At 48.9% G+C, this 57,671-nt stretch carries 56 protein-coding genes and 1 tRNA gene; 28 read left to right on the top strand and 29 right to left on the bottom strand.

All coding sequences use genetic code 11. The features are described 5' to 3' along the window. Positions 1 to 425 precede the first annotated feature (425 nt). The 3 genes from ACRJJO_RS10025 to pyrF form a co-directional block, all read right to left on the bottom strand. A complete protein-coding gene (locus ACRJJO_RS10025; protein ID WP_431065630.1) occupies positions 426 to 1,400 on the bottom strand; it encodes a sigma-54 interaction domain-containing protein in 975 nt (324 codons plus the stop codon). 17 nt (positions 1,401 to 1,417) lie between these two features. Continuing rightward, positions 1,418 to 2,134 carry a sulfite exporter TauE/SafE family protein gene (locus ACRJJO_RS10020; RefSeq protein ID WP_431065629.1) on the bottom strand — a complete coding sequence of 239 codons (717 nt, stop codon included), beginning with the start codon at positions 2,132 to 2,134 and terminating at the stop codon, positions 1,418 to 1,420. Positions 2,135 to 2,270: 136 nt separating this feature from the next. Next, positions 2,271 to 2,996: an orotidine-5'-phosphate decarboxylase gene (pyrF, locus tag ACRJJO_RS10015; protein WP_431065628.1), complete on the bottom strand. Its 726-nt coding sequence runs from the start codon at positions 2,994 to 2,996 to the stop codon at positions 2,271 to 2,273. A gap of 153 nt (positions 2,997 to 3,149) precedes the next feature. Between pyrF and ACRJJO_RS10010 the strand changes: the two genes are divergently transcribed. The 26 genes from ACRJJO_RS10010 to ACRJJO_RS09885 all read left to right on the top strand — a co-directional run bounded on the left by ACRJJO_RS10010 (position 3,150) and on the right by ACRJJO_RS09885 (position 23,533). Next, entirely contained in the window at positions 3,150 to 4,073 is a 924-nt protein-coding gene (locus ACRJJO_RS10010) for an AEC family transporter (protein ID WP_431065627.1), read from the top strand. A gap of 8 nt (positions 4,074 to 4,081) precedes the next feature. Continuing rightward, a complete protein-coding gene (locus ACRJJO_RS10005) occupies positions 4,082 to 5,308 on the top strand; it encodes a competence/damage-inducible protein A (protein WP_431065626.1) in 1,227 nt (408 codons plus the stop codon). A gap of 4 nt (positions 5,309 to 5,312) precedes the next feature. Then, positions 5,313 to 7,205, top strand: a complete 1,893-nt coding sequence (locus tag ACRJJO_RS10000; RefSeq protein ID WP_431065625.1) for an ATP-binding cassette domain-containing protein — start codon at positions 5,313 to 5,315, stop codon at positions 7,203 to 7,205. Positions 7,206 to 7,280: 75 nt separating this feature from the next. Then, positions 7,281 to 7,368 (top strand) — tRNA-Ser (locus ACRJJO_RS09995). 149 nt (positions 7,369 to 7,517) lie between these two features. Further along, a complete protein-coding gene (locus ACRJJO_RS09990) occupies positions 7,518 to 8,714 on the top strand; it encodes a tyrosine-type recombinase/integrase (protein ID WP_431065624.1) in 1,197 nt (398 codons plus the stop codon). 140 nt (positions 8,715 to 8,854) lie between these two features. After that, positions 8,855 to 9,481: a hypothetical protein gene (locus ACRJJO_RS09985; RefSeq protein WP_431065623.1), complete on the top strand. Its 627-nt coding sequence runs from the start codon at positions 8,855 to 8,857 to the stop codon at positions 9,479 to 9,481. A gap of 397 nt (positions 9,482 to 9,878) precedes the next feature. Next, positions 9,879 to 10,085: a helix-turn-helix transcriptional regulator gene (locus ACRJJO_RS09980; protein ID WP_431065622.1), complete on the top strand. Its 207-nt coding sequence runs from the start codon at positions 9,879 to 9,881 to the stop codon at positions 10,083 to 10,085. Then, positions 10,082 to 11,011 (top strand): toprim domain-containing protein, encoded by a 930-nt coding sequence (locus ACRJJO_RS09975; RefSeq protein WP_431065621.1) that lies wholly within the window; start codon positions 10,082 to 10,084, stop codon positions 11,009 to 11,011. Before ACRJJO_RS09980 ends, ACRJJO_RS09975 begins: the two co-directional genes overlap by 4 nt. Continuing rightward, positions 10,998 to 13,004: a hypothetical protein gene (locus ACRJJO_RS09970; RefSeq protein ID WP_431065620.1), complete on the top strand. Its 2,007-nt coding sequence runs from the start codon at positions 10,998 to 11,000 to the stop codon at positions 13,002 to 13,004. Before ACRJJO_RS09975 ends, ACRJJO_RS09970 begins: the two co-directional genes overlap by 14 nt. Positions 13,005 to 13,480: 476 nt before the next feature. Then, positions 13,481 to 13,762 (top strand): hypothetical protein, encoded by a 282-nt coding sequence (locus ACRJJO_RS09965; protein ID WP_404358080.1) that lies wholly within the window; start codon positions 13,481 to 13,483, stop codon positions 13,760 to 13,762. Continuing rightward, positions 13,759 to 13,914: a hypothetical protein gene (locus ACRJJO_RS09960; RefSeq protein WP_404358082.1), complete on the top strand. Its 156-nt coding sequence runs from the start codon at positions 13,759 to 13,761 to the stop codon at positions 13,912 to 13,914. Before ACRJJO_RS09965 ends, ACRJJO_RS09960 begins: the two co-directional genes overlap by 4 nt. Before the next feature lie 7 nt (positions 13,915 to 13,921). Next, positions 13,922 to 14,104: a hypothetical protein gene (locus ACRJJO_RS09955; protein WP_404358084.1), complete on the top strand. Its 183-nt coding sequence runs from the start codon at positions 13,922 to 13,924 to the stop codon at positions 14,102 to 14,104. Positions 14,105 to 14,117: 13 nt separating this feature from the next. Beyond that, a complete protein-coding gene (locus ACRJJO_RS09950; protein WP_404358086.1) occupies positions 14,118 to 14,390 on the top strand; it encodes a hypothetical protein in 273 nt (90 codons plus the stop codon). Next, the gene (locus ACRJJO_RS09945; protein ID WP_404358087.1) at positions 14,368 to 14,601 is read left to right on the top strand and encodes a hypothetical protein; all 234 of its coding nucleotides are present in this window, start codon (positions 14,368 to 14,370) and stop codon (positions 14,599 to 14,601) included. Before ACRJJO_RS09950 ends, ACRJJO_RS09945 begins: the two co-directional genes overlap by 23 nt. 86 nt (positions 14,602 to 14,687) lie before the next feature. Continuing rightward, positions 14,688 to 15,371, top strand: coding sequence for a hypothetical protein (locus tag ACRJJO_RS09940; protein WP_404358089.1), 684 nt, complete (start codon positions 14,688 to 14,690; stop codon positions 15,369 to 15,371). A 62-nt stretch (positions 15,372 to 15,433) separates the two neighbouring features. Further along, on the top strand, positions 15,434 to 15,907 hold the full coding sequence (locus ACRJJO_RS09935; protein WP_431065619.1) for a Bbp16 family capsid cement protein: 474 nt from the start codon (positions 15,434 to 15,436) through the stop codon (positions 15,905 to 15,907). Positions 15,908 to 16,250: 343 nt separating this feature from the next. After that, on the top strand, positions 16,251 to 16,520 hold the full coding sequence (locus ACRJJO_RS09930) for a hypothetical protein (RefSeq protein ID WP_431065618.1): 270 nt from the start codon (positions 16,251 to 16,253) through the stop codon (positions 16,518 to 16,520). A gap of 390 nt (positions 16,521 to 16,910) precedes the next feature. Continuing rightward, positions 16,911 to 18,050 carry a hypothetical protein gene (locus ACRJJO_RS09925; protein ID WP_431065617.1) on the top strand — a complete coding sequence of 380 codons (1,140 nt, stop codon included), beginning with the start codon at positions 16,911 to 16,913 and terminating at the stop codon, positions 18,048 to 18,050. A gap of 3 nt (positions 18,051 to 18,053) precedes the next feature. After that, the gene (locus ACRJJO_RS09920) at positions 18,054 to 18,236 is read left to right on the top strand and encodes a hypothetical protein (RefSeq protein ID WP_404358095.1); all 183 of its coding nucleotides are present in this window, start codon (positions 18,054 to 18,056) and stop codon (positions 18,234 to 18,236) included. Beyond that, positions 18,233 to 18,595: a hypothetical protein gene (locus ACRJJO_RS09915; protein WP_404358097.1), complete on the top strand. Its 363-nt coding sequence runs from the start codon at positions 18,233 to 18,235 to the stop codon at positions 18,593 to 18,595. Before ACRJJO_RS09920 ends, ACRJJO_RS09915 begins: the two co-directional genes overlap by 4 nt. Then, entirely contained in the window at positions 18,595 to 19,038 is a 444-nt protein-coding gene (locus tag ACRJJO_RS09910) for a hypothetical protein (protein ID WP_404358099.1), read from the top strand. The genes ACRJJO_RS09915 and ACRJJO_RS09910 overlap by 1 nt, the downstream gene beginning before the upstream one ends. A gap of 10 nt (positions 19,039 to 19,048) precedes the next feature. Further along, positions 19,049 to 19,426: a DUF7673 family protein gene (locus ACRJJO_RS09905; protein WP_404358101.1), complete on the top strand. Its 378-nt coding sequence runs from the start codon at positions 19,049 to 19,051 to the stop codon at positions 19,424 to 19,426. Then, the gene (locus tag ACRJJO_RS09900; protein ID WP_431065616.1) at positions 19,423 to 19,998 is read left to right on the top strand and encodes a helix-turn-helix domain-containing protein; all 576 of its coding nucleotides are present in this window, start codon (positions 19,423 to 19,425) and stop codon (positions 19,996 to 19,998) included. The genes ACRJJO_RS09905 and ACRJJO_RS09900 overlap by 4 nt, the downstream gene beginning before the upstream one ends. Continuing rightward, positions 19,991 to 20,149, top strand: a complete 159-nt coding sequence (locus ACRJJO_RS09895) for a hypothetical protein (RefSeq protein WP_431065615.1) — start codon at positions 19,991 to 19,993, stop codon at positions 20,147 to 20,149. The genes ACRJJO_RS09900 and ACRJJO_RS09895 overlap by 8 nt, the downstream gene beginning before the upstream one ends. Positions 20,150 to 20,264: 115 nt before the next feature. Continuing rightward, complete coding sequence (locus tag ACRJJO_RS09890; RefSeq protein ID WP_431065614.1) at positions 20,265 to 20,483, top strand: hypothetical protein; 219 nt, start codon at positions 20,265 to 20,267, stop codon at positions 20,481 to 20,483. Positions 20,484 to 23,095: 2,612 nt separating this feature from the next. Continuing rightward, positions 23,096 to 23,533: a hypothetical protein gene (locus ACRJJO_RS09885; protein ID WP_431065613.1), complete on the top strand. Its 438-nt coding sequence runs from the start codon at positions 23,096 to 23,098 to the stop codon at positions 23,531 to 23,533. 613 nt (positions 23,534 to 24,146) lie between these two features. Here the strand turns inward: ACRJJO_RS09885 and ACRJJO_RS09880 are convergent. From ACRJJO_RS09880 to ACRJJO_RS09780, 21 genes are all read right to left on the bottom strand, one after another. Further along, a complete protein-coding gene (locus ACRJJO_RS09880) occupies positions 24,147 to 24,602 on the bottom strand; it encodes a DUF411 domain-containing protein (protein WP_431065612.1) in 456 nt (151 codons plus the stop codon). Between the two features lie 256 nt (positions 24,603 to 24,858). After that, positions 24,859 to 25,290 (bottom strand): secondary thiamine-phosphate synthase enzyme YjbQ, encoded by a 432-nt coding sequence (locus ACRJJO_RS09875; RefSeq protein ID WP_404358116.1) that lies wholly within the window; start codon positions 25,288 to 25,290, stop codon positions 24,859 to 24,861. Between the two features lie 48 nt (positions 25,291 to 25,338). Next, positions 25,339 to 27,408 carry a putative bifunctional diguanylate cyclase/phosphodiesterase gene (locus ACRJJO_RS09870; RefSeq protein WP_431065611.1) on the bottom strand — a complete coding sequence of 690 codons (2,070 nt, stop codon included), beginning with the start codon at positions 27,406 to 27,408 and terminating at the stop codon, positions 25,339 to 25,341. 17 nt (positions 27,409 to 27,425) lie between these two features. Then, complete coding sequence (locus ACRJJO_RS09865) at positions 27,426 to 29,153, bottom strand: GGDEF/EAL domain-containing response regulator (RefSeq protein ID WP_431065610.1); 1,728 nt, start codon at positions 29,151 to 29,153, stop codon at positions 27,426 to 27,428. 5 nt (positions 29,154 to 29,158) lie between these two features. Further along, the gene (locus ACRJJO_RS09860) at positions 29,159 to 29,611 is read right to left on the bottom strand and encodes a response regulator (RefSeq protein WP_431065609.1); all 453 of its coding nucleotides are present in this window, start codon (positions 29,609 to 29,611) and stop codon (positions 29,159 to 29,161) included. After that, entirely contained in the window at positions 29,608 to 31,200 is a 1,593-nt protein-coding gene (locus ACRJJO_RS09855; protein WP_431065608.1) for a sensor histidine kinase, read from the bottom strand. The genes ACRJJO_RS09860 and ACRJJO_RS09855 overlap by 4 nt, the downstream gene beginning before the upstream one ends. A gap of 288 nt (positions 31,201 to 31,488) precedes the next feature. Then, on the bottom strand, positions 31,489 to 32,877 hold the full coding sequence (gene der, locus ACRJJO_RS09850) for a ribosome biogenesis GTPase Der (RefSeq protein WP_431065607.1): 1,389 nt from the start codon (positions 32,875 to 32,877) through the stop codon (positions 31,489 to 31,491). A 2-nt stretch (positions 32,878 to 32,879) separates the two neighbouring features. Continuing rightward, positions 32,880 to 34,061, bottom strand: coding sequence for an outer membrane protein assembly factor BamB (bamB, locus tag ACRJJO_RS09845; RefSeq protein ID WP_431065606.1), 1,182 nt, complete (start codon positions 34,059 to 34,061; stop codon positions 32,880 to 32,882). Next, positions 34,062 to 34,700 (bottom strand): tetratricopeptide repeat protein, encoded by a 639-nt coding sequence (locus ACRJJO_RS09840; RefSeq protein ID WP_431065605.1) that lies wholly within the window; start codon positions 34,698 to 34,700, stop codon positions 34,062 to 34,064. It lies immediately after the preceding gene. A 335-nt stretch (positions 34,701 to 35,035) separates the two neighbouring features. Further along, positions 35,036 to 36,307 (bottom strand): histidine--tRNA ligase, encoded by a 1,272-nt coding sequence (hisS, locus tag ACRJJO_RS09835; RefSeq protein WP_431065604.1) that lies wholly within the window; start codon positions 36,305 to 36,307, stop codon positions 35,036 to 35,038. Continuing rightward, positions 36,297 to 37,061: a type IV pilus biogenesis/stability protein PilW gene (pilW, locus tag ACRJJO_RS09830; RefSeq protein WP_431065603.1), complete on the bottom strand. Its 765-nt coding sequence runs from the start codon at positions 37,059 to 37,061 to the stop codon at positions 36,297 to 36,299. Before pilW ends, hisS begins: the two co-directional genes overlap by 11 nt. A gap of 4 nt (positions 37,062 to 37,065) precedes the next feature. After that, entirely contained in the window at positions 37,066 to 38,178 is a 1,113-nt protein-coding gene (rlmN, locus tag ACRJJO_RS09825; RefSeq protein WP_431065602.1) for a 23S rRNA (adenine(2503)-C(2))-methyltransferase RlmN, read from the bottom strand. Then, the gene (gene ndk / locus ACRJJO_RS09820; RefSeq protein WP_404358135.1) at positions 38,153 to 38,584 is read right to left on the bottom strand and encodes a nucleoside-diphosphate kinase; all 432 of its coding nucleotides are present in this window, start codon (positions 38,582 to 38,584) and stop codon (positions 38,153 to 38,155) included. Before ndk ends, rlmN begins: the two co-directional genes overlap by 26 nt. A gap of 215 nt (positions 38,585 to 38,799) precedes the next feature. Further along, a complete protein-coding gene (secF, locus tag ACRJJO_RS09815) occupies positions 38,800 to 39,726 on the bottom strand; it encodes a protein translocase subunit SecF (protein ID WP_431065601.1) in 927 nt (308 codons plus the stop codon). Positions 39,727 to 39,754: 28 nt separating this feature from the next. Further along, positions 39,755 to 41,602, bottom strand: a complete 1,848-nt coding sequence (secD, locus tag ACRJJO_RS09810; protein ID WP_431065600.1) for a protein translocase subunit SecD — start codon at positions 41,600 to 41,602, stop codon at positions 39,755 to 39,757. A 27-nt stretch (positions 41,603 to 41,629) separates the two neighbouring features. Further along, the gene (gene yajC / locus ACRJJO_RS09805) at positions 41,630 to 41,977 is read right to left on the bottom strand and encodes a preprotein translocase subunit YajC (RefSeq protein WP_431065599.1); all 348 of its coding nucleotides are present in this window, start codon (positions 41,975 to 41,977) and stop codon (positions 41,630 to 41,632) included. A gap of 43 nt (positions 41,978 to 42,020) precedes the next feature. After that, positions 42,021 to 43,136: a tRNA guanosine(34) transglycosylase Tgt gene (gene tgt, locus ACRJJO_RS09800; RefSeq protein WP_431065598.1), complete on the bottom strand. Its 1,116-nt coding sequence runs from the start codon at positions 43,134 to 43,136 to the stop codon at positions 42,021 to 42,023. A gap of 127 nt (positions 43,137 to 43,263) precedes the next feature. After that, positions 43,264 to 45,240 (bottom strand): cation:proton antiporter, encoded by a 1,977-nt coding sequence (locus ACRJJO_RS09795; RefSeq protein WP_431065597.1) that lies wholly within the window; start codon positions 45,238 to 45,240, stop codon positions 43,264 to 43,266. 58 nt (positions 45,241 to 45,298) lie between these two features. Continuing rightward, on the bottom strand, positions 45,299 to 45,646 hold the full coding sequence (locus ACRJJO_RS09790) for a P-II family nitrogen regulator (protein WP_431065596.1): 348 nt from the start codon (positions 45,644 to 45,646) through the stop codon (positions 45,299 to 45,301). 757 nt (positions 45,647 to 46,403) lie between these two features. Then, on the bottom strand, positions 46,404 to 46,751 hold the full coding sequence (locus tag ACRJJO_RS09785) for a phenylpyruvate tautomerase MIF-related protein (protein WP_431065595.1): 348 nt from the start codon (positions 46,749 to 46,751) through the stop codon (positions 46,404 to 46,406). 158 nt (positions 46,752 to 46,909) lie between these two features. Continuing rightward, positions 46,910 to 47,773 (bottom strand): aldo/keto reductase family protein, encoded by an 864-nt coding sequence (locus tag ACRJJO_RS09780; protein ID WP_431065594.1) that lies wholly within the window; start codon positions 47,771 to 47,773, stop codon positions 46,910 to 46,912. Between the two features lie 939 nt (positions 47,774 to 48,712). Here ACRJJO_RS09780 and ACRJJO_RS09775 point away from each other — a divergent pair. Next, on the top strand, positions 48,713 to 49,111 hold the full coding sequence (locus ACRJJO_RS09775; protein WP_431065593.1) for a hypothetical protein: 399 nt from the start codon (positions 48,713 to 48,715) through the stop codon (positions 49,109 to 49,111). Positions 49,112 to 49,243: 132 nt separating this feature from the next. Further along, a complete protein-coding gene (locus ACRJJO_RS09770) occupies positions 49,244 to 51,343 on the top strand; it encodes a glycosyl hydrolase family 57 (protein ID WP_431065592.1) in 2,100 nt (699 codons plus the stop codon). A gap of 441 nt (positions 51,344 to 51,784) precedes the next feature. Here the strand turns inward: ACRJJO_RS09770 and ACRJJO_RS09765 are convergent, their stop codons facing one another. From ACRJJO_RS09765 to ACRJJO_RS09745, 5 genes are all read right to left on the bottom strand, one after another. Then, the gene (locus ACRJJO_RS09765) at positions 51,785 to 53,734 is read right to left on the bottom strand and encodes a transglutaminase TgpA family protein (protein ID WP_431065591.1); all 1,950 of its coding nucleotides are present in this window, start codon (positions 53,732 to 53,734) and stop codon (positions 51,785 to 51,787) included. Further along, positions 53,731 to 54,705, bottom strand: a complete 975-nt coding sequence (locus ACRJJO_RS09760) for a DUF58 domain-containing protein (protein ID WP_431065590.1) — start codon at positions 54,703 to 54,705, stop codon at positions 53,731 to 53,733. Before ACRJJO_RS09760 ends, ACRJJO_RS09765 begins: the two co-directional genes overlap by 4 nt. Before the next feature lie 653 nt (positions 54,706 to 55,358). Further along, the gene (locus ACRJJO_RS09755) at positions 55,359 to 56,264 is read right to left on the bottom strand and encodes an AAA family ATPase (RefSeq protein WP_431065589.1); all 906 of its coding nucleotides are present in this window, start codon (positions 56,262 to 56,264) and stop codon (positions 55,359 to 55,361) included. A 66-nt stretch (positions 56,265 to 56,330) separates the two neighbouring features. Further along, positions 56,331 to 57,047: a hypothetical protein gene (locus ACRJJO_RS09750; RefSeq protein WP_431065588.1), complete on the bottom strand. Its 717-nt coding sequence runs from the start codon at positions 57,045 to 57,047 to the stop codon at positions 56,331 to 56,333. Beyond that, on the bottom strand, positions 57,044 to 57,232 hold the full coding sequence (locus ACRJJO_RS09745; RefSeq protein ID WP_431065587.1) for a hypothetical protein: 189 nt from the start codon (positions 57,230 to 57,232) through the stop codon (positions 57,044 to 57,046). The genes ACRJJO_RS09750 and ACRJJO_RS09745 overlap by 4 nt, the downstream gene beginning before the upstream one ends. Positions 57,233 to 57,671 lie beyond the last annotated feature (439 nt).

Genomic DNA, 57,671 nt, shown 5'->3' with positions numbered 1-57,671 from the left:
CGCATAAATAACCACGATGCTGACATTAAGACTGATGTTTGCGCGCATATCCTGTATCAAAACGACAAAACGACACACCACATCAAAAGGGGTCTATTGATTTAACAATAGCCCCTATCGCTCAAATCTCGAAATATACCTTTCGCACTTCAAATTTCGGCAGTGCCTGAGGAGACGCCAGGGTGTGCGGCAAAGGCTTTGCCAGCATGGAGCTGGCATAGAGCCTACAGGGATGTATTCACGGCGTCCTTTGACGGACACCCTGGTGCCGAATTTTGATCTGCGATGGGTATACATTAGGCGCGGCACCGAATATACTCATCGCACTTCAAATTTCGGCGGTACCGAAATTTGAAGTGCGAAAGATATATGATGCGCGAAAGGGAATATATCAGTACTTAGAGCAGATTTGCTCTGAATTAAAACTAGGCGGCCAAGCCGTGTTTTTGTATACGGTATAGCAAGGTATCTCGGGTAATGCCTAATAAGCGGGCTGACTTGCTGCGATTGCCGTTGGTTCTAGTAAGCGCTTGATTGATCAAGTCCGCCTCTAGAGAGTCCAATTGAATACCGAAATCAGGCAGTTTAAAATTCGGAATATCACCTGCATCTGCCGAAGGAGCCTTTTCATCAATATATTCAGCAAATTCATGCGGTAAATTATCGGGCTCGATAACTTTTCCCGCCAACAAAATCGACAGTCTTTCACATAAATTGCGGAGTTCTCTTATATTACCAGGCCATCGATAGCGAGTTAAAACTCGAATCGACTTTTTACTGAATTTCGGGGCTTCGAGCGAATGAGCCTGCGCAAAATGCCGAACAAAATGAGTAATCAGCGGCTCGATGTCTTCGGTTCTTTTCGATAGTGGCGGCAACTCTAACGGTACGACATTTAAACGAAAGTACAAATCCTGCCTAAACTGTCCTGCGTCGATTTGCTTAACCAAGTCTTGGTTACTGGCCGCGATGATTCTCACATCGACGCGATAAGGCTTGGTTTCTCCAACAGCTAAACATTCACCAAGCTCTAAAAAACGCAATAATTTTGCTTGAATCGACAGAGGTAACGAATTAATTTCATCCAAAAATAAGGTCCCGCCATCAGCGGCTTGAAAAATGCCTTGCTTGTTAATGTTGGCTCCGGTAAATGCACCTTTTTTATGCCCGAATAACTCAGACTCCACTAAGCTCTCAGGCAAGGCGGCACAATTCAACTTGATAAACGGCTTATTAGCACGCGCGCTTTCTTTTTGAATAGCGGAAGCTAGCACTTCCTTACCTGTACCGGTTTCTCCTTTGATGAAGACTGTTACATCGGTACAAGCAACCATTCTAGCGCTACGAATTAGAGAATCGAGTGCGGGAGATTTCCCAATTATCGAATTAAAATGATCCACAGGAGCCTCTCCTAAAATTATAAGTGTTGTAATCGCATGGGATTAAGCCATGGCAGAGCGGCCAATAATGCGAGTGCAATCATCAATAAGCCGACCATCTGCTTAAAGTACTGCATTCTAGATAACCTTGTTAGTGTGCTGGTTATTATACCGACACTTATCACGGCGGGTAAAGTCCCAAAACCGAAAGCCAACATCGTCAACCCGCTACGAATAATATCACCGGTCGTCGCCGCAAGTGCCAATGCAGCATAGACAAGGCCGCAGGGCAACCAACCCCAAATCATACCAAATAAAAAAGCTTGCTTGTGCGTTTTCACCGGAATTAAGCGGCGGCCATACGGCTCGATTAACTTCCAAAAACGGGATCCGGCTTTTTCGATATAAGCAAAACGCGGAAACCACCCCGCGATATAAAGTCCGGCACTGGTCATTACCACGGCCGAAAGTACCTGTAACACCCTATGACCGTGACCTTCGCCAAAAGGCATCGTTAATATCGCCTCAATAAAGCCTACCAACATCCCGGCCAAAGCATAACTACTGATACGGCCCAAATTATAGTTCAGCACATAAGGAAAAAGCTTAGCCTTAGAAGTACGGACCTCGGGCTTAAGACTCAGCGTAAGCGTTCCGATAATCGACCCGCACATGCCGATGCAATGCATGCTACTAAACAACCCCATCGCAAAAGCGACAAAATAGGAGGCATTAAAGGCGATAGTATGTTCCATAGAGGGAGAACATTAGCATATTTATTAACTTAAACAATATTTAGTTTTGAAAAAATGAGGATTTTGACTCATCTTTTTACGTGAAATAACACAGATCAATTACTTATGCCGCATAAATGAATAAATAGATAAAAACTCATTTAAAAACCGACTGAATTTGCATCTGGATTTTTTCCGCCATCGACTTACGGTCTTCGGCATCTCGAATCGGACGACCGACGACAATATAGTCGGCTCCGTTACGGAAAGCTTGCTCGACACTGACCACACGCTTCTGATCGTCCTCTTCTCTATTATCGACCGGCCTAATACCCGGAGTGACAACCAACAAACGATGATCTAATTCCTCCCTTAACATAGACGCTTCCAACCCTGATGAAACAATACCGTCGCAGCCGATTTGCAAGGCACGCTTGGCGCGCGATAAAACTAAATCTCGTATATCACATTGAAACCCCAAATCATCGAGATCCCCCCTATCCAAGCTAGTTAAAGCGGTCACCGCCAGTACTTTTAATTGCCCTTTTTCCTTCGCGGCCGCCTCCATAATGGCATCGTTACCGTGAATAGTCGCCAGGTCGACACCTTTGCTACTCAGCGCGCGAATTGCCCGTCCGACCGTGGCCGGCACATCAAAAAATTTTAAATCGACGAAAACCTTTTTGTTCTGTAGTTTCAACCATTCGATAAAGCCAAAATAATCCCCGGACATGAATAGCTCCATGCCGACTTTATAGAAAATCACCGAATCGCCCAATTCTTCGACCAAGGCTTGGGCTTCAGAGATACTCGGTACATCCAACGCCATGATTAAGCGCTCGCGGACAGGAATGGATTTTTCAGAAATAAAAGTTTCGGTCATGAGCAAGTATTGATATGCAATAAGAAAAGCCCTCTATATTACCGAAACTTAATTCAACAGTGAATGTTAAAATAGCGTTCAACTATTCCACCCTGCCAAAGACGCATATCAAATGCGCCTTAACTGCATGACAACCAAGCATTTAATGCATTTATGATCTTCACTCTGCTGCAAATGGCCGGATTAATCGCCTGCGGTATCGGTTGGCGCTGGCTTCGCCCAGGCGGACTTAGCTCCGAACAAGTTCGACCGGTTTTGACATCGGTGGTCTATTATTTGTTTTTACCTGCAATGGTACTAGAAGTCCTGTGGCGTTCGGACATAGGCGTACAATCTCTACAATATACTTTTCTTGGCACTTCAAGTATCGCTTTTGCAATGATTTGCATTTGGTTAATCGGGCGAGCCCTTAACATTCAAGATAAAAAACTTGGCGCGATTATTCTGGTCACCGCATTCCCCAATGTCACCTATCTTGGACTGCCCGTTTTAGAAGAAACTTTCGGTCATTGGGCTCGTTCGGTCGCCATACAGATCGACTTATTTGCTACCGCGCCTTTTTTATTTACTGCCGGCATCATGACTGCCCGTCATTTTGGCGAAGACCATAGCCACAAACACAAACCGATCTGGCTCAATCTCAACGCTCCGCCTTTTTGGGCAGCCTTATTGGCGGTGATTTTAAATATGAACCAGATTGCTGCTCCCGAGTGGTTACTGGGGGTTTTGCAGAAACTTTCGGCCAGCGTCGTGCCGATCATGCTTTTTTCATTGGGTTTGGCATTGAGCTGGCAAAGCATCACTTTGCGTAATCTACCTTATGCTCTGCCGATTATTTTGATTAAGCTATTTTTAATGCCGTGGTTTGCCTTGCAAGTATCGGTATTTTCAACGCTGGATGAGGCGCATAAGGCCGCAGCGGTCTTGGAAATGGCCATGCCCAGCATGGTATTGGGCATTGTTTTTTGCGACCGCTACCGGCTAGACAGCGCTCTCTATGCCATGGCGGTAACGCTGACCACCGTCTTGAGCATGATTACTCTACCTTTTTGGTACCGCATCATTACTACAACTTAAGTTCATTTATGAATCCGACCCTAGAAATTTTCTCGCAAGGCGAAGAGATCGTCACCGGACAAACTGTCGATACCAATGCGGCCTGGCTTTCTCAAGCCTGCGTAAATATGGGTTTTACAGTTTCCAGACATACCGCCGTCGGCGACCGGCTCGATGAACTCATAGCGCTCTTAAAAGAAATCTCGTCTCGCGCCGATTGCTGTATCTGTACCGGGGGGCTGGGCCCTACATCCGATGATTTAACCGCTCAAGCAGTCTCTTTGGCTTTCTCTATGCCCTTGCAATTCGACACGATAGCTTTCGAGCAGATTGCCGGCTTTTTTAAAAACAGAAGCAGAACCATGCCTGAAAGCAATCGAAAGCAAGCCTATCTTCCTAGCGGAGCCTTACGCATTGATAATCAATGGGGAACCGCCCCAGGATTTACCCTACAATACAATCGTTGTCGATTCGTCTTTTTACCCGGCGTTCCGTTCGAAATGCAACACCTATTCAATGAGTTTGTTAAATGTTTTTTCGAACGGCACTACGCCCTTAACCCTAAGCAATTAGTCACTCTAAAAACTATCGGTATCGGCGAATCCGACATACAGACGGCCATCGCAGATATTACAATACCTCAGGAAATTCAACTCGGCTTTCGTGCCGGTCCGGATCATATCGAAACAAAATTACTCGCCCCCGCTCAATATCCTCGCCAGAAACTCGACCTATATATTGATACAATAAAAAGCCGTCTAGGTGATTTTATTTTCGGAATCGCTGACGATCGCAACCATTGCGACGATTTACCTAGCACGATCGATAGAATGATGCGGGACCAACAACGAACGGCGATCTTCATTGAAACCATAAGCCAAGGACTCATAGCAGCGAAATGCGCGATTGCCAATGACTGGCTTTTAGAAACCCATTACCAAAGAAACCCCGCATATTTCGCCGACCGATTTTCCGTCGCTCTTGACGAAATGGACTTGCCAAGCCAAGCGAAAAGCATCGCGAATGCGGCAAAAGATCAAAGCGGCGCGGATCTTGCGCTCATACAGCTCTACCGTGAAGACAATACAACCGACAACCCGGACAACCGCACCATTACGATTTACAACGCGTTGTTAAGCCCCGAAGGCTTGCGGCATTCGACTCATACGATCGGCGGCTCCGTTAAACGAAAACAAAACCAAGCCGCGTTGCTGGCATTGGATTTATTACGACGCTATTTACAAAACACAAATTAATATCATGCCTTTAATTCGACTAACCAATGTTTCAATCGCCTACGGAACCCATGCATTGCTGAATAATGCCGATTTTCAACTGGACCCGGGGGAGCGCGTCGGGCTTCTTGGCAGAAACGGCGAAGGAAAATCCACGTTAATGAAAATTATCGCAGGAAACATCCAGCCCGATCACGGCGAAATCTGGCGCCAACCCGAGTTGAAACTCGCCTGGTTAGAACAGGCTCCGGAATTGGTTGGCGAATCTACCATTTACGATGCCGTAGCCGCCGGACTGGGCGAATTAGGCCAATGGATAACCCGTTACCATGCTCTGTCTACACAGTTAGATAATGCTGACGACAAAACACTGCAGGAACTCGGCGATCTACAGCATAAACTGGAATCCAAAAACGGCTGGCATTTTCAACAACAAGTCGAATCTACGTTAAGCCGGCTCAATCTGCCGGGAGAACTCCCGGTTAAAAGCTTATCGGGCGGCTGGAAACGTCGAGTCGCCTTGGCGAGGGCTTTAGTCCTCGAACCTGAATTGCTGCTTTTAGACGAACCGACCAACCATCTGGATTTGGAGAGCATCACATGGCTGGAAGAGCAATTATTAAATTTTCAAGGGGCCGTTTTATTCGTGACTCATGATAGATTCTTTCTACAAAAATTGGCTACCCGTATTGTCGATCTCGATCGCGGCAATTTAACATCCTGGCAAGGCACCTATGACGACTACCTTCGCAGAAAGGCATCCTCACTGGAAGATGAAGCCAATCAAAATGCCGAATTCGACAAAAAACTGGCCCAAGAGGAGGTTTGGATTCGCCAAGGCGTAAAAGCGCGGCGTACCCGTAACGAAGGACGTGTTCGAGCACTCAAGAAATTACGCGACGAACGCGCGCAACGCCGCGATGTTCAAGGAACGACCAAATTATCTTTGGATCGCGGCGACACATCGGGTAAAAAAGTCATCGAAGCAACCGATCTTTGCAAAGCTTTCGACGGAAAACCGGTGGTAAAAGATTTTTCAACACTCATTCAACGCGGCGACAAAATCGGCTTGATCGGTCCCAATGGCGCAGGAAAATCGACACTGTTGAAACTTTTACTCAAGCAATTAGAACCGGACAGCGGCACCGTCGAACAAGGCACTCGCCTGCAAGTCGCCTACTTCGACCAACTGAGAGAACAACTCGATCCGGAAATGACTGTCGCCGATTCGATTGCCGACGGCAATGATTATGTCGAAATTGCCGGAAACAAACGCCATGTCATGTCATACCTCGGCGACTTTTTATTCGCGCCGGCGCGAGCACGCTCGCCGGTCAAAAGCCTGTCCGGCGGGGAAAAAAATCGCTTACTCCTTGCGCGATTGTTCACGAAACCGGCCAACCTGATCATCATGGACGAACCCACCAATGATCTGGATCTGGAAACCCTTGAGTTATTGGAAGAAAAACTGGTCGATTATGACGGCACTTTATTATTAGTCAGCCATGACCGGAGCTTCCTGGATAATGTCGTTACCAGTGTACTGGTTTTCGAAGGCGGCGGCGTCATAAGCGAGCATATCGGCGGCTATAGCGACTGGTTTGCAAACTATCAAAACACCAAAGCCGCCGACATTGCTGTCAAAAAAACCGAAAGCATTGAAAAAAAAACCAGCAATGACACGCCGAAAAAGAAAAAACTCTCTTATAAAGAACAAAAAGAATTAGATGAACTTCCGGACCTGATCGACCGTCTTGAATCTGAACAAACAGCCATTAATGAAAAAATCAATTCCCCTGATTTTTATAAAAGTGACCCTACTTTGATCGCCGATACCCTTGAGAAACTGAAAACCATTGATAAAGAGATGGAACACGCCTTTCAACGCTGGCATGATCTCGAAGCCATGACTCATTAAATATTAAAATTCATTGCATCAAAAGCAATACTACCTTATCATTGCCTGTTTCCATTCGCTGATGGATTAAATACCGGAGAGATGGCCGAGTGGTCGAAGGCGCACGCCTGGAAAGTGTGTATACGGCAACGTATCGAGGGTTCGAATCCCTCTCTCTCCGCCACCGACCCAAACAGCCCCCGCAACAAACCCAGCAAAATCAACACCTCCCGCCTTTTTCAAGTCCCATAATGACCCATAAAAACCCTATACAACCCACATTATTTACGGTATTTTCTACGGTATAAATCACTTCTGAAAAATTTATACCGTATGAACCTCACCGATATTGAGATAAAAAACGCCCAAGCCGCTGATAAGCCTTACAAACTGCATGACGGTCAAGGCCTCTATGTGTTAGTTCATTCGAACAAATCAAAGTACTTTCGAATAGATTACAGTTTCGCCGGAAAGCGTAAAACGCTTGCCTTAGGCACCTATCCGCGAACACGACTCAAGGAAGCTCGAGAAAAAGCTTATACCGTAAAAAAGCAACTCGAGGACGGTATAGACCCGTCATTAGTCCGCCGATTGGAAAAAGCCGGGATCAAAGAGAACACCTTCAAAGCCGTGGCTAATGAATTTTTAGAGACCAATTCAAAACGATGGAGCGAAGCGCATCGAAACCACATTCAAGAATGCTTCGATCGGGACGTTTACCCTTGGCTTGGCGATCGACCGTTAAAAGATTTATCGGCCATCGAGGTTTTAACCGTATTGCGGAGGATCGTTGATAGAGGCGCACTCGAAACCGCCGCCCGAACAAAACAGTTCATTGGCCAAGCGATCCGTTACGGAATCGCCCACGGCAAAGCTGAACGGGATGTAACGCAAGACTTACGCGGCGCGCTGCCTTCACCCGTCAAAGGACATTACGCGGCAATCAAAACCCCGAAAGAACTCGGCCAGCTCCTACGAGACATTTACGCCTACAAAGGAAGCTTCATTGTTCGAACTGCCTTACAGCTTCAACCGCTTGTCTTTGCCAGACCGGCTAACCTAGTCATGATGGAATGGTCAGAGCTTGACCTTGATCTTGCCGAATGGCGTATACCCGGCGAAAAAATGAAGATGAAAACCGATCATATCGTGCCGCTGGCAAAACAAGCCCTCGAGTTACTTCGGGAGATTCAACCGCTCACCGGCCACCGGCAATATGTTTTCTATTCCCCCAACGGCGGACACATTAGCCGCGAAACCATCGGCGCAACCATTCGCCGAATGGGTTACACCGGCAAACATACTGCCCACGGATTCAGAACCACGGCCTCAACGATCCTACATGAACAAGGCTTTCATTCCGACATGATCGAGCGGCAACTTGCCCACGCCGAACGAAACGCAGTCAAAGCCGCCTACAATCACGCGCAATATCTGCCCGAACGGCGGCGAATGATGCAAGCCTGGGCGGATTACCTGGACGCACTTAGAAAAGGTGCCGATGTAATACCGATCCGAAAGAGCGTCTAATTATTTGCCGGCACAAAACCGAATCGCCCGAAGCGGAAAGTTTTTGTTATAATCGATTCGCCAAGCTAGGTTAGCTCCCGAATCCCGAACTCGTCCCTCGGCTGCTTGGCTAATTCTCGACGGCTAACCTTGACGGGGTTATGAAGACAAACAAAAAACAAAAGGCGTTTATCGACTTTGTTGTGCAACGCCAACTTGAAAAACAACTATCGAAAGACCGGCTCAACCAATGGCCGCCCACCCCAACCTTGCTAACTTGTCCTGATGATTTAAGAGCTGCATTCAACGGCGGACTTGATAACCGGGACCACTGGACAAAATCAGACTGGCAAGCATACGCCCTGCACCTCGAAGAATCAGGAAAACAGTTTGCCGAACGCCTCACCAAAGCTGAAGCCTTGCGACTCTTGGCGGAACATAGGCTAAAGAGAACAGTTCCGGCCAAGCCCGACACCAAGCCCGGCATCAAGCCCAACGACCCAAGCGAAAATAAAACGCTCCTCACCGGAAAACCAGCACATCCGCAAACCGACAGACCAAAACGCGGACGGCCTCCTAAAGACTTTGAGTCAATCGATAGACTTATCGACCGAGCCGCCAATATTCAGCGAGGCTCAAATAAAACTATTTCCAATGAACAAGCCTTAACGATGGCTTGCCGAAAGCTTGCATTGTCGCCCGACTGCATAGATAAAATCGTCACACCCGCGACAATCAACCGCATGAGCCGCCTAGCTCCCAAGCGTAAAAGTTCTCACGAAAAATAGACAACCTCAGGTCACGCGAATTATCGTGAAACTATTTTCACTATCCCCGCTTTAAAAACTTCAACAAAATCAAAACAATTTTTTCACGAAAAATAATTGACCTCAGGTTTCTGTTTTAACGTGAAAAAATATGTGAATAATAGATTGCCAACGTAACAAAAACGCTTGGCTATCGTGAACACATCGACAACCTCTTTAATCCCCATCGATCCCTTATATTTCAAGGCCTCCGCAACGAGTGCGGTCGTCTCGACATTATTTTTCTGCTCATTTGTGGGTTATTTTTGGGTTATTTTTGGGTTATTTCTGGTTATTTTTTTCGGGCGTGAATTTGTTGTTCGCTTTCTGAAATTTTTGTTTTATATAGGTGCCCACGTTAAAAAAAACGAGGGGCCGCATGTCTGATAAAACCGAAAATTTAATACCGCTTTTTCTTCGAATTTCGGATGTTGTGCGCATGACCGGCCTCAGCCCTACTACGATTTATCGACTCGCCGCCGAATCTGGCGATTTTCCAAAACCCGTAAAGCTTTCCGCCCGCGCGTCTGCGTTTCGATATTCCGAAATTGTCGAATGGGCGAATACTCGCAAGGCTGCTCAATGACTTCGCTAGAACTTGAGGCCGCCGCGATTGCCGCATGTGCCGAGCTTGGCCTTCAGCCGCCCAAGGCTTTTACCCGCGGTCGTTGGCTTCAGGTTCCGCTTGTTGAGGGATCTCGAACAGCTGGCCGCGTGAAATTGTTCGAGGACGGAAAAGGCGGTATCGCCTTCAATTGGACGACAAACGAGCGGCGCCCGTTTTTTACTGATGCTGATTTCATGCCGCGAAAGCCCACCAAAGCCGAACGGCGCAAAGCCGAGCGCGCAAAGCGTAAGCGTGAGGCAGAACGCCGCGCACAATATGACGCCGCCGCCGAACGTGCCGCGCGCATTTGGCGTGGAGCTGTGCCGGCTGTATCGCACCCATACTTAACCAGAAAAAATATCGAAGCCCACGGCGCGCGCCTTGGCCGGTGGGTTCGCTTAGTCGAGGATTCGCACGGGAACCGCGCGCGCATCATTATTCCAAACGCACTACTTATTCCGATGATGAACGCATCCGGCGAGATTCGCGGCCTGCAAGCGATTTTTAGTGAAAAACACCCCGTCCTTGAGAGGGACAAGGATTTCACCCCTCTTTGCGAACGCGCCGGCTGCTTTTGGTGGATCGGGCCGAAAAACCCAGACCCCAGCGCTACAGTTTTGATTTGCGAGGGGTTCGCGACCGCCGCCACGCTTCACGCCGAAACCGGCTTTCGCGTTTACACCGCCTTTGCAGCAAACAACCTCCTGCCCGTTGCCCGGATCGTTCGCGAGCGATTGCCCGAGGCGGACATCGTCCTATGTGCCGATAACGACCAGAACACGAAAGGGAACCCTGGCATCACGCACGCCACCGCCGCCGCACAAGCTATCAATGCACGGCTAGCGGTGCCGCCGATTGACGGCGATTTTAACGACTTTGCCAATAAAAACAATGACATCAAGTAATAAAAAGGATAATGTTTTTCGTATAATCGACGGCGCGAAAGCTGCCGCCGTTGATGATGATGCAACGACCGGCGGCGGTGGTGGTGGTGGCTCTGGCGGGGGTTCGACGTTTGTCGAATTTGGTGCCGAGACGGAGAAGTTCATCGAAAAAGACGGCAAGCTTTATAAAATTAGGCGCGTGAAAGAAGAAGATCGGATGATTTTATTAGCTAATTTCACGGGTTTCATATCCGAGGTCATCTATTACGATGAGGGCGCCGGCGATGATCCTGAGCAGTTTTTGAAGCTGACCCTAGTAACTAATATTGGCCATGCGAAAACGAAAAAATTATCCGCTGACGATTTTTATTCGCGCGATGTTATTAATAAGAATTTTGGCCCTGAGTTTATTTTGTTCGCGAAACACCAAGCGTACAAGAACCTTATTAACTATTTACGTATTAAATCTACCGCGCTCGATTTAATGGCATCTACAACGGTTTACGCCTCGACGGGTTTTCGTTTTATTGACGGATATTGGCAATACCTGACTAACGCCGGCGCGATAAGTCAAGATGGCTTTATTTCTGCCAACGTTGATTTAAAGCGTCAAAACCTTGCCAGCTACTCACTACCGGCCCCCGATTTGGATCGGCTCAAAATCGATTTCGCAAATTTTTTTCCAAAAATTTTGGCAATTTCGCCGACTGTTCCGGCGTTAGGATATTTTATGCTGTGCGTAATGCCGCGCGCGCTCCTTGAGGAAATTTCCCCGGCTGAATTTTCGATTTTTTTCTACGGAACCACGGGGGCCTTTAAATCAACGATAGCTAAATTTATCATGTCATTTTTTGGTTCCGGATTCATCGACGCGGGACCGACTGCGAGTTTCTCGGATACTGTCAATCTCATCGAGCAAGTTTTATTCACGGTGAAAGATGCGCCCGTACTTATCGACGATGCGCGCTCAGTTAGCGTTAAACAGTCTGATGCAATGCATGACGCGCTCGACCGAATTTTAAGGAACAAAGCTAATAAATCGTCCAGAGGAAGGTTTAGCGAAACCACGCACAAACCGGCACGCTCATTGCCGATAGTAACCGCCGAAGAGCCGCCTAGAAACGCATCGGCGATCGCTCGCACATTGACCGTGAACTTTCCAAAGGACACATTCGACAAAAAGAATTTAAGCGAACTTCAGCGACTCGCAAGGCGCGGCGACTTCGCCAACCTGACTGCATGTTTTTCATCCTGGCTTTGTTCGCGCATTGAAACTCTCAGACCAGAGTTTCGAAATAATTGTGAAGCGCTTCGCGATGGTTTCATCCAATCCGGAAAGCTGCAAGGCGCACACGAACGCGCGCCGGGCATGATTTCTGAATTGATCGCATCGTCTGAAATTTTTACTGAATTTTTGAGCGACTGCGGCATATTACCAACCGCCGCCGCTAATTCGTTTCTGGCCGAGACCGAAAGCGCGCTGCTTGCGATATTCGGCGAGCAAGGCGCGCATGTGGATGACGCTGACGAGTGCATCCGCTTCATCCGTTTACTAGCGTCAGGCTTAAAGGCGGGACTGTGTAACATCGAAAACCCGCTCGACCACGGTCCGCCGAAGACGACCACACCTTTCATTTTCGGCTGGCGCGATCCCGTACACGCAGAAAACGGCGAAAAAATATACCGAAGATGCGGCGATTTGATCGGCTGGTATTATCCAGGCGCCGAAGATGCCCCGGACGAAATATGGCTCGAACCAAATCTGGCCTATTCTGCGGCTCAATTTCTGGCCGGTCGTCAAAAGCAACAAATCGCCGTGCCCGCGTCTACCATCTGGCGGCAAATGCTAGATCGGGGTTACATCGCCAAACCATACAAACACGGCCATGAGGTACGACCGCGCGCCTCTCGTACAATCTCCAACCAGAAAACTCCCGTCATCGTTATCGATGCGCGGCTGCTAAAGTCCGGCCCAGACGAATTCAATAATTGTAAAAAAAATGAAACCGAATAAATTCGAACGCGGCCTAATCCGTGAATTTGAAGATTTAGAGCGCTACTTTGCCGGACGCGCGAAATACAGGCCATCGTGTAACAAGATCCGAAGACTTACCCGTGCAGCCGGCAATCACTACCGCGAAAACTGGCGTGACTTCCCATTGAGACGGCGCGTTCACTGTTTTGAACACCGCCTTCACGAGGGCGGTTTTATTGTCGTGAAGTATTGCGTTTCCAGTTGGGGGCGCGTTCGGATTGTGCCACCGACGAAATACCCACTTACCCGCCGAAATTTGTTAGGCCTAGATTAGAGAGACTCATGACGACACGAAACAGATTCGATTTTTCAAAATTTTCAGATAACCAACTTTTTCAAGAGATGCAAAAGACACGAATGCACTTGAACATTTTACAGCTCGAGTTCGACAAGCGCGCAAACATTCGCAGGAAGCCAAAAAAGTTATCCGTCCACGATTTCCGGAAAGATACGAAATGACCACTCAAAGTGAAATTAAAAAGCGGCTTCTCCCATTTGAAACCGTTAAGCCGGATATCGTCGAGGCCTGCACCCAAGCGCTTGATGCCCTTTATAAGTGTTCGGGCGTTTCGGCTACCGATCATGTTGAGCGTTTAATTCTCGAGCAGTTTACAGAGGCCTGCACGATCCTTGCCGGCGTTCGATGGAATTTAACCGACCGGATTGAATTGACCGCCGAAATGCCGGACGGCGAACCGTTAGACGAACTGGACGAAGCGGAGGAAACCGAGCTATGACAACACTTTGCCAGCAATGCAAGCGATTTGAAGACGGCTATTACTGCCAGGCCATGCAACAAAACGCGCCGCCGAACGTTTCGCAATGCAAAAGCTTTGCGCCACTGCCGGCACCCAAACCCGATGTAACCGAACAACCAACCAGAGAGTAAACACATTATGACTGACATTAACCTAGAAGTTGTCCGCCGTTCCGCTGCAATGGCGAAACAATCCGAACGCCCCAAAATACTTCACGCCCAGCTCGAGCAGCTCCGCGCGGAAAAAAACCCGAAGAACCGGGGCGAGATCGAAGCAATTAAAAATGAATTGGCGGCGCTTGCGGCTGCCGGTTATCGATAACGAAGGGGTAATTATGGCATTAGACACAGTTGCAACCATTCTAGGCCGCGTAAAAGTTGCGCCGCCTGATTCGCCGATAGCGGTTTTTAAATGCGATAAGCCGGGACTGCTCCGCGCGGTCTTCGGCGCAACAATCGATTCTAGGCTAGAAATGGATGCTAAACGCGGCGAGTTAATCGGCGCATTTTGTCAAAATGATGATGAGGCCATCGTCAAACGTAAATTGATGGATGGCATATTTTTTTCAAACAGAGGTACTAAAAATGAACCAACAACAACCGAATAAAAGCGAAGTCCCGGTATTTTGCACCGATTACCGCGAAATTCAGAGACGGCAAAGGCTCGAGCGCTTAGGCGAGATCGGCGACCAACTAGCCGACCTAAAAATGGAAATGTCTCACCGGATCAAGCACGGCGTCAACTATCACGACATCGAAAAAAAAATGGAACACTTACGAAATGAAGCCGCCGGCTTGACAACAGCGAGCCAAATTTAATTTTTGCTGAGTGAGGCACCATGTCTCACCAGTAAAACTTTACTAAACCTTTAAAAAACTTTACTAAAACCTTTAACAAAACAATTATGAACATTGAACAAATACAAGCCGAAATTCGCAGAAAAACCGCTGAACTTGAGCGATTAGACGGCGAAATTGACAGAATACGCCCTTATAAGCGCGTTGATACATTCCCGCTAACGGATGCAATCGCAGAGCTTTTGGCAAGCGGCAAGACCGACAGCAAGACCACGCAGAGAATAGAAAAACTTGAGGCCGAGCTTGAACTTGCGCAGCGGCACAATGCTACGCTTGCCGATGCCAACAAAGGCAAAAACGACATTGCCGACGCCATCGACCGAAAGATTAAAGCGCTTGAAATCGAGCTTAGGGCGGATCGCCAAAAGCTCAAGGAATTAACAACCGAACTCCTACTGTCCGAACTCGAGAAGCATCGGGCCGGATATCGGAAAGCCTTGGACAAATTTTTAAACGAGGTTGCATGCGCGGCGGAAATTTCCGAGAGGCTCCGCGTGCTGCACTGGGATCGGCATAACCCACACCTTTGCAGCTTCCAAAGCGAGATCGGCAATGATTACGAGAGCGGATATATCCGCGTTCGCATGATGCCGGGATTGGTTCAGCCTTCTAACGGCTCGTATATTCATACGCTCGTTAGATCAGCCGGCGAACTACCCAAGCAAGACGCGGTCGAGAAGATTTTTAAAGAACACGGCATTGACGATGACTTACTACCTGGCCGGCATTAACAGAGTGTAATTACCGTAATTATGTAATTACGGTAATAATTTTATTATTTTATGAGGATTTTATGATTTCAGACAGATTAGCAACATTTTCACAGGAGCAGGCCGTTACCGATTCGGCGTTTGGTGTTGACAAGATCGACCTTGCGAACGTCGTCGATGTGCAGGATTCAAGGGATGTCGGAGGCGGTGTACCGCTCAATGTCGCGTTTGGTGTTGATGAGTCGGCGGCGGCGTCTGGAAGCGCTACCGTGACCTTCCAGGTTGTAAGTTCTGACTCGCCGACATTGAGCGATCATGTCGTATTAGCGCAGTCGGGAGCGATCCCCAAGGCTGACTTGGTCGCTGGCCGCAGTCCTATCGGCGTATCGATCCCGCAGAGTCATTCACTAAGCGAACCATTCGGCAAGCGTTACATCGGCGTTCGATATGTGATTGCATCGGGACCGCTTACGGCCGGCAAGTTTTCCGCCGTTCTTATTGCCGGATCAGTGCCAAGCTCCGGGCGTATGTACGGCGGAAACTTCACCGTTCTTTAAGGCTGTTTTGGCAATATAACCCACTGGCGGCGCGAAGCCGTCAGTAATTTACTACTGAGGTTTTTATGAGAGCGTATGCTAAAAACGCACCAAATAGGATGATAGCCGAGCGACCGCTTGAAGATGGCGAGAGGTTCTTGATTCACACAAAAGATGGAACCTATTCTTCAGAAAAAGCCAGAACCATTGGCGAGGCCTTCGAGCTAAACCCGAGCGCTTTACAGATCGACAGGGTTAGAATGGTTCACGATAAAAACGGCTCGAGGGTAGAGAATTTAGGAAGCACAGCCAACCCTGAATTACGGCGATATCTTCGGCAATTTACAAAAAAATGAGGTGATTTATGTCAGTTTTTGACGATAGAAAGAAAAATGGCACAAGCGGCGAAGCTTTGTCTATGACAATGGCTCTTACGTTCCCCGACAAGGAATTTCCAGGGGAACCGACGAAGGACGAAATCCTTCTTGCGAGATCGGCAGGTTTGAAATCAGCCTATGAGTTGGTTGAATATGATCGGCTAAGGCAAAGAGCAGCAGCTCCGCCACCACCGCCACCACCGCCGACGAATGGTTATAAGTGGGGGAGCAAAGACAATAAGACGCTTTTGACGTGAAGAAACCGCAACGATTGCCGTTAGGTAAAGAAACTTACATTTAAAAGTTAATAAGAATTATCATATATTTCAAAGGCTTGTGTATTTTTATGCAGGCCATTCGGTTTTCTAATTAATTAAAATAATCTTAAACCTTGAAAAACATTTCTGAAATGCTAGACTTTAATTGTCGATACAAATCGACACGGAATTGGCGTTCCTAACTTCTACGGCGATAAGCCGCCTTGAGCGGTTTTTTTTCGCAGAATTTTCAGCTCACTATGTCGGGCTGATGGAGCACTCGAAAGAGTGCCGGTCTCGTAGAAGCCGGACGCCAACTCCATCAGTCCGGCTCCCAATGATTGGCGTCATGGTTGCCGGGAATTAAAACATTCTACGGAGCACGTCATCATGACCACTCAAAATCCATCCAACCAAACTACCGTCCGCATCTACATTGATCGCGACGCGGCCACCCTTGCCGGTTACGACCTACACGGCAAAATCGAACGAACCGTCAAACCTTCGGAACTCACCGCGCAACAACGACAAACCCTTGTCGATATCAATTTCATCCTTGGTGAAGGCAACACCGGCGCCAAGATCGACGGCACCGAAAGCATTACCGAGCTGTTAGACCGAGCCTACAACAAAATCCTTGCCGATCAAGCCAAAGAGCAAGCCCGAATCGATGAGGCGGTCGAGATCATTACCCGGCGGATTGTCGAAAACTCCGCATATAACCCGCATCACATCGATACGCGCACTGGCCGCTTAGAGATCAAGCAAGGAAAACATGCGCTTATTCAAATCACATCCGAAGAAGCCGATAAAACATGGATGCACCGATATTTTTATCAAAGCGCTGGAACTTTGTATTTCGGCAAAGATAAATCTATTGATGAGATTCGCGACAGAGTTCTATCGAATCCGGAAGTTGGAGACCGCCTTGCAAGCCTGGATCAAGTCGCCGACCACATCCAAGGGCAACTTGACCGAGCCAAGGAAACCCGCGACCGGATCGCCGCCGAACGCAAAGCAGCGACCGAAAAGGCCGAGGCCGAAGCCAAAGAGCGAGAAGCCGCACAGCTCCGCGCGTTTGCCAGAAACATGATGACAGCAATAGACCAGCGGAAATTCGAGGCCGGTTTGCTTCCAAACCATGAGATTCTTTGCGCCATGGCGGATTATGTTTTTGAGCCCCTGGATCAATTCGAAGCCGTGGACCGTGCGGCACTCTATGCCGATGCTAGGGATTACCTGAGCGAATACGGCGGCACGATCCAGGAGATTACCCGCGAAGTTATCACACTGACCGACGACCAATTTTTAACACTCGAAGCCATCAAGAGGGAGGCTAACCAATCATTACCCGGCGCAACGGTCGAGGCGTTGAAATTGGTATTGTATTCGGATAATGCGCTAGAAGATTACGACCCCGAGATTGAATACGTTATTGCTCGAGTTAGCGTTAAGCATGGAGAGTTCGACTTTCAAAAGGACTTCATGCTTTACGAAACCGACGAAGCTGACGACAGCGTGGAGGGTTAAATCATGAACTGGCATGTATTAATCAAGGCCTTTCGCGGCAATAAAACCCTGTATTCCGATTGTGGTCATAAACATCGATCTATCGAGGCTGCAAAGCGTTGCCAACGTAGGATATCGCAGCAAGAACCCGAACCGGGCGTGACTATCGCCTTTGTCGATTTGCGTTTAGTTGGGGGTACGTCATGAAGCCGTGGTCAACGTCGAAACAAAATACAAAACCTAATGCCGATTTATCGACAAGGCTTGTCAATATCTTAGCGGATCAGGAAAAACAACGAGGTTTAAAACCGATGCCATTGGAGGCCGATCTTTTGCTTAAGCGCATTGAGCAAGGCGGTCAATCCGGGGATTATTTGGCGGACGCTTTTAATTCAACTTATCGGAATATTCCTTTCGGCCAAAGCCTTTTCGATATCATCCACCTGGACGCCGAAGCCTTCCGGCTTTTTCATGAAATCCTTCACATTCGGCACGTTCCCGGTTGGTCGGATGATGAGCTTTTTGTCATTGAGCGCAAGATCAAAGCGATTAGGGAGGCTAGATAATGAATAAGCCAATTTCAAAGAACATCGTCGAACGTGTCGTTATCGTCCCGGAAAATAAGCGCTTGGACTTTCTTTATGAGCATTTCCGTACACCGCTTTTCGATCAGCTCGTGTTCAGGATCGCGGATAAGGTTATTAAAGATTATTCTGGCGGCTATTTCGAATACTGCCTGCTCGAAGATTCTAAGGCCGCCTTCCTTCGCCTGGGATCGAGCGAAGGCTTTACGTTAATTAATCCCTTCACGAATGTGGAACTCGAGAACGTTGACGATACCCCGACCGGCTTGATTGTTTCGCTCTATGCCCTGGGCCTACTGATTGAAGACCAAGGAGACCGATGCCACGAAAGCCTTCACGATATCTTTCATGACATACGAACCGCGATTATCGATTATTGCGACGAGGTCGGGCGGCATGACATTTTTTATTGCTTAGTCGATTGAGGGGGCGAACATGATAAATAGTAATTATTACGGTTCACCCGTTCAAAATTCGATCGGCGACTTGGTTAAAGTGCTTCACTTGGAGGAAAAAAGCCGGAACGATGCCGAGATTAAAGGTGTTCCGGCACTGCATCGGCTGTTCAATATAGCCAAGTCAAACAGCCGGCAAGCGTTGGTTATTCGCCGGTTCTTGCTTGGTTTGTATGATGGCGCACGGTTCCCGGTCAACCTGAACAGCTTGCGTTATTTAGACGTTAATATTATCGATGACTCGCTTTTGGTTTTGGGCATGGACGCGATGAGTTTATCAGCTAATATCGACGACCATATCGCCAAAGGTTCGATGTTCTTCGAGGCTTGGGCGCGAAATGCGGAGGTGCTGCAATGAGTATTCAATGTTTAAACTGGGCGTTCACTCTACCGCTAACCGGCGCAGCAAAAGCCGTAATTATAGCCTTGGCCGATAGAGCTAATGATGTTGGATTCTGTTACCCATCATTCGCCAATATTGCGCAAAGGGCGGGCTGTTCGAGAATGACAGCAATTAGGTCAGTAGAGAAACTTGAGGCGTTAGGGTTTTTGGAGAAAATTAAAGGAAAAGGCCGTTCAAATGGGTATTTTTTGAAGCTTGAGTTATCCACAGAAAACGACCAAACCAGTAACACCACGATACCGGAAAGCGGTTATCAACAAGTCACACCATGTGACCAAGTAGTCACACCATGTGACCTTGGTAGTAACACCATGATACCCAAATCATCAAGAACCACCAAGAATCAAAAAAACGCGCGCGAGGAACGCCTAGAGAAAACCTCAGCGGACAAAACTGAGCAAGCTGACGGGCATTTGAGTTTCAAACCCTGGCAGCCGCCGCAAACTCAGCGGCAAATTAACCGCGAAACCGGACGCGGTGAGCTGCAATCGATCAAGCAATTCTTGGGAGTTTATCGCCATGATTAGACTTGAGATCGTAAAAAACAATCGGGTAATTGCGCGGCTACGGCTCGACAAAAACGCATCGAAAGACCTTCTCGAGCTTCTTTCGCGCGGTTACGGCATACAGCCAATTTTGCAAGCCGGGGCGACTATCCCGGCTAAGGCGGCAAAATGAAAGAAGCAGTGATTACCGGATTTTTAACTGGCGCATTGGTCGGCGTGATATTAATTTTCGCGGCTGGCTATCTGGAAAACTGGTGGCGGGCAACTTCATACCGCAGGTGGCGAAAATGAAAACGCTCTACGTCATTATGGCAATAATGCTAATCGTTACATCCTGCCGGGCCGGTGCCGATATCTTCATCGTTCAGCGCATTGTGATCGATGAAAAGGAATTGATTAGATTGCTATCGAAACCCAAGCCCAAGCCTAAAATTTCGATCATGAAGGAATACGATAATTGCCGGCTTGGTGATCGGATCGCCTGGGCGGTTCTCACGGATCAGTAAAGCAACGGTCAAAGAACGGTCAAACATTAACGAAAAAAAAGCCGCTTGTGTATGGACGACACAAGCGGCTTTCCCCTAGACCAAGCCAACCACTAAGCCTAATCTGGCGAAATCTTCCCATTGACTGGGTAGATTGTCAATTTCTTAAACTTTAATTCATATCGAGAGGTAGACGAATGGAACCGTTAATTCATAGACCAAATGACACATGCCAGGATGCGCTTGAAGATTTATTCATGTGTATGGCCGCAACTATTGAAGACTCCTTAATGCAGTCCGGAGCAAAGCCCGGAGTAGATTATTCATACCTTGACCTTTACAAGCTGGCTTCGCCCTTTGTATTGCATACTTACAAGCTTCCAGAGGCAAATATTCATTATCGTTGTTCATGGCCGCATTATTACGATAAGTAATTCAAACACCAAAAGCCGCTTGTTTCATATCCAAGCGGCTTTTTCGAAAACCATCAAACCCGCAAACTACCCAACAAAAGAAATTTTAAATTCCAAAGAAAAACGGCCTTAACGCGTTTTTTATGCCTTACCCTTTACACCTGCATTGCTTCAAACATGAAAACAGCATCGCACAAGCAAGATATTTTAATCTTCATTACTTTTGACGATCTGTATTAGCCGCGCCCGCTCCCTTCACTTTTCCCCCGTATTAGGCCCGCTTTTTTTCTCTGTCAATCTTTAGGCCTTGGTGCATCACTAAACGGCGATCGGTGCCAATAGTTCAAGCTCGATCCTTCACGATATAAATTCTGTATGTTGATGAGTGGATAGTTCGCTATATCGGGATCGGCTACTTACTGGCCGAGCAAAAATCAAAATGCGCGAGAATGCGCGGAATTTCGCGCAACAAACCCACGAAATAACGCCAAATGCGCGGAAAAATAGCCAAATGCGCGGAATATTTTTAGCATCCGCGCATCAAAACTAAAAAATAAGGCCATATACATCATACGCTTACACGAAAACAACTGAGCCAAAACGTTGAAATGCGCGATGCGCGGAGGGTGTAACAACATACTTGTATAAAAAACTGTTTTTTCCTTAACGCAATAGCAAACAATATTTTGAGTGTATATATATATTTTATTTTTTAATTTTATCTAGTAAATAAATATATATATGTTGTTGTTTTTTATATTTTTTTTGATGCGCGGCAGCGGCAAAAAATCCGCGCATTGGTCCGCGCATTGGCGCTTAAAGCATTGATTCATATAGCGTTTTCAATGCGCGGAATTTTCGCGGGTTCGCGCATTTACAAATATTTTCGCGCATATTCTGAAAAAATCCGCGCATTTTTGAAAACTTGTCATGGTCAGACCCGATCATTTAGCCGATAGCCACCACTTGGCTGAGGTCCGTTCACCAAGCCGCCATTGCTTACAATCCGAACCGGCGTTATACTCTCCCCCACTTCAAAACCCCACCGATCCCACCGACCGCCATCAAGCCGCCAAGGCTCCCGGGCTTTCCCACCCTGCCGCCTGTTTACTTATGTTTACTTTTTCCGTTACCTGAGCATCAAAAACCTGACAGAAACCTAAAAAAAGTCGTTACAGGTAAACATTTTTGATTGACATTGCTTTCTCGCTGCCTGCCCTGCCCTGCACGGCGTGAGCAACGAAAGGAAAGGAATAGTGATAAAGCCTAAAAACCATCATCCCTATTAAAAAAAATACCGTCCGCTTCATTCATTGGGACCAACTACCGGCAAGCTTGCCGAATATCCTCCTGGATAAAATGCTTATTCACTCGCCGCCATCGATCCAAAAACACGCCCAGTGCTTTATCGCGCACGGTATAAAACGCGGTATAAGTAAAATTTGGTCATTCATAAAGCCTTAAGATTCAAGCGACTATAGTAATTATTCGATTGACTCTCTCTCCGCCACCGACTCTAGCCTTATTACAATTCACTTCACGGTATATTCGATATGGTTGGCGGATACTGGAACATCTATTACACCCACCCGATTTGATGAGATACAGGGCCGATTGATCCGCCCTTACTTTTTTAGCCCCTTCTATAGCCAATGTCCTCGCAGGTACAAGATGTACAGTGGACCAGCAAGCGGGACGCATCGTCCTAGAATAAAGCATTTTAGATTAAAAAAATAAGACCTTCATTTAACAGCTTACTTTGCGCTTGCATTGAACTTTCGCTCACCCAAGAGGCTTGCAAGAATGTTTAGGTAATTTTCTGAAATATACCTTTAGCATTTCAAATTTCGGCAGTACCTAAGGAGGTGCCGGCATGGATGCGAATCTCACCATACTGGCTTCGATGCTGATCGGCCTAGTACCGATACCTGTTAAGTCCCACCATATTCAAGACTATCATTATAAGCAAGTCATTAACTATTGACTCAAGCATCACGGCTGATACATATACAATGGCTGCTAGGTGTTATTACAATACTGTCGTCGATCGACCTACATCAACCGACTGACCTTGCCAAACGACTTAACAACAAAAGCCTCTTTTGAGCTAACAATCTAAAATTACAATACTTTTCAATTTAACAAATTGAGTTTCCTGCATCCTGAATTCTGTTAGAATCTCATTTGTGCTCACAACCCCATACTACACAAATAACAACAATGAAAAATTTTAAATTCTTGTTTATTATCATCGGCTTCATCGGACTTATATTATTTCAGCGCGAAGCCATCATGCCATTTGTGCATAAAGTAGCCAGCTCCGATCTTTTTCTCGTTGACTCAGAAGATATCGGTGATCTAGAAAGTATTTCCAATGAAATGACCGACCTGGCATTTACCTTCTGTAACAACTACATCAAGGAAGAGCTTGATAATAAGTATTCGGTATTCTTTTCGGCACAGCCGCTTAACGCATGGGGTATCGGCAACCACCAATACGTCATTAACGCAGAGGTTGAAATAGCAGGCCCCGAAACGGCAAGCATCACTCGAAGATATGCCTGCCGGATTAAATACAAAAAAGGCGATGATAAATCGGGCATTTTGAATACTGACAATTGGTCGGTTGACGGATTATCCGGCATTGACGAGTTATAAACCGATTAGCCTAGAAAAAACCATCCCTCGCCCGAAAGATTTGCTGGAATGTTTAGGTAATTTCTTGAAATCCTTCACGGACTTCATGCGTTTCATGGTTAAACAGCCGAATTTTGTATTAGCGCCTTCTAGAACCCTATTCGCTGCAAAAAATGCCCTTTTAATAAAGGGCATTTTTTAAGGCTATGTTCGCGTTAATAATTGATACCCATTTGAACTCAAAGTCAGCAGAAACCAAAGGATATAGCTCTAAATAACTTGCTTTTTTCAATATTGAACGGGTAATACGGTACGATTACTCGCCTGACAGGACGCCGTAAATACGTCCATGTAGGCTTGACGGCGGCTTTCCCTGCCGCCGACACCTGTCAATCGAGCAACCGTACCCTCCTTTCAACAATTCGCTCAATATTGAAAAGCAATCATTGACTATTTCCTAAATGGTTTATTTAGCAGGAAAGATAACCGTTTCAACTTCTAACGCGAACATAGCTTTTTTAAGGTGACTTTAAATCATGCCTATTGCACGTCAAATTTCGGCATTGACATATGCGACATCGGGGCAACTCTCTTAGACTTGCCGACCCTCGCCTACATTATAGTCATAATTTAGCTAAGGAGCATGCGCACTAAAGACCTGCTTGCGGCCTTCCTTATCGAACGCAATGACTTTATAGGCGTCTTTGCGATCGCCCATTTCCATACCGGGCGTCCCGACAGGCATCCCCGGCACAGCAATACCTAAAACATCGGCCTTTAAACTCAAGAGTTTTTCGATATCTTCGACAGGCACATGACCTTCGATCACATAATCGCCCACTATTGCCGTATGACAGGAAGCCAGTTCGCTGGGAACCCCATATTTACGCTTAACCGAGTCCACATCGTGAACAACATTATCAATCACATTAAAGTTATTATCCTTAAGATGTTTGACCCATTTTCCACAACATCCACATGAAGGGCTTCGATAAACCACAACATCCTTGGCCACTCCAATCTCGGCCAAGGCTAAGCGACCGGCAAAAACCAAAGACACCATCATCATTATCGTTAATATTTTTTTCATTCATTACTCCTATGGAATCGACATGAATTCATTTTATAGTTAAAGCATCACCGGGCCCTTGACTATACCTATCGCAGATCAAAATTCGGCACCGAAGACCCTATCGGGCGAGTGACAGCCCCCTCCGCCACGCCTCGCACTGTCATTTACCGGGGCGGTGACCAGACTTCATGATCGTTACTGTGAAATTGCACGATGACCGGAGAACTCGACCGATAGGTGTCGAAATTCGATTAACAAAGATTATCTTTTTTTGCTAATGGTGAAGCGGCTCGCCCGTCATCGTCGCAATGATATTTCTAGCACCGGCATTTTCTCTATGTTCACATAAATAAACACCTTGCCATGTTCCCAACAACAACCGCCCCGAACCCACCGGTATTGTCAACTGACAGCCGATCATAATGTTTTTTATATGCGCTGGCATATCATCACTTCCTTCGAGCGTATGTTGATAATATGGTTCATTTTCCGGGACCGTTTTGGAAAAATAAGCCTCCATATCTATTCTGACATCGGGGTCGGCATTTTCATTAATCCCCAAAGACGCCGAGGTATGCTGGATAAATAGATGTAGTAACCCGCACTTGATCGCACCTATCTCGGGTAAACCTTGACGGATTTCAGGGGTGATTAAATGAAAGCCGCGTTTTTTTGAACTTATTTTAATTTGCTTTTGGATCCACATGACTTGTTTACTCGCTCGGCATTAATTTTTAATAGCCCCTAATCCAACTTAGCGCGATTTTTTCGGCATAGCCTGCCATGTTCCCAGCAATTCAGCTATCTTTTCCGCCGGAACCGGTCGACTGAATAAATATCCTTGTAAACGCTCGCAATCTTGGGCACACAAAAAGTCCATTTGCTCGGAATTTTCCACGCCTTCGGCGACGCTACTCAACTGCATGTTGCGCGCAAGATTAATGACCGCCGAAGCGATTGAGGCATCCACCGAATCGCGAGGCAGATTCAATACGAAATCATGACTGATTTTTAGGGTATCGATCGGAAAATGTTTTAAATACCCCAGAGATGAAACCCCCGTCCCGAAATCGTCGATTGCCACCTTGACGCCCATCCGCTTTAACTTGTGTAGAATTTCAATTGCTGAATCGACGCTCTCCATGACCATGCTTTCGGTCAATTCCAACTCTAACAACTCAGGTGGTAAGCTAAGCTCTTGTAAAATTTGCGCGATTTTTTCCACTAAATCGACTTGATGAAACTGTCTTGCTGATAAATTAACCGCCATCGTCATGGCCGCATAACCGGCATCGAGCCATTCTTTCATTTGGCGGCAAGCGGTTTCTATAACCCATTCGCCAACCGGAACGATCAAACCTGTCTCTTCCAGCAAAGGAATGAATTCTCCTGGAGAAACCAAACCAAGCTCTGGACTTTGCCAACGAATCAACGCCTCGACACCGGTCACGACGCCGGTTTGGACATCAATCTGAGGTTGATAATACAGTCTGAACTCCTCCCTTTCCAACGCTCTTCGTAAATTCGTTTCGAGCATTAACCGCTCATATGCTGCGGCATTCATATCCGCCGTATAATATTGATAGTTATTGCGGCCGTGCTTTTTCGCATGATACATCGCGACATCGGCCTGCTCCAGAAGTTTACTTCGATCGTTATTGAGCCCCGGATAAAACGTAATTCCGATACTCGTGGTGACAAAGACCTCATGTCCACCCACGCAAAACACCGAAGACAAGGCTTGAATAATCTTTTGCGCCACATGCTCGACATCTTCTTCACGCGTCATGCTCGACAAAATAACCGCAAACTCATCGCCGCCCAAACGGGCAATCGTATCGGTTTCGCGCGCGCATCGACGTAGGCGCTCGGCAACCGCGACTAAAAGCTCGTCGCCAATCGGATGACCGAGCGTATCGTTGATTAATTTAAACCGATCCAAGTCCAGAAACATGACGGCAATCATGCTCTTTCCACGCTGCGCTTGCAGAATGCCTTGCGCCAACCGGTCTTGAAACAACAGCCGATTAGGCAGTCCGGTTAACGGATCGTGATGCGCCAGATAATTCAGTCTTTCTTCGGATAATTTAAGTTCGGTAATTTCAGTAAATACCGCAACATAATGTCCGATTTTATCATCCGCTATATTAGGTACCGCGCTAATATTAACCCAGGCAGGAAACACCTCTCCGCTTTTACGGCGATTCCATATTTCTCCGCGCCATTGCCCCGTTTTATTAAGAATATCCCATAATTGACGAAAAAAAGCCTTACTATGACGTTCCGACTCGAACATCGCAGGCGTGCAGCCGATTATTTCCTCGGTACCATAGCCTGTGATTTCGCAAAATGCCTCGTTGACGCTGATTATATTGGTTTTGGCATCTGTAATCATGATGCCTTCGAGCGTACTTTCGAATACCGTGGCCGCCAAACGAAGTTTTAATTCGGTCCGTTTACGTTCTATCGCATAATGCAGCGAACGGTGCAAAAGCCCGCTGCTCAATTCGCTCTTGACTAGATAATCTTGAGCCCCCGCCTGCGCCAAATCCATTACCAGGTCTCGATCGTCGATCCCGGTCAAGACAATGATCGGCAGACTCGGTGCAACTCGATTCAAGCGTCTAAAGGTTTCCTGGCCAAAAGCATCCGGCAACGACAAGTCGAGCAATGCGATATCGAATTCTCTAGTTTTCAGAGCCTCAAGCGCATCTCCTAGTCGCTTGAAATGAAATAAATGAATCGGATCGGAGCTATTTTCGCTCAATAATTCACGCAGCAATATCGCATCCGGCTTATGATCCTCAATTACTAATATTTTCATCTCAACGGATAGCTATTTTAGTCTTGCGGACTCAAAAAATCATGCCGAGCAATTAATGCGGTTGCCTCGTCAACCGGAAGAGGCTTGCTATAGAGATACCCTTGCACCTCATCGCAAGCAATTCGGCGAGCCCACTCGAGTTGCGCTTGGGTTTCAATACCTCCCGCCAAGCCTTTGATGCTGAATACGTGAGCAATTTCGATAGCGGCCTTGGCTATCGCCGTCTCAGCCGAATCAGTTGACGCCTGAGCAATCATCGTATAATCAATTTTAATGGCATGAATCGGAAAGCGCGTCAACGTTTTAAATGAAATCGATCCGCTACCGAAATGATCCAACGACAGTTTCACACCGGCTCGGCTTAATCGGTCCAGCAGGAGAACGGAACGCTCCTCTTCTTCCCATAGCGCATCTTCGTTAAAATCCAACTCAACCAAAGACGGATCCACACGTAGCTGATCGATAGCACCCAATACACCATCGGCAAAACTATTATGACGAAATTGTTTTGCCGATATATTAATCGACACCGTCAATGGCGGGAAATTTTGGTCTTGCCAAACTTTGCATTGTTCGCAGGCTTTCCGTATGACCCATTCCCCGACAGGAACTATCAAACCGGTATCTTCTAAATCCTGCATAAACGAGGACGGCGTCAAAACTCCCCGATCGGGATGGCGCCAGCGTAACAAAGCCTCCATGCCAATGATCTTTCCGCTATGAACGTCGACTTCCGGCTGATAATACAATTCGAACTCACCGTTTTCGAAGGCATGTTCAAGTTGACGAACCTTTTTTATCTCATGCTGAACCTTGGCAGTCATTGCCGCCGAATAAAAACAATACCGGCTAATTTTTTCACTGCTCGAGGCTTTGGCTTTGTACATTGCCGAATCGGCCGCCCCGATTAGCTTTTCCAATTCATCGCTATCATCGGGATAAGTTGCGATTCCTAAACTGGCGCGAACGGCCATCACGGAACCGCCAAACTTAAACGGCTCGACCAAAGCCTTTAAAATCTTATCGGCAATCAAAGCCGCTTCCTCTGCGTTATTCAAACCATTGAGGATAATCGTAAACTCATCACCACCCATTCTGGCTACGCAATCGCTAGCCCTTACACTACCGGATAAACGTTTCGCAACATTTTTGAGTAATTCGTCGCCGGCATGATGCCCCAAAGAATCATTGATTTTTTTAAAGTCGTTCAGATCGAGAAAGATCAATGCTAATGATTTTTTCGAACGCCTTGCCCCGATCACATCATGTTTCAACTTATCGTAAAACAACTTTCGATTCGCTAGCCCGGTCAATACATCGTAATGAGCCAAATACTGCAATTGTTCCATCAAGCGCTTTCGCTCGATCGCATAACAGATTGCCCGTCTCAGTAACATACCTGAAATACCATGCTTGACCAGAAAATCCTGTGCGCCCAATTGCACGGAGCGTATTGCCAGCAATTCATCTTCCTCGGCGCTGAGCACGACTATGGGAACCATGGGGGCTGCAGCATGCACTCGAATCAAGGTATCGATCCCGTTACCGTCGGGCAACCCTAAATCGAGCAATATCGCCATAATGCCGCCTTTCGCCAAAATAGGAAAAGCATCGCTTAGCTGCCCAACCCTAATCAATTCAAAAGGCTGCTGACGCTCATCATTCGACTCCAGCAATACCTGAACCAATTTGACATCGCCAGGGTTATCCTCGATCAGCAAGACTTTAGCGGCAACCTGGTTCATTATTATTATGCTATTTCGGAAGGCAACTTGACGATGGTCAACCAAAACGTTTCGATAGATTGCACCACCTTGATAAATTGCTCTAAATCCACCGGCTTGTTGACATAACAATTGACATGCAGATCATAGGTTCTCAAAACGTCCTGTTCGGCTTCGGAAGAGGTAATAATGACAACCGGAATTCGCTTTAGACTCGGGTCGGCTTTAATTTCTTCCAAAACTTCGCGCCCGTTTTTCTTGGGGAGATTAAGGTCGAGCAGAATAACATCGGGCCGAGGGGCTTCGGCATACCTTCCCCGCCGTCTCAAAAAAGCCATGGCTTCCTCGCCATCGCCGACCACGTTCAAATTGTTTTTGACTTTACTCTCGGTTAAAGCCTCTTTGGTCAAGCGTACATCGCCCGGATTATCCTCTACCAGTAAAAACTCCGCGGCACGGCCGATCTCTTCCAGACTCATTGACTCATTTCCTCGCTTTTGATTTTTGGTAATACCACAATAAAAGTAGCGCCCCGACCGGGCTCCGATTCGACGCTAAGCGTTCCTCCGTGGCGCTCGACGATCTTTTTGCAGATCGCAAGGCCGATTCCGGTTCCGGGATAATCTTCCTTCGTATGCAAGCGTTGAAAAATCACAAAAATACGCTCAAAAAATTCAGGCGCTATTCCGATTCCGTTATCGTTTAATTCGACTCGCCAAAAATCGTCCGAGCATGATGCCGAAATATGTATTTTCGGTGATGCTTCACTACGGAATTTAATCGCATTGGCGATCAAGTTTTGAAACAATTGAGTCAATTGGACAGTATCGCCCATGATGGTGGGCAGGGTTGGCCGAACAATTTCCGCGCCGCTTTCCTCGACAGCGAGCCGTAAATTATCTAAGGCTTTTTGCAACACGATTTCGAGACTCACCGCCTCGAACGGTTTTACACGCGTTCCGACTCTGGAATATGCCAACAAATCGTTGATCAGGGTTTGCATTCGTGTCGCGCCATCGACCGCATAATGAATAAACTCGTCGGCATCGGCATCCAGCTTACCCTCATATCGGCGCGCCAATAATTGCGTAAAACTGGCCACCATTCGCAACGGTTCTTGTAAGTCATGCGATGCAACATAGGCAAATTGCTCCAATTCTTTATTGGATCTTGCCAATTCCTCGGTACGATGCTGCAAGGCTTCTTGCGCTTCGCGATAGGCGCTAATATCGGAAAATTCGATGACAAAATGAGTCGCCTGATTATTATCATCCATCACTGCACTGACATTAACCCAGGCTGGAAACGATTTTCCGTCACGTTTTTGCAAATACGTTTCGCCTTGCCAAGGCGATCCGACTTTAATGCCCTGCCAGTAGTCGACAAACACGTTCCGCTCTTGCGGTGCCAATAAATTTGTCACCGACAAACGCAATAGTTCCTCATGCGAATAGCCCGCTATCGATGATACTTTAAGGTTCGCATGCAAAATGCGCCCCCGAGTATCGCTAATTAGCACACCCTCGACATTGCTTTCGAACACTTGAGCCATGAGTCTGAGCATATCGTGATCGGCCTGAAAATACGCATCGATCGCTAATTCGATATCAAACAAAATAACTTTAATAACGGCCAATAAGGTATCGAAGCAATCCGCGTCTTCTTTAAGCGGAGTGCTTTGCATTCGATCGAAAAGCCAAGCCAGGTAAAAATGATAAGCGCCAATATACCATTGCGGCTTTAAGCCGATTCGATGATGCGTTGCGCCGATTTGCACCCTATCCTTAGCATAATCGCGGTCGTATTTCCCTTCAATCAAACGTTGAAAGTAGGCTACTTGCTTGCTTTTCAGGCGTTCGACTTTCTCAGGATCCGATAAAAGCTTTCGCGTTTCCTCGAACTTTAACATCTGCACATAAAAGTCATCGAGAAAGTCCATGCGAACGTCTTTCAACCGGGCATGTAAGTTTTTTAGCAACTCGATATCGCGAGTCGATAATTGGATAAGCTCTAGACGATCGGAAAGCTCCTGATCGCCTAGCGCTCGTAATGAGCTTAAGTCGTCCATAAATGAATTAGATCAGCATTCTCATGGTTATTTCAAATGCCACTTTGTACATTTTTGGCGAGATAAAAACCAGCAATGATTGATATTTTTGGGCATTAGCACATGGAGGCGTCAGAGTATTCGACAAAGGCGTTGTCAGCAGGGATGCAGGCACAGCCCTTACAGGGACCTGTTCACCCATCACCTAAATTCCATAATCCATTGGCTATGTTTAACTATCTTAGATAATTTAAGTCTGGGTACACGGCGTCCTTGAACATAGGTTTTGGGCAAAGCCATGACGCGGGGCTATTTTTTTTTCGCATGCTTGACCAGTCTTTGCTTCTTCTTGACTTGACGATCGGTCAACTTATTCTTGATTCCGGCGAACGGATTGACCGGAGACTTGAATTCGAGACGGATCGGCGTCCCTTTAAGACCCAAACGGTCACGGAAATAATTCATCAAAAACCGTTTATACGATCCTGGTAAGGCATCGGTCTGCGTACCGTGTATCACTACAACCGGTGGATTTCTGCCGCCTTGATGCGCATATTTCAGCTTAATGCGTCTTCCATGAACTAGCGGTGGTTGGTGTGTAGTCACCGCATCCTTCAAAAAGTTGGTCAGCACCGGCGTCGACATGTCGATCATCGCCGCATCGTATAACTCATGCACGACATCGAACAATTTACCGACGCCACTTCCGTGCAAAGCGGAAATCGGATGCTTTTGCGCAAAATCGACGAAAGAGAGTTTAATGTCCATCTGGCGTTTGATCAGATCCTTTTGATCGACGCCCAAGCCGTCCCATTTATTCAAGCCGATAATCAATGCCCGCCCTGCTTCCAAGACTAGCCCCAACAAATGCGCATCCTGATCGGTCACGCCTTCGGCGGCATCGATCAAATAAATGACCACATTGGCTTTTTCGATCGCTTGCAATGATTTAATGACACTGAACTTTTCAACGGTTAGTGCAATCTTAGACCTCCGACGCATCCCGGCCGTATCGATCAGCGTAAATTTTTGACCGTTACGTTCAAACGGAATATAGATACTATCGCGAGTCGTACCCGGCTCATCGAAAACGACGACCCGTTCTTCTCCTAATAACCTATTGACCAGCGTCGACTTACCGACATTTGGCCGCCCGACGATTGCAATGCCGATTCCGGCATCGATCTCGGCTTCGTCCGCCTCTGCCATAGGCAACAATTCATCGACATGCGCCAATAACTCGAAAACGCCGCGTCCATGTGTCGCTGCGATTTTATAAGGCTCGCCAAGCGCCAGCCCATAAAAGTCCGCGACAGCCGCATTCGCGTCGACACCGTCGATTTTATTGACGACTAAGACAACCGGCTTATCGAGTTTTCTAAGATTTTCGGCAATGCTTTGATCGGAGGCATTGAGCCCTTCGCGCGCATCGACGATAAAAAAAACCACATCGGCCTCATCGAGCGCGACTTGCACTTGCTTTTTGGCAAAGCTGTCGATACCGTCCGCATCATCGGCAAGCCCGCCGGTATCGACGACCAGACAATCACGCTGACCGCGTTTGACTCGACCGTATTGCCGGTCGCGAGTCAACCCCGGATAATCGGCGACTAAAGCCTCGCGGCTTCTTGTTAAATAATTGAATAATGTCGATTTACCGACATTGGGGCGCCCTACTAGGGCAATCACAGGTAACATATTTATAATAACCGTGCCTTTAATGCGGCAAGAACGCCGTTTTTTGCATAGACATACAGCACGTCGTCAACGACGACCGGCTGCGCGTCGATCGCCGCATCGGTAATCCGAATGCGCCCCATCTGCCTGCCGTCGCTTTTAGACAACCAATGCAGATACCCTTCGAAATCGCCGACCACGACATAATTAGCGTAGGCTACCGGCGCCGTTAGCTTTCGTTGATGAAGATCGCTTTGCTTCCATAATGAAGCACCGTTACGTTGGTCGAGTTGCCATACATCGCTGCTGACATCGCTTATATAAAGATAACGCCAATCATGACTCATGCCGGTATAAGACGAAACATCGGCATTACGCCAAATAACATCGCCATTTTGCTCCAGTACCCCACTCGTTCCACCGCGATAACTGGCAATAAAAATCACGCCATCGGTTGCGACCGGGTCAACAACTAAATCTACCAGTCTTTCAATTTCGGTTCGTCCGCCCGGAATTGCAATACTGGTTTCCCAAATATGCTTACCGTCGGTTAGCCTCAACGACAATAATTTTCCGTTCGCAAACCCGCAGATGACATTTTCATTGAGCACGATTGGTGCGCCGATACCGCGTATACTCAATGCCGGGACGCTCAGCTCGTATTCCCAAAGCGTGGTGCCATCGGCTTCGTTCAAAGCCATCACTCTACCGTCCGTAGTTCTAACTATAACAATACCTTGCGACACAACCGGAACCGAAATCACTTCGCTCGACACCGGAACGGTCCAGCGCTCTGAGCCATTGCTCATGTTCAGCGCCACAACATTGCCGTCGCTAGTACCGAGCACGACGGTCGAATCGGAAACGCCTGGGCCGCCGGCAAACTTAGCCTCGGTATCGGCTTCCCAAATCTCTTCTCCGGTTTTCAAATCCAACGCCAAAGCCAGTCCTTTAGTATCGGCGGCAATGATTTTTCCGTCATGAACTGCCGGAATCAACTTTAAAAATTTCTCGCCGGCTCCCGACCCGACCGACTCTTTCCAGAGATACTCCACTTCAATTTCAGGCTCATACTGGGTAAGTTCGCTCGGCGGGTCGGTGTTGTCCTCACCACCTAAAAAATAATCGGTAATCCCGCTTAACGATTCCAGCGCGGTACAACCCACCATGCTCAAGACCAACAGAACGGCAAGTAATAGTCTCATTTATTGATTAACAATGATTTCAGCTTCGGTAATATCATCCAACTTAAATTGCAATAACGGTGATTTATGCCCGGTGCGCAATGCGGCTTGATAAGCCGTCCGCGCTTCTCCCAAGCGATCGAGCGCAACATACAAATCGCCCTTCAGCTCTTCATAAGCCCCGGAGAATCCGTCACTGTACTTGGCTTCGGCAATCATTTGTAAACCTTGTTCATACTCGCCCTTTGCCAGCAAAATACGAATCAAGCCGAGCCTTGCAACTTGAGCAATTTCGTCGCTGCCCTTTTTTGCAACGGCTTCGAGACTTTGTTGCGCAGCGGCTAAATCACCCTGCTGCACTTTGATTTTCGCATCGAATAGACCGGCGTAATCGTTGTAAGCAGTACCACCGAATTGGTCCTGTATCCGTTCGGCGATTTTTTCGGCAGACTCCAAATTACCTTCGTTTTGCGCATTCAATAATTGCGCATACAAAGCCGATGCTTGCAAAGCCTGGTTTTGCTTGTAATCCTGCCAGATATTCCAGCCGACGATAATCACAATACCGACAATTACGCCGGTAATCGTAGATCGTCCATTTTCTTTCCACCAACGCTTAAGGGCTTCGACCTGTTCTTCTTCTGTTTCGTATATTGCCATAAATACTCTATCGTGCTTTTGCTAAAAATTTAGTACGTTCCCAAGCTCTTGTTTGGGAATGCAGTACAAGAAGCTCCAGCTTCTCGAAAACGGTAAGCAAGAGCTTAACTACAGGGTTTCCCAAACCAGAGAGCCTGTGAAAGCGCGTAGGATGCGGTAAACAACGTGCGCTGCATCGGCCGCGATCAATACGGTTCGCGCCTCACCGCATCTTGCAAGCCTCGTCAAGCAGAGCTTGAAGATAGGCATTCCCAAGCTGGAGCTTGGGAATGAGACAGCAGACCCGATCCATAAACTTTGTCTTATCCGATTTCAATTCCTGCCTTACCGGCGATTCAAAAACGACTTTTTAAAAATTCCAAAGCTTGCAGTAGCATCAGATTTTGCTGATCCTGATTCTGACGCAGCGCTTTAATACCCACTTCGCCACGCATCGCTTCATCGTCACCCATGATCAAAGCATATTCGGCGCCGCTTTTATCGGCTTTCTTGAATTGACTTTTAAAACTACCGCCGCCGCAATTAATTTGCAATTTTAATCCGGGCAACTCATTGCGAATAGTCTCGGCCCATTCCATGCTAATTCGCTCTGCTTGTTCGCCGACTCGAATCATATAAACGTCGACTACCGGTTTGATCGGCAAACTCGGCAAAGTTTCCATCAAAGCCAAAATACGCTCCATTCCCATCGCAAAACCGACCGCTTGATTGGCTTTTCCGCCCAGTTGCTCGATTAAGCCGTCATAACGACCGCCCGCACAGATCGTGCCTTGCGCGCCTAATTCGGTCGTCACCCATTCGAAAACAGTCTTACTGTAATAATCGAGGCCTCGCACCAAACGAGTATTCAGGACAAAGTCGATACCCAATACCTTCAAAGTCTCGGTTAACGCCTTGAAATGCGCTTGACTGTCGCTGCCCAAAAAGTCGGTCAGTTCGGGCGCATTAGCGATCAACTCGCGCATCCCTTCATTCTTACTGTCAAGAATCCGTAGCGGATTCGTGTGCAAACGCCGGCGACTATCTTCGTCGAGTAATTCAAGATGCTCGCTGAAATAATCGATCAACTTCTCGCGGTATACCAACCTTTCCTCGATTGTACCGAGCGTATTGAGCTGTAATTCGACTTTATCGGCAATCCCTAAACGCTGCCAAAAACGATGGCTCAGTAGAATCAATTCCGCATCGATATCGGGCCCCGACATACCGTAAGCTTCGACGCCCAATTGGTAAAACTGGCGGTAACGGCCTTTCTGCGGACGTTCATGCCGAAACATCGGCCCGTAATACCATAACCGATGCATTTGATTATGCAATAAGCCATGCTCGAGCGATGCTCTCAAACAACCTGCCGTGCCTTCGGGGCGTAGCGTCAACGAATCGCCGTTACGGTCATCGAAGGTATACATTTCTTTTTCGACGATATCGGTCACCTCGCCGATCGAGCGCTTGAATAACTCGGTTTTTTCGACGATCGGCAGCCTTATTTCACTGTACCCGTAGGATCCTAATACTTCCGAAATTATCCGTTCGGCATGCTGCCAAAGCGGCGATTGATCCGGCAGAATGTCATGCATTCCGCGGATTGCCTGAATATTATTTGCCATGTTTTAATTTTTCTTGCGTTGAATAAATCCGTGTGGTTTCTTCCGCCAACGGAAATGATTCCATCAATTGTTTTTTGTATCGCTCGGCGGCCTCTTTATTACCGAGCGCCCGTTCGGTTTGGTAGGCATACCACAGCGCTTCGGCAGTTTGCCGGGAAACACTACTATAGCGCTCATAAAAACCCTTTGCCGCCCAATAGTCGCCATTTTGATAGCTGAGCTTTTGCATCGCTTGAAGCGCCGGCGCATAATCGGGTTGCCGCTGTAAGGCCTGCCTCAGATAGGCTTCGCCTTTCGTAGACTTCTTTTGCGCCAATGCACAACGCCCTGCATTCGTGGCCGCAAGCCACTGGCGGTTATTCAAAGGACTACGCACCGCTTTATCCAAATAAGCCATGCCTTCCTCGTACTCGCCGCGTTCGCACAGAAAACGCCCGAAATTATTCAATACGCTCAAATCTTCGGCATTCAATTTCAAGGCATACTCGTAACTCTCCCAGGCCGACTCCTCTTCATTAAGCTTTTCATATAAAAATGCCAAGGCATTATATGCTTCGACATTTTTTGAATTTAAATCGATAGATCGCTCCAAATGCTGCTTAGCAATGGCCAGCTTATCCATGCTCATATAGCGGACTCCCAATTGCAATTGGGTATCGGCGGCATCCACGCTATCCACTCGTGAATCGAACAAGGAACATGCCGGCTGTGCAAGCAACAAACTTGCTGCCGCAACCACACGACAAAATAGCATTACCCTATGCGGCACGTTCAGAACCCACCAACTGTAACTTTAAGTGCCGGCGACTTTTATCCTGAACTTTTCCGACCAACTGCCCGCAGGCGGCATCGATATCATCGCCGCGCGTCTTTCTGATCGTCGTGATCATACCGGCATTATGCAAAACAGTACGAAAACGATCAATCGCATCGCTGCTCGAACAACGATAGGACGAATTAGGGAAAGGATTGAAAGGAATTAAATTGATTTTCGACGGCACGGTTTTCAACAGCCTGACCATTGCCTTGGCATCCTGAACAGAATCATTAATGCCTTCGAGCATCACATATTCGAAAGTAATCCTCCGGCGCGGGGATAATTTAACATTATCACGGCAAGCCGCCAGCAACTCCTTTAAAGGGTATTTCTTATTGATCGGCACTAATTCGTTACGAAGTTCATCGGTCACGGCATGTAATGACACCGCTAGACTAACATCGCAAACTTCGGTCAAACGGTACATCGCCGGTACGATGCCGGATGTACTGATCGTCACGCGCCGCTTCGACAAACCATAGGCGAAATCGTCCATCATCAGATTCATTGCAGCCACGACATTGTCGAAATTAAGCAAGGGCTCACCCATGCCCATCATCACGACGTTAGTAACTTTTTGTGACGATCCCAAGCGCTTTTGCGCGGCGAACAACTGCCCGATGATCTCGGCCGTCGTCAGGTTTCGATTAAACCCTTGCTGGGCGGTCGAACAAAAGGTACAAGCCAATGCGCAACCGATTTGCGACGACACGCACAAGGTGCCTCGACCCTCTTCGGGAATAAAAACCGTTTCGATACGGTTTCCGCAAGAAGTCTCCAAGACCCATTTACGCGTGCCGTCCGATGCGATTTGTTCGAGCACGATTTCGGGCGTATCGAGCGAGCATTGTTCGGCCAATTGCGTGCGCAACCCCTTGCTCAGATTGCTCATTTGCGAAAAATCCTCGACGCCTTCCTGGTAAACCCATTTGAGCAACTGGGTCGCGCGAAAAGGCTTTTCGCCGATTTCGACAAAAAAGGCTTCTAGGCCCTTTCTATCGAAATCGAGCAAATTAATTCTATTCAGCTTAGCGGGTGCGAGGGCAAAGTTCATTTTCTGTAAAAAAGAAAGCGATTTCTTGCTGAGCAGTTTCAGGCGCATCGGAACCATGTACGGCATTGGCGTCAATGCTGTCGGCGAAATCGGCACGAATCGTTCCGGGCGCTGCTTCTTTAGGATTGGTCGCACCCATTAAATCGCGGTTTTTCGCAATCGCATCTTCGCCTTCCAAAACCTGCATCATGACAGGCCCCGTAATCATAAAATCGACCAAGTCTTTGAAGAAAGGACGTTCTTTATGAACGGCATAAAAACCTTCGGCCTGATCACGGGTCATGTGCAGCATTTTCGCGGCAATAATTTGCAAACCGTTTTTTTCGAAACGGCTGTAAATTTCGCCAATGACGTTTTTCGCGACTGCATCAGGCTTAATGATTGAAAAAGTACGTTCTATTGCCATTCTTAAATAACTCCAAATTGTATTAAAAAAAATTAAACTAACGAATTACATCCGATTGGTAATCATTCTATCGTTCCCACGCTCCAGCGTGGGAATGCATACCGATCTTGCCTCGGCTGACAAGGTATGGGTTCCCACGGAGGACCGTGGGAACCAGAAAAACGCAAACACAGCCTTTTCTATGCCAGGACCTATTCACTATTCACTGCTAACTGCTAAGGCAAATCATCAACATCGGTGCCTTCCTTGACCGGCACCATCAAATCTTTTTGCGTAATCCCTAACGCCAGCACGATTGGACTCGCAACATAGATAGAAGAATAAGTCCCTATCAAAATACCGACCAACAAAGCCACTGAAAAATTATGAATGATTTCGCCGCCTAGAACAGCCAATGCGATCAACACTAAAATCGTTGTGAACGAGGTCATCAGAGTTCGGCTCAAGGTTTCATTCAAGGAAGTATTCATCACTTCCTCGGAACCGACTTGCCTTAAAATCCTAAAATTGTCGCGAATTCGATCGAATACGACGATCGTATCGTTTAGCGAATAACCGATGACCGCTAAAACGGCAGCCAATACCGTCAAGTCGAATTCAAGCCCGAACAGCGAAAAAAAGCCAAGCGTTATAATGACATCGTGAATCAAGGCCGCAACCGAGCCCAACGCAAATTTATATTCGAAACGCCACGCGATATAAATCAACACCCCGAACATCGAATACAGCATCGCCAAACCGCCGTCTTCGGCCAATTCATCGCCGACTTGCGGTCCGACGAATTCGACACGGCGCAATTCGGCCGGTTCCGCCGTTTTTTTATTGATCGCAGCAACGACCCGCGCGCTGAGCTCGGCACTAGACACAGTCTCATCGGGCTTCAAACGAATCAAGACATCCCTGGCGCTACCGAAATGCTGCACCATTGCGTCTCCAAACCCTTCATCGGCAAGCGCCGCGCGCATCACCGTCAAATCGGCCGCATCTTGATAAGCGACCTCTACTAGTGTACCGCCGGTAAAGTCGATGCCCATCTTTAAACCTTGAATCGCCAGCGACCCGATCGAAACCAGCAGCAGCAACGCGGAAATAATATAGGTCCACTGACGCTTTCCCAAAAAATCTATCGTTTTATTATTCATAATCAGTCTTCTTAAATCCGAAACGCGCCTAAATCGACAATTTCTCGACACGGCGACTGCCGTAAATCCAGTTAATCACCATCCGGGTACCTAAAATCGCCGTGAACATCGACGACAAAATACCGATCGATAGTGTCACCGCGAAACCTTTAACCGGCCCCGTGCCGAAACCGAACAAGACCAAGGCCACCAAAAGCGTCGTGATATTGGCGTCGAAAATCGTCCCGAAGGCTTTTTCGTAACCGGCAAAGATACTCGATTGCGGCGTATTACCGTTTTTGATTTCTTCGCGAATGCGCTCGAAAATCAGCACGTTCGCATCGACAGCCATACCGATGGTCAGCACGATCCCGGCAATGCCCGGCATGGTCAGCGTGGCTTGCAACATCGACAAGATTGCAATGATAACGACCAGATTGAAACCTAGCGCCAGATTCGCGACCAGACCGAACACGCGGTAATAAGCCGCCATGAATAACAACACCAGAACAAAACCGACCATGACCGATCTCATGCCTTGGTCGATATTATCTTGACCGAGGCTCGGACCGACAGTGCGCTCTTCGACAATATCGACCGGCGCGGCCAAGGCGCCTGCTCTAAGCAATAAAGCCAAATTACGGGCTTCGGTCGTACTATCGAGACCGGTGGTTTGGAAACGCTTACTAAACGCATCGCGAATCGTCGCGACGCTGATCACTTTTTCAACCTTTTCCTTGGTCCGAACTTTTTCGCCGTTAACTTCACGCGTTTTGACTTTATATTCGACGAACACGACCGCCATCGGCCGGCCGATATTCTCGCTGGTCATCTTGCCCATTTTCTTCGCGCCGATACCGTTCAAGGTCACGAATACCGAAGGCGAACTGTTTTGATCCAAACCGGACGAAGCGTCGACGATCTGATCGCCGGTCACGATGATGCGTCTATCTAATAGAATCGGATTACCGTTTTTCTCGTAATAGATACGGCTGCCGACCGGCGGTCGTCCTTTCAATGCTTTTTGAACGTCATGTTCGACGTCGACCAAGCGATATTCCAATGTCGCCGTCGTACCTAGAATATCCTTGGCACGGGTCGTGTCCTGAATGCCGGGTAATTGCACGACGATACGGTTGTCGCCTTGCTGTTGGATGACCGGTTCGGCGACCCCGAGCTCGTTGACCCGGTTACGCAAGGTCGTGATATTTTGCGCCAGTGCGAATTTTTTGACTTCTTTTTGCTCGGCCTCGGTAATCCTGAGCCAAAGCTCGTTCTCGACATTCGGCCGTTCGATATTCAGTGTCGAAAAATCCTTGTCCAGCACCGCGACTGCGGAATTGGTGTCTTCTTCACTTCTCAATTTAACGCGGATATAGCCGGTCTCTTGCGACACAGACTGGTAACGGATTTTGGCATCGCGCAAGGCGGAACGAACGTCATCATTATAACGTTCTTCGGCTTGCTTAACCGCGGCATCCATATCGACTTCAAGCATAAAATGAACGCCGCCGCGCAAATCAAGACCTAGATACATAGGGCTTGCGCCAAGCGTCCGTAACCAACCGGGTGTTGCCGGCGCCAAGTTAAGCGCGACAGTAGCATCGTTCCCCAATTTATCCCTCAGTAAATCCGCAGATTTCAATTGGTCGTTGGTATCATTGAAACGAACCAAGATACTTCCATTACCGGTTTCAACTTCTTTAATGGTCATTCCGGCTTGCTTGACCAATTCTTCTATCTGCTGAACCTGGTCGGTCTCGACCGTACTGACATTCGAGAAGGACACCTGAACCGACGGATCGTCGCCGAAAAGATTGGGTAAGGCATAAATAAGCCCAATCAAAAAGACGATCAGGATTAATAGATTTTTCCAGAGTGGGAAACGATTTTGCATTTTATTATTCCGACTTTTAACCCGCTATCAAACTTTCGGTTTTTTGGCGATCGCTTTATAGGTGCCTTTCGGCATTAAACTGCCAATGGCATGGCGTTGAACCTGAATAAAGACATTCTCGCTGATTTCAAGCTTGACAAAGTTATCGTCTAAATCCGCGACCTTACCTAAAACACCGCCAGTCGTCACGACTTCGACGCCTTTGGTCAACGAGTCGATCATCTGTTTGTGCTCCTTGCTGCGCTTAGATTGCGGTCGCAGGAACAAAAAATAGAAAAACACCAGAATTCCTAGCGGAAACAGCAACCCTTCAAAACCGGGTTGCTGAGCCGCCGGCGCGGCTTGCGCCATGGCATCGGAAATTAAGAAACTCATTGTTATCCTCTTTTATAGTAGTTGTTATACAAAAAGGCCGCCATTATGCCACATCGGGAACGTTTTTACCTCGTTGTTGATAAAACTGCTTGACATAATCATCCAAGCTCCGAGTTTCGATCGCCTGCCGAAGTTCCTGCATCAATTGCAAATAATAATAAAGATTATGAATCGTATTGAGCCGCGAACCGAGCATTTCGCCGCACTTATCCAAATGCCTCAGGTAAGAACGCGAATAATGCCGACAGGTGTAACAGCCGCAATTTTCATCGAGCGGCCCGGTATCGAATTGATAACGGCTGTTGCGGATTTTAATGACACCGCTGCGCGTAAACAAATGGCCGTTTCGGGCATTACGGGTCGGCATTACGCAATCGAACATATCGACGCCTCTTCTTACCGCCTCGACCAAATCTTCGGGCGTTCCGACGCCCATCAAATAACGCGGCTTATCGGACGGCATCATCGGCTGCACGACATCGAGCATCGCCAGCATTTCTTCTTTCGGCTCGCCGACCGACAAACCGCCGATCGCATAGCCGTCGAAACCGATATCGACCAAGCCCGCCAACGATTCTCGCCTTAAGTGCTCATACATGCCGCCCTGCACGATACCGAACAAGGCCGAAGGATTCTCGCCATGGGCCTTCTTGCTGCGCTCGGCCCAGCGCAAGGACAGGCGCATCGAATCGGCGGCCTGGTCGACCGATGCCGGATAAGGCGTGCATTCGTCGAAAATCATCACGATATCGGAACCTAAATGCCGTTGCACCGCCATCGATTCTTCCGGACCCATAAAAATCGAACTGCCGTTGATCGGCGATTTGAAGGTTACGCCCTGTTCGGTGATCTTGCGCAACGCACCGAGACTAAAAACTTGAAAACCGCCCGAATCGGTCAAAATCGGCTTATCCCAATGCATAAAATCGTGCAAATCACCGTGCGCGTTCATGACCTCAATACCCGGCCTCAACATCAAATGAAAGGTATTGCCGAGAATGATTTGCGCACCGACGTCGTTCAATTCTTCCGGCGTCATCGCCTTGACCGAACCGTAGGTGCCGACCGGCATAAAAACGGGCGTTTCGACAACACCGCGCGCGAAAGTCAGGCGGCCGCGCCGCGCAAGGCCGTCCGTATTGAGTAAATCGAATTGCATATCAAAAATGAGAAGCCGAGCGAAGTTCCGGCAGATTCAGCCTAAAAGCGCGCTATTATATCGGAGTGTCCAATTTTCTGTCAGATATTAGCCACGGCAAAACGTTCGACTACCACCGCTTACTTCATCAACCGAGCAACAGCCGCTCGGCGCTATCCAAGTTGCCGGGCGCTCCGAACAACACGACGACATCGCCCTCGGCGATGACCACATCAAGCGGGTTCTCCTCTCTGTTGCCTTGCCGGACCAGCGACGAAATCGTCACGTCGTCGAAAACGAACTCGGACAGTTTTTTACCGACCCCCTTGCTCCCCGCTACGATTAAAATAGACCGTAAACCGTCTGCTGTCAGAGTATCCGGAGTATCCAAAGACGCATCCTCGCCGGGATACAATTCGCGCAGCAGCCGGTATCGGCCGGCCCGCTGCTGTTGCATGCGGCGCACGACACGATTAAACGGTACATTCAGCAATAACAAGGCATGAGACGCGATCATCAACCCGGCTTCGAGCACCTCCGGCACAACTTCGGTCGCGCCGGCCTGCCGCAATTCATCAACATGAACCTCGTCACGCGTTCGCACCATGACAGGCAAATCCGGACGCAATGTACGAACATGATGCAGAATCTTTTTCGCCAACAACACATCGTCGTAACTGATCACGAGCAATTTGGCGCTATCGACGCCCAAGGCCTCCAGAATGTCCCGCTCCGACGAGTCGCCGTAATAGACCGGCTCACCGGCGACATGAGCCTCTTTGATACGCGTTGAATCGAGATCGACCGCAACATAAGGTATTTTTTCTTCTTCGAGAAAATGACCGACACTCTGTCCGATACGACCGTAGCCGCAAATGATCGCATGATCGTGCAAATGTTGCGTCGCCTCTGAACTGACTGGAAAAGTTTCGGGATCATTTTGACGCCTTATCGACCTTCGCACCAACAAGCCGGCCAGAACATGGTTGTATCGAATCAAAAAAGGCGCCGCGATCATCGAAAACAACACCGAAGTAAAGACGATCTGTGAATATTCATTGGCAATGGCATTCACATCGAGCGCGATCGCGAGCAACGCAAAACCGAACTCTCCGCCGACCGCGAGCAAGAACCCGGTACGCCATGCGGTCAGACCGTCGAGCCCCGACCAACGCACGATCAACGTCACCAACAGCGTTTTCGACACCAGCATCGCGACGGCGCCTAACGACGCCCATTGCCAATTCTGAGGAATCGCGGCAGGATCGAACAGCATGCCGATGCTTACGAAGAACAAACCGATCAAGACATCGCGAAACGGCCTGATCGTCGATTCAACCTGATGGCGGAACTCGGTCTCACCGAGCATCATGCCGACCAGAAACGCACCGAACGCCATCGACAAACCCAGCTGGCTGGTCGTCCACGCAGCCAACAGCGATACGAACAGCACCGTCAGCGTGAACAGCTCGGTGGAGCGCCTGGCCGCGACGCCATGAAACAATGGGCGAAGCAACCATCTGCCCAGTATGAAAACCAGCAAAAACGCGACAATAGCCTTGGCCATTGCCCAGCCAAGCGATTCGAACAACACGCCGGCATCGCCATCGAGCACGCCGAGCACCGGAATGACAACAATCAAAGGCACGGCGGTCACGTCTTGAAACACCGACATCGCGACACCCAATCGACCGTGCCGACTATTTTCCTCGCCTTGCTCGGCGAGTTGTTTGCTGATGATCGTCGTCGACGATTGCGCAAACACCGCGCCGATTACGAACGAAGTCGCCGGCGGCAAACCGAGCAGCCAACAGCCCGTGCCGATCAACGCTGTCGTCAAAACGACTTGCCCGGTGCCGAGACTCAACACTTGACCGCGCAAGGCATGGATCTGCGGCAACGAAAAACTCAGGCCGATCGTGAACAGCAAAAACACGATACCGAATTCGGCGACTTCCCGAATCTGTTGAACGTCGATGACCGGCCCCGGCGTATGCGCGCCGAACAGCACGCCGACCATCAGATAGCCGAGACTTGAAGGAATGTGCAGTTTCTGAAACAGGATGACGGCGGCCACGGACGTGCCGAGCATCAATAATATCTGCACAAATACTTGTTCTATCATCGGTTGGTGCGCTTGTTTTCGAATAAAATGTTAAATAACTCAAAGCAACCGCAGTCGCTCATACGAACGGCTTCTTTTTTTCCAGTTCTTTGACATGCTCGCTGAGGCCTAAGGCCTTGTCGACATCGAGCTGAATGGCGATGCCGGTGCCGAGACTTTCATCGAGATTGCCGGCTTCGGTAACCGCCTCCAAAATACATTCGGCCCGCCTCCCCTCGGCCAGTATCAGCACGACCGCGCGCGGGCTCAAAATTTCGAAACCCAAAATACCGACGACTTTTTCGAGACCTTGCCCGCGAGCCTTACTGATGATCGTCGCGCCGGTCGCACCGGCGTTTCTCGACGCGTCCATAACGTCTTCAACCTTGTCCTCATCGACAAAGACCATAATCAATTTAAATAACATAAAACCTCCTTTTTTCTTACTGTGAAAATTCGTAGATTTAGACTAGGCTGTCGAAAAAAGCCGCTTTTAGCTAATTGCCGTGTCCCCGCTTTTTAAACTCAAAATATTTTTGAAAAGGCGTCCGATGCGCACCCAACGGGGTTCAAGCTGTCTTGGAATTTGTGTAATTATTCACATCCCGCTATCGTTCCCACGCTCCGGCGTGGGAATGCAGCCCGAGACGCTCTAGCGTCTCGTACCGCTGGAGCGGTACTCAAGCATTCCCACGCAGAGCATGGGAACGATAATAGCCGGGGGGACTGAAGAGTTACGAATTTACTGATGATCATAGCCTATAAAGTCCTAGTTATTTTCTCAGAATCCATAAAGCAGTCATTCTATCCGACAGGACAATCGATAAATTTCGACACCCTAGATTTAGACTCTTTATCTAATTTTCGAAATACAAAAACTCAGCAACGAAAATGCCGGCTTCGAAGAGGGTGCGGTTGCTCGATCGACAGGCGTCGGCGGCAGGGACAACCGCCGTCAAGCCTACAGGGACGTATTCACCCAGCACCTAAATTCCTAGCTCGTTGGCTATGGTTAACTACCACTGATAATTTAGGTGCTGGGTTCACGGCGCCCTGTCGGGCGAGTGGCCTCGCCCTCCACCAACGCCACGCGCTTCCATTTGCCGGGGTGATAATAGCATCTTCATGTAAGTTAGGTGATCACAATTTTCGAAGGCTGAACGCTGGGCGATCCTACCACTCGCTCATCCGAATGTCGATCCGTTCCATCCCCATAATTCGGCCGGGCAATTACTGAATTCGATATAGACGCGATCGGGCGGTATCGACAATTCCTTCTCCAACAAGCGGCTCAATGACGCCGACAACGAACGCGCCTGAGCGCCGCTCAAGCCGATACTCTTACATTCGAGATAAGCCAACGGCTTATCGCTGCCGCCGAACAACATCGGCTTGCCGGAAGCCAGCTCGACCATGACATAGCGCTCCGGCTTACCGGTCTCTTTGGCCATAAGCAGTGACATTTCAGCCAATAATGGCGATGATTTTTCATCGTCAATAGGCGTATTGGTGTTGAGTTTTAAATAAGGCATAACAAATTCCTCCTAACATTAACTATCGGCTCGAACCATCCATTAAGCAGCATTTTTTCTGGTTCCCACGGTCCTCCGTGGGAATCCATACCTTAATTACCGTGATAAGATCGGTATGCGTTCCCACGCTGGAGCGAGGAAACGAGAAAATCATCGATTCAAGCCGCAACATTTTCAATCATAGCTATTTCATCTGCATTAAACGCGAAGTCATATACCGATAAGTCTTGTTTCATATGCTCCGGATCGCTCGTGCCGGTCAACGGAATCATACCGAGCTGCAACGCGAAACGGAACACGGCCTGCGCCTTGGTGCAGCCATGGCGCTTTACAACCTGATCCATGACAGGGCGGTTCAATTCGGAAGCGTTAGCCGTCAACAACGAAAACCCCTGGTAAACGATGCCATGCTCAGCACACAACCCGCGAACGCCGGCATCCCATTGCGTCCGCGCAAAACATCGGTTTTGCACGAATGTCGGCTTTATCTCGGCAAATTCGATCAAGAGCCTTAATTGATCCTCGCCGATATTCGAAACGCCGATCAATCGAACCGAACCGGCTTTGCAGAGTCGTTCCATCGCTCGCCATACTTCTCGATCCGCTTCGGCCAAACCTTGGCCTAACGAAGGTCCATGCAAAATATAGGAATCCAGATAGTCGGCACCGAGGTGCTGCAGCGAACTGCTGAACGACTGATCAACCTGCGTGGCGTAATCCGCATCGGGATCGTAAGGAAGCCGATGATCTTGACTCGCCGCATAGGTAAACTTGCTTTGCAGAAAGAGCTCGCCGCGTTTAAGTCGGCCCTCCCCCAGCACCTTGCTTAGCGCATGTCCGACGCCCTCTTCGTAATAATGCCGCCGCTGATTCGCGGTATCGACGGCCCGGAAGCCGGCTTCGATCGCTGCCAAAACCAATGTCTCGGTCCGCTCTTCCTTCCAGGCCGTCCCATAAAAGAAACTCGGGACTTCAATGCCTTGAATCAAACGTACCGGACCCATTCGAACATCTTCACTCATACCCCCCTCCCCCGTTAAATTTTAAAAACCGTTTAACAACAGACCATTTATTACGTAATTATTCACACCACCTATCGTCCCCACGCAGAGCACTCGTCGTTATACACAAGTATAAATATACCTATTGTGCAAAAAGTAGCGACCGAGTTCTAAATTGCTGTGTTGTCGAAAAGGCTATTGGAGTTTGAGCGTTAACGGCTTCGATAGTCGCGACGAAGGCGTCGCTCCCACAGAGAGAGTGGCGGACGCTATGTGGGAGCGATCCCCAGATCGCGATTTCGGAGCCGAGAGTGCTAAGCAGCAATAAATGGTATCGAGGACTCATTGGCTAAAAAATTGCAAAAGGATAATAAATGACTTATGTATAACGCCGAGCGCAGAGCATGTGAACGATAATGGCTGTGGGACTGAATACTCACTATATTACCTATCGCGGAAATGAGCTCTCATTTATTAAATAAATGATTACCTTGATAATCAAGAACTCAACAAAACTCTTCGAATGGTCAATCATAAATCGTTTCGATCCAACTAAGGATTCGGTCATAAATAACTTCCCTATTTTTAATGCAAGGTAAGCAGGTTCGGTTGCTCGATTGACAGGTGTCGGCGGCAGGGAAAGCCGCCGTCAAGCCTACACGGAAGTATTCACCCAGCACCTAAATAAGCCATGATTTTGAATCATTGCCAAAGACTCATGGAATTCATCCAGCACCTAAATTAGTCATGATATTAAACAAAGCCAATCGGCTATGGAATTTAGGTGCTGGATTTAGGTGCTGGGTTCACGGCGTCCTGTCGAGCGAGTTACCGAACCCGCTACAAAACTCATAGCACCAGGAAAGTTATTTTTCACGAAATCCTAAATTGCCGATTCATTTAATTGTCACATTTCGGCTCGATAATAGCCTGTCGCCCCTTTTACCCTAATTAATAATGATGCTCAGTTTTAAAAAAACCGCCTTGTCGATATCGATACTTATTTTGCAAAGTTGTTCGGGTACATTCACCCAAACCGAACCCGGAGAAGATCATCGCGGTTATTTCACCGATGCCTCGAACTGCTTCAAAATCTCGATGCACAAGGAGCGCATAAAAGTACCGACCGGGGGGAGTATGACCGTGGTCGAAATCCCAGTGATCTACGATGCCGGCGCCTTTACCAACTGCATGCGTTTTGCCGGGCACAAAACCCCTAAAGTGGACTTGGAAGACTATTTGACGGTTTCGCATCAATGTTATTTAGAAGCACGCGGCATGTCGAACTCCGATGACGTCTACGCCGACTGCGTACATCGAAGCAGAATCGGTGTCGAATTACTAGAAGACGACGATTAGCCAAAGCATTCTGTTCACGAAAATTACGGAAATTATTTATGACCGAGTCCTAAAGCACCCGAAAGTCGACAGATTGAGAGGGAAGACTTACACTTTTGTCATTCTCAGTCGTTGAAATCATAGGACATAAAGATGAGTATTTTTTCCAAACTATCGGATATCAATTGCCCCGAATCGCTTGCTTGCGATGCCTCGGGAAAAAACCCATCATTCGAGGTCAGCTTTCGCGCCGACGGCATAATCCCGTTTCCGCAAGTGATATTGCATGGCGAAGGCCGGCAAAAAATCATAAAGGATGATGCGATCGGCAGCCGGGCCGACGACAAAGGCGGCTACATTTATACCGCAAAGATACCGGCCGGTTTATTTGCCGCAAACCACATCAATATACAGATCGAAGGCTGCCGCCAGGCCGACTTGAGCCGGGCCGGCGGAGACGACTGGATCAAAGTCTATCGCAACCTCCGGCTAGAAGCTCCTCCCCGCGCCGCACGAAAAATAGAGATTGCCGAAGGCGTCAAGGTGTACTTCGGCATTCACAAACACATGCACCAACCCTATTACCGCGCGGCCGACCCCGATTATTGGGATGGCGAAAAAGACGAAATCTTCGGCTCTCGGGTCGGCAATTACACCGGTTTCCTGCCGGCCGCAGTGCGCCAATATGACGAAGGAAACTTGCCGCATGCCGGACTGTCGACCAGTTGGAGCGGTTCGCTGATCGAACAACTCGATCGTTGCGAGGCACTAGGCTTGTGCGGCGGTCGTTTCTCGGACTGGAAAAACGAGTTGCGCGGCATCGCCGGCGCCAAAACCGCACTCGGCAATCCCCGCATGGCTTTTTCCGCGTTCGGCTACTTTCATCCGCTGATGGCGCTGATTCCGGCGCGCAACATCGTGCGCCACATTCAGTGGCATCAAGACGCCATACGCGCCCACTTCGGCGTCGAAGCCTCCAAAGTCTTGTTCCCACCGGAGACCGCCTTCCATGTGCGCATGATTCCGGCACTGAAGGAAGCCGGCATCGAAGCGGTCATCTACGATTCCATTCACCGTTACCGCGCCTGCCGCGATTACCCCTACGCCGGCATCAACGAAGGCATGCTGCCGCCCAACCCCGCTGAACAAGTCAACCCGCCGGTGGACGATTGGCTTCAACTGCACAATATCTGGGCCGGCTCCAAGATTTCCCCGAGCCTGATGCGGCCCGAATATATCGCCTACGAAGACCCGGACGGCAATATTCATAAAATCATCGGCATTCCGGCCGAGCGCTATATCGGTAATGAAGACGCCCGGGGCGGCTTCGGCGCCTTGCAATATCCCGACGTACTCGGTCAAGTTTACGACAGAATCGTCGAAACCGGCAGTTTCGATCCGAAACATCCGCCTTTTTTTCTGCTGCATTCCGACGGCGACAACCACGGCGGCGGCGCGGACAGCTATTATCACCACAACACCGGCGAACTGGTGCGCTGGCTGCAAGAAGACCCGCGCTTCGAACTGACCACCAGCGAGGATTATCTGCGGCGTTTCCCGCCCGACCCGGCTCAGGCCGTGCATATCGAACCCGGCTCCTGGAGCGGCGCCGACAACGGCGACCCGCAATTCATGAAATGGTTCAGCCGCTACGACCAATCCTATTCGCCCGACCTCAACTCGTGGGCCGCGCTCACGGCGCTACAAAACCTCGTGCATACGATCGAAGACAGCGCGCCGGAACATGCAGCGCTGCAAGAAGCCTCGCGCTTGATGCTCACGGCCGAAACCAGCTGTTACTGGTATTGGACCGGTCAGGACGTCTGGGATAAACAAGTTACCGAAGCCGCCAATAAAGGCTGGCAATTACTCGGCAGCGCCGTTAAACAAGTCGGCGACCGCACCGGCCCGACCATTTTCGCCCCCTGGGTAACGCCGGAAAACCCGGGCGGCGATTGCTGGGGACAGGGTTGCCTTAAAGCCGCGCCGAGAGAAGCCACGCTGCATACCTTCATCCACGATCTATCCGGCCTGAAGCGCACGACACTCGTACTGCGCACAGCTTCCGGCGAGAAACGCCTGGATCTCAACAATCACGGCCCATATCCAAGCCACACCGGCGCCTCGGTATCGGCCGATTATTGCACCGCGTCCTTACCGGTCGGGGCAGGCAATGTGCGCTACTACATCGAAGCCGAAGACTCACGCGGCAATGTCTCGCGCAGTGCATTGGAGAGGATTTATTTGGCATGAAGTCGGTAGCAATACCCCCATCCTACAGGGTCGCTCTTGCGTAGGATGGGTAGAGGCGGAAGCCGAAACCCATCGTTTCTCCCCACCGACGGTTATCTTCCGCCGGACGGGTTTTATCAACCCGTCCGCAATCTTTTCCTGCCATTTGCGGGCGCCCTAGTCCCCATGATCCTAGAAAAAGCATTTCACCATGAAGATCATGAAGAATAAGAAGTTAACTTAATAACTTGTCATTCGTTTATGAACAACTTTCGCTCACCCGAAAGGTTAGCTGCAATGTTTAGGTAATCTATTGAAATACTTCATGAACTTCATGTGCTTCATGGTTGAACTGCCGAATTTAGGATGACGGGTTTCCGCTTCGCTGCTACCCATCCTACAGGGTCGCTCTTGCGTAGGATGGGTAGAGGCGGAAGCCGAAACCCATCGGCCCTTCCGAATTCAACATCGCAACCCCGAAACCTTCCTTCTCAAGCGCCTAAAATCGCCGTCCGAATCCGCACGCTGATATTTCAATCTAACGAATATCTCGGTAATCTCATCGATATCGCGCGCCAATTCCGGACAATGCACCTTTGCTTTTTGCGCAAAATCGATCGGTCCTTCGCTGCTTGCTCTCTCCACGCCCAACCGGGTCATTTTCCGGCAAAAATTCCGATACAATTTCACCACCGGATCGTCACGCTTGCCCCAAGGCCTCAACAACATACCCGCCAAAATCAACATCACCGCAAGCCATACGGCCAGCAAACCGAACAACACTTCTTGCCAATGCTTCAGATGAAGACGATTCAACAGATCGCTACGCGTCCCGCTGCCATAACTCACGATCCAGCGCTGCCAGTAATATTCCAAACTATTCCAAAACTGCTCGACCGGCTTCAAATCGGACCAGGAATCTCGAATTTCCCGGTCAATGGGCGCCGCGCCCGCCTCTCCGAACTCCGAACGCTCATCCCTAAGCGAATCTTGCGCGGTCTGAACCGGCATAACGGCACTCGTAGGATCGACCCGAACCCAACCCTTGCCGTCCAGCCAAACCTCGGCCCAGGCATGCGCATCCGATTGCCGGACTTCTAAAAACCGGCCGATTTTATTGAACTCGCCGCCCTGATAACCCGTAACCACACGGGCCGGAATATCGGCGACCCGCAATAAATAAACAAACGCCGTCGCATAGTGATTACAAAACCCCGTTTTGGCCTCAAACAAAAATGTTTCAATCGGACGATCCGGCATCAAAGGCGGCGTCAGACTGTATTGAAAACCCTGCCGCCGAAACCACGCCAACACATTATTCAAATACCGCTCGGGCGCCTCGTCAAAACCGTGTAGCTGCCGGACCAAAGACTCGACTTCAGCGGAAGGCTCGCCGGGTAACTGCCGGTTCTCCGCATACTCCGAGCGCGTAATGCGGCCGGTGTTGTAGTGCGAATAAGACACCAGCTTAAATTCGGCGGCCTCCCCGCTCCGAACCCGACTAAGCAACTGATAATTGGCATCGCGCCGCAACGAATCATCGAACTCGACGGGCATCTCCAGCCCATACACCCATGAGTGAGCTTGCGGCTCCAGCAACAAGCGATAGGCATACGATTGACCGGATACCTGCAAGGGTTCTTGATAATACTTGGCATGAGCATTATTAGACTTGCGCCACCGAACGCCGTCGGTAAAACTAAACACCGGGCCGCGCCAATACAATTGATCCTTAGGCGGCATCGCCCCGTCAAACTTGACCCGAAACGCCAGTTTGGGCGACAAAGCCAATTGATCGAAAGCGCCCGGCTCCAAAATATCGCCGAGCCCCGACTGCGCCCGATGCTTATCGTCATTCAAAAATGCCCAGGCAGGCGCCTGCACCCGAGGGAACACCATGAATAAAATTGCCGTCATCGGCAGGGCCTGCAAAAACAAATACGAAATCCTGCGGAATACATCGGCGCGAAACAGACGGCCATGCTGATTCACGGCAACCAAACATGCCAACAACAACACACTGACCGACAAACCATAAACGGCGGCAACGATGTTTTGCCAATACAAAAACTGAGCGGCAATGACGATAAAGCCCAAATAAGCGATCAAATAAACATCGCGCGGCTTATTCAACTCCAACAACTTCAAGCCCAAGGCCGTCACAAACAAGGCCGTACCGCTATCGATCCCCCATTCGCCTCGATGATGAGCGACCAGCAAACCGATACCGACCAGCATCAACACCGAAGCGGCCATGCCCCTAGGCAGACAATTCGGATAACGAATACCGCAAAAACGCCAAATCCACAACACCCCAAAAAATACGGATAAAAGCGGCGGAATATGACCGACGTGCGGCAGCACGATCAAAGCGACCGCAAATAACAAGCCTTGTAAGATACCGGCATTCATGATCGCTCGCCCTCAAAAAGAGCCAAGGCCTTCAAACAGCGGGCTCGATGCGAAGCACCGTGATCCGGCGGAATGCGGCAACCCGGCAAACGCAAGCCATAACGCAAACCGGCCGTATCGGCATCCAAAACCCAGCGGCATAAACGGCTCAAACGATCTTCGGTTCGCTCCCCGAAAGCCTGCCCATAATCCAGCCACAACTCGGTGCCGACCGACTCGCCGGCATATTGTTTAGACAACAAGCCTTGACCCTTGGCATAAGCCTTCCAATGAATCTGGCGCAACAAATCTCCCGCCTGATATTCGCGAGTGCCGATAAAATCGTCTTGCCCGCCGCGGTCGCTAACGCTCTGCCCGGCCGCGTCATACCCGCTCGCGTCCGGAAAAGGCACGACATCCCGAGCCGGCTTCGGATAAACCAAAATCCGATCGCTAAAGCGCAGCGGCGACCAGGCCCGAAAAAGCCCCAACGGATAATGACTGGCCAGCGTTATCGCGCCAATCGAATGCCAACCGCGTTGTTGAGTGCGCATATACAAGGTAAGCGTTTTACTTTGCCGAGCCTCCAAATCGAAGACCGACTCGCTTTCCAGATGCGCCGACAAAGCATGGCGACGAGTGTCCGTCGGATTACTCACCGTCAATGACAAACCCGCCGATTCGCCGGCAAAAACCGGAGCCGCATAACCGGTTTTTACCACCAACCCGGCCAGCGCCCGATAGGTATGCAAAATCGACACAAAAAATAGGCTAGCCAGAAAAAACGCCAAGCCGTACACCAAATTATTGTTATAAATCAAGGCAATCAACAACAATAACACAATGGTATAAACCAAGCTCAGCCCGCGCGGCGTCGGCAAAATAAAAACCCGCCGCCGCGTCAACTCCAACGGACCGCTGACAGACTCGCCCCGCCTGAAAAAACGCCCGAACCCGAAACCTTGCTTCAATAACGCTTGATTTGCGTTCATCACACACCTCTAACCGTAATTCGTTTCAAAACAGACTCCTATCGTTCCTATGGTTCCTACGCCCCGGAGACTATGAAAGTATTGGCGAAGACATCATAAAAAATTTATTTACCATAAAGGACATGAAGTAAATGAAGAAAAAGGTGGGGGTTGATTCCATAAAATGTAATTTATTTTTACCATGAAGATCATGAAGGACTTGAAGATACAGGCAGTAGGATGGGTACCCACAAACGGCAAAAAAACATACGGAAGGATTTAAGCTGTTTCCCAAGCTCCAGCGCTCATCGTTATACATAAGTCATAAATTATCCTTTTGCCATCTTGGCCAATGCGGCCTCGATACCCTTTATTGTCACCTAACACTCTCGACCTCGAAATCGCGATCAGGGGATCGCTCCCACAGAACATCCACCGCCTGCTGTGGGAGCGACGCCTTCGTCGCGACTATCGAAGCCGCTAACGCTCATACACCAATAGCCTTTTCGGACGACACGGCAACCTAGCGCTCGTTCGCGGCTTTATGCACAATAGGTATATTTATTCTTGTGTATAACGGCAAGAGCTGGAGCTTGGGAAACAGCATGAATGTGGGTTCCGATAAGGCTGCGGTTGCTCGATCGACAGGCGTCGGCGGCAGGAAAAGACCGCACTCAAACCGCCGGCACGTTTTGTAAAATCGGCGCCACGATAGCCTCCGAATTCCCCACCCCGGAACGAATCCGGTGCCCCGCAACCGCCGGCAATACCGCTTGCACATCTTCGGGCAACACCGCGTCGCGATTGGCCAACAACGCCCAAGCCTTAGCCGCGTTCAGCAAAGCCAAACCGGCCCGAGGCGATAAACCGCAATGATACTGATCGGATTGCCGAGTAAACGTCACGACCGCCAACACATAATTCAACAAAGCCGGCGAGGCATACACGCGCGCCACTTGATCCTGCAACTGCAACAAACGCTCTGCCGGCATCATCACCGGCAAATCCTCAAGCAAGCGATAGCGCGCCTCGCCGGACAACAACGACAACTCGGCGCGATGATCCGGATAACCCAGCTCGATCCGCATCAAAAACCGGTCTAATTGCGACTCGGGCAAAGAAAACGTACCCACATGATGATTCGGGTTTTGCGTGGCGATCACAAAAAACAACTCGGGCAAAGCATACGTTTCGCCGTCTACCGTAATTTGCCGCTCCTCCATCGCCTCGAGCAAAGCGCTTTGCGCCTTCGGCGAAGCCCGATTGATTTCATCGGCCAAGATCATTTGCCTGAAAATCGGGCCGGGATGAAACTTAAACGCATGCTCATTCGCCATAAACACCGACGAACCGATAATATCCGCCGGCAACAGATAGCTGGTAAATTGCAAACGCTGATAATCCATACCGAATAATTTAGCCAGCGCATGCGACAAAGTCGTCTTGCCCACGCCGGGTAAATCCTCGATCAACAAATGCCCTTTGGCCAGCAAACAACACACCGCCAATCGAATTTGCCGATCCTTACCCAGAATAATTTGATTCGCTTGGTTAATTAACGCTTCTAAGTCATGTTCCATACTGTCAATCCTTCTCGGTCGAAAATAATGTCGCGCAGGTCAGTGCCGTCAGATCCCGCAACAGTGTTAATAGTTATCGCAAGGCTCATTACGACCGGGATCGGGCATGCGTAGATAAAGCACCCGGTCGTCGTTGCGGTCGGAGGCATTGGGAGGATTACGGGAGTCACCGGGATCATCGGGGTCACCGTCGTAAGCGATAGCAGTATCCAATACCCCATCGGGACCCGCCGAAACCAGACGTGCGTAATCGAAATTGGGTTTGTTTGAATCGGTGGTATCGATAGGAATTTGCAGAACCACCGGATTGCCCCAGGCGTCTAAGACCTGTGGTTTGTTATTATCATCGAGAGTCTGATGAACTTTACCTTCGCTGGTTTGGGTAAAACTATCATGAAGACTTGCAGGCGCGACTCCTCCGGTTTGCAAATAAGGCCCGTGCCAACCGACTGCGGTTGTAGGTTTATAGTCTGCAAAGACCGGAGTTCCATTAGGCTTAATGAATAAATAAGTCAAATTCATATCCGTCAAATCGTCATTATTTCTAGAATTCTTCGGATAATAACCCAGCGTATCGGCATAAAAACCCGGCCCCGCGGGCCCGCCCATGATCGCCGCCTTGACCGCCTGCAGCGTCGCATCGGTCGCCCGGCACATCGCCATTTGCCCGGTACCGCCGATATAAGGCACGGTCAACCCGGCCAGCGCAATCAACACCAGCAAGACAACGCTCAACTCCAACAGCGTCAAGCCGCGTTGCAAAAAACCAGAACATCGTTTCATTCGCTCAAATCCTCAAATAATAGCCGCCAGCCGACGGACAGTTTTTGCAAACCCGACCGCAATGTTTTCCAATCGTTTGTGGGGGAGGGCATGATGGGTTTCCGCACCGCCGCTCTTGCGTAGGATGGGTAGAGGCGGAAGCCGAAACCCATCGTTTTTCGCCCCGCCGCAAACGTTTTAACCATGGCCTCCCGCCGGGCGGGTGTTATCAATCCGGCCTCTCGCCGGACGGGTTTATGCTATTTCCCAAGCTCCAGCTTGGGAAAGACACCCCGGAAGCTCCAGCTTCCTGTGACCGACACATCCTCCGCACTTTCTCAATCAACCCCGACTCGCTCGTTCAATCTTTCTTTGATTCTCGGGAAGCTAGAGCTTCCTGAACAGGTTACCCAAGCTGGAGCTTGGGTAACAGCATAATGTTTTTTTTGCCGTTTGTGGCAATCCTCGTCCGTAACGTTTTTTTGGCGTTTACGGGTGCCCTGCGCTACCAATTGATTACCGGCAAAGTGGTATTCGGACGAAAATCGACGGCGATCGGGTTTTGGCGGTCGGCTGGGTAAAATGGATCCTGCTATTTCCCAAGCTCCAGCTTGGGAAAGACACCCCGGAAGCTCCAGCTTCCTG

The sequence above is a fragment of the Methylotuvimicrobium sp. genome (assembly GCF_050611805.1).
Classification (GTDB): domain Bacteria; phylum Pseudomonadota; class Gammaproteobacteria; order Methylococcales; family Methylomonadaceae; genus Methylotuvimicrobium.
Note: the sequence above shows the minus strand (reverse complement) of the source record. Positions and strands in the feature narration are given on the sequence as shown.

Excerpts from the sequence above, each read along its gene's own strand:
- ACRJJO_RS09920 (WP_404358095.1), top strand. The coding sequence starts at position 18,054 with ATGAACTGGCATGTATTAATCAAGGCCTTTCGCGGCAATAAAACCCTG.
- ACRJJO_RS09780 (WP_431065594.1), bottom strand. The coding sequence starts at position 47,773 with ATGAGTGAAGATGTTCGAATGGGTCCGGTACGTTTGATTCAAGGCATT.
- ACRJJO_RS09940 (WP_404358089.1), top strand. The coding sequence starts at position 14,688 with ATGAACATTGAACAAATACAAGCCGAAATTCGCAGAAAAACCGCTGAA.
- ACRJJO_RS09895 (WP_431065615.1), top strand. The coding sequence starts at position 19,991 with ATGATTAGACTTGAGATCGTAAAAAACAATCGGGTAATTGCGCGGCTA.
- ACRJJO_RS09750 (WP_431065588.1), bottom strand. The coding sequence starts at position 57,047 with ATGAAACGATGTTCTGGTTTTTTGCAACGCGGCTTGACGCTGTTGGAG.
- ACRJJO_RS09915 (WP_404358097.1), top strand. The coding sequence starts at position 18,233 with ATGAAGCCGTGGTCAACGTCGAAACAAAATACAAAACCTAATGCCGAT.
- ACRJJO_RS09900 (WP_431065616.1), top strand. The coding sequence starts at position 19,423 with ATGAGTATTCAATGTTTAAACTGGGCGTTCACTCTACCGCTAACCGGC.
- ACRJJO_RS09760 (WP_431065590.1), bottom strand. The coding sequence starts at position 54,705 with ATGAACGCAAATCAAGCGTTATTGAAGCAAGGTTTCGGGTTCGGGCGT.
- rlmN (WP_431065602.1), bottom strand. The coding sequence starts at position 38,178 with ATGAACTTTGCCCTCGCACCCGCTAAGCTGAATAGAATTAATTTGCTC.
- tgt (WP_431065598.1), bottom strand. The coding sequence starts at position 43,136 with ATGCAATTCGATTTACTCAATACGGACGGCCTTGCGCGGCGCGGCCGC.
- ACRJJO_RS09855 (WP_431065608.1), bottom strand. The coding sequence starts at position 31,200 with ATGGACGACTTAAGCTCATTACGAGCGCTAGGCGATCAGGAGCTTTCC.
- ACRJJO_RS09765 (WP_431065591.1), bottom strand. The coding sequence starts at position 53,734 with ATGAATGCCGGTATCTTACAAGGCTTGTTATTTGCGGTCGCTTTGATC.
- ACRJJO_RS09860 (WP_431065609.1), bottom strand. The coding sequence starts at position 29,611 with ATGAGTCTGGAAGAGATCGGCCGTGCCGCGGAGTTTTTACTGGTAGAG.
- ACRJJO_RS09985 (WP_431065623.1), top strand. The coding sequence starts at position 8,855 with ATGAAGACAAACAAAAAACAAAAGGCGTTTATCGACTTTGTTGTGCAA.
- ACRJJO_RS09745 (WP_431065587.1), bottom strand. The coding sequence starts at position 57,232 with ATGGTTAAAACGTTTGCGGCGGGGCGAAAAACGATGGGTTTCGGCTTC.
- ACRJJO_RS09965 (WP_404358080.1), top strand. The coding sequence starts at position 13,481 with ATGACCACTCAAAGTGAAATTAAAAAGCGGCTTCTCCCATTTGAAACC.
- ACRJJO_RS09885 (WP_431065613.1), top strand. The coding sequence starts at position 23,096 with ATGAAAAATTTTAAATTCTTGTTTATTATCATCGGCTTCATCGGACTT.
- ACRJJO_RS09930 (WP_431065618.1), top strand. The coding sequence starts at position 16,251 with ATGTCAGTTTTTGACGATAGAAAGAAAAATGGCACAAGCGGCGAAGCT.
- ACRJJO_RS09935 (WP_431065619.1), top strand. The coding sequence starts at position 15,434 with ATGATTTCAGACAGATTAGCAACATTTTCACAGGAGCAGGCCGTTACC.
- yajC (WP_431065599.1), bottom strand. The coding sequence starts at position 41,977 with ATGAGTTTCTTAATTTCCGATGCCATGGCGCAAGCCGCGCCGGCGGCT.
- secD (WP_431065600.1), bottom strand. The coding sequence starts at position 41,602 with ATGCAAAATCGTTTCCCACTCTGGAAAAATCTATTAATCCTGATCGTC.
- ACRJJO_RS09755 (WP_431065589.1), bottom strand. The coding sequence starts at position 56,264 with ATGGAACATGACTTAGAAGCGTTAATTAACCAAGCGAATCAAATTATT.
- ACRJJO_RS09795 (WP_431065597.1), bottom strand. The coding sequence starts at position 45,240 with ATGATAGAACAAGTATTTGTGCAGATATTATTGATGCTCGGCACGTCC.
- ACRJJO_RS09945 (WP_404358087.1), top strand. The coding sequence starts at position 14,368 with ATGAACCAACAACAACCGAATAAAAGCGAAGTCCCGGTATTTTGCACC.
- ACRJJO_RS09890 (WP_431065614.1), top strand. The coding sequence starts at position 20,265 with ATGAAAACGCTCTACGTCATTATGGCAATAATGCTAATCGTTACATCC.
- bamB (WP_431065606.1), bottom strand. The coding sequence starts at position 34,061 with ATGAGACTATTACTTGCCGTTCTGTTGGTCTTGAGCATGGTGGGTTGT.
- ACRJJO_RS09955 (WP_404358084.1), top strand. The coding sequence starts at position 13,922 with ATGACTGACATTAACCTAGAAGTTGTCCGCCGTTCCGCTGCAATGGCG.
- hisS (WP_431065604.1), bottom strand. The coding sequence starts at position 36,307 with ATGGCAAATAATATTCAGGCAATCCGCGGAATGCATGACATTCTGCCG.
- ACRJJO_RS09840 (WP_431065605.1), bottom strand. The coding sequence starts at position 34,700 with ATGGCAATATACGAAACAGAAGAAGAACAGGTCGAAGCCCTTAAGCGT.
- pilW (WP_431065603.1), bottom strand. The coding sequence starts at position 37,061 with ATGCTATTTTGTCGTGTGGTTGCGGCAGCAAGTTTGTTGCTTGCACAG.
- ACRJJO_RS09975 (WP_431065621.1), top strand. The coding sequence starts at position 10,082 with ATGACTTCGCTAGAACTTGAGGCCGCCGCGATTGCCGCATGTGCCGAG.
- ACRJJO_RS09905 (WP_404358101.1), top strand. The coding sequence starts at position 19,049 with ATGATAAATAGTAATTATTACGGTTCACCCGTTCAAAATTCGATCGGC.
- ACRJJO_RS09970 (WP_431065620.1), top strand. The coding sequence starts at position 10,998 with ATGACATCAAGTAATAAAAAGGATAATGTTTTTCGTATAATCGACGGC.
- secF (WP_431065601.1), bottom strand. The coding sequence starts at position 39,726 with ATGAATAATAAAACGATAGATTTTTTGGGAAAGCGTCAGTGGACCTAT.
- ACRJJO_RS09880 (WP_431065612.1), bottom strand. The coding sequence starts at position 24,602 with ATGAAAAAAATATTAACGATAATGATGATGGTGTCTTTGGTTTTTGCC.
- ACRJJO_RS09990 (WP_431065624.1), top strand. The coding sequence starts at position 7,518 with ATGAACCTCACCGATATTGAGATAAAAAACGCCCAAGCCGCTGATAAG.
- ACRJJO_RS09775 (WP_431065593.1), top strand. The coding sequence starts at position 48,713 with ATGCTCAGTTTTAAAAAAACCGCCTTGTCGATATCGATACTTATTTTG.
- ACRJJO_RS10020 (WP_431065629.1), bottom strand. The coding sequence starts at position 2,134 with ATGGAACATACTATCGCCTTTAATGCCTCCTATTTTGTCGCTTTTGCG.
- ACRJJO_RS09950 (WP_404358086.1), top strand. The coding sequence starts at position 14,118 with ATGGCATTAGACACAGTTGCAACCATTCTAGGCCGCGTAAAAGTTGCG.
- ACRJJO_RS09870 (WP_431065611.1), bottom strand. The coding sequence starts at position 27,408 with ATGAAAATATTAGTAATTGAGGATCATAAGCCGGATGCGATATTGCTG.
- ACRJJO_RS09980 (WP_431065622.1), top strand. The coding sequence starts at position 9,879 with ATGTCTGATAAAACCGAAAATTTAATACCGCTTTTTCTTCGAATTTCG.
- ACRJJO_RS09910 (WP_404358099.1), top strand. The coding sequence starts at position 18,595 with ATGAATAAGCCAATTTCAAAGAACATCGTCGAACGTGTCGTTATCGTC.
- ACRJJO_RS09960 (WP_404358082.1), top strand. The coding sequence starts at position 13,759 with ATGACAACACTTTGCCAGCAATGCAAGCGATTTGAAGACGGCTATTAC.
- ndk (WP_404358135.1), bottom strand. The coding sequence starts at position 38,584 with ATGGCAATAGAACGTACTTTTTCAATCATTAAGCCTGATGCAGTCGCG.
- der (WP_431065607.1), bottom strand. The coding sequence starts at position 32,877 with ATGTTACCTGTGATTGCCCTAGTAGGGCGCCCCAATGTCGGTAAATCG.
- pyrF (WP_431065628.1), bottom strand. The coding sequence starts at position 2,996 with ATGACCGAAACTTTTATTTCTGAAAAATCCATTCCTGTCCGCGAGCGC.
- ACRJJO_RS10000 (WP_431065625.1), top strand. The coding sequence starts at position 5,313 with ATGCCTTTAATTCGACTAACCAATGTTTCAATCGCCTACGGAACCCAT.
- ACRJJO_RS10005 (WP_431065626.1), top strand. The coding sequence starts at position 4,082 with ATGAATCCGACCCTAGAAATTTTCTCGCAAGGCGAAGAGATCGTCACC.
- ACRJJO_RS09785 (WP_431065595.1), bottom strand. The coding sequence starts at position 46,751 with ATGCCTTATTTAAAACTCAACACCAATACGCCTATTGACGATGAAAAA.
- ACRJJO_RS09865 (WP_431065610.1), bottom strand. The coding sequence starts at position 29,153 with ATGAACCAGGTTGCCGCTAAAGTCTTGCTGATCGAGGATAACCCTGGC.
- ACRJJO_RS09790 (WP_431065596.1), bottom strand. The coding sequence starts at position 45,646 with ATGTTATTTAAATTGATTATGGTCTTTGTCGATGAGGACAAGGTTGAA.
- ACRJJO_RS09925 (WP_431065617.1), top strand. The coding sequence starts at position 16,911 with ATGACCACTCAAAATCCATCCAACCAAACTACCGTCCGCATCTACATT.
- ACRJJO_RS09875 (WP_404358116.1), bottom strand. The coding sequence starts at position 25,290 with ATGTGGATCCAAAAGCAAATTAAAATAAGTTCAAAAAAACGCGGCTTT.
- ACRJJO_RS09770 (WP_431065592.1), top strand. The coding sequence starts at position 49,244 with ATGAGTATTTTTTCCAAACTATCGGATATCAATTGCCCCGAATCGCTT.
- ACRJJO_RS10010 (WP_431065627.1), top strand. The coding sequence starts at position 3,150 with ATGATCTTCACTCTGCTGCAAATGGCCGGATTAATCGCCTGCGGTATC.